Here is a 57,671-nt window from a genome sequence, read left to right as displayed (position 1 = left end):
TCGATATCCCCATTCGCGGCTCTAAATGTAATACCTAATTCACGAATCGACTCATAGGCGCCATCAATGACTTTGAATTGTTCTTCTGCATCTTCGATCGTCGCCAACCGATAAATCTCACTCATATAGGTCACCCTCCTAGTTGATATGGGCTTCAAGGTTTGTTCTGGCAGAGAATCTGGATAAGGCAAAAGGAGAGATATCTTGCTCGGTTATGCCTTCCCTTGAAAGATCTGATAATATCTCACCAACTACGCTTGCGAACTTAAAGCCATGGCCTGAGAAACCGCCAGCCACTAGGACATGAGCATGTTCCGGATGGCGATCTATAATAAAATGTTCATCAGGAGTTAGTTCGTATTTACAAACGGCTCCCCAAAGGCGAATCGGATCTTCATAAAACCCCGCACAATCAACATGCAGATGCGTCACATTTCGTACAAATCCGATATCTAATTCTTTATTCAGCAGCTTCTCCAGAATCGTTTCGGTGGGAGCTGTCGTTAATTTAATTTGCAGGTTACGGTACTTCTTTTTGATGATGGGGAGAATGTCAGGAATGACATAATTGGAGACAGAAACCGTGCACCCTATTCTTAGTTCATTAGGAGTTGTGTTTAAATTCTGATGCTGTTGTTTTCTCTTCTTATAAGTTTGAAGGATTTGCTGAGCATAAGGTAGGAACTGCTTCCCTTTCTCTGTCAGCGTAAAATTCCTCCCTTCTCGATCAAACAGCAATGTATTCAGTTCTCGTTCTAACGATTGAATTCGGGCCGTCACGGATGGCTGAGATAAGAACAATGCATCCGCTGCCTTGTTGAAACTATTGAAATGTATGACATAGACGAAAGCTTCAATATTTTCAATATTCATGACAATAAACTTCCTCTCTAACTTGCAAGCGACTAGGAACTATGCGAAAAGGCCTTTTGTATACTGTGATCCGCGCTTTGTAAGTACACAGACACTTTTTCAAATGCTTCCTGAGCATCAACACCATCTAATTGCAGCACAATAACTGACTGATTGCCCAGTGATAGACTGAGGGAAACAATGCCCAGTAAACCCTTTGCATTCAGCATTTTTCCGCTTACACCCACATAAATATTGCACGAATACCGATTAGCTATGGTCACAAAATCCAACACAAGATCAATCGTCCAAGGTTTGTTCCTCGCAAAAGTCCATTCAATTTTCATACCTATTCCTCCTAGATAGTGTTATAAAATAACTTGCATCGTAAGCTATAGATAGCATTTGGTGATTATGAATGAAAAAAGGAGACGCATTCATCCCTTAGGGACGAAGCATCTCCAGCTGTCTGGTCGATCCATATAATTCCGATAAAATTACTTGTATTAAATTATAGTGAATCGAACTAGATTCTGTCAACGTTTAAAATTGAAATACCTAACATACATGTAAATGGTATTTCCGGCTAAGCGGAAACCTGTGTAGAGAACATTTCACGCCGTATGGGCAACAGAAAAGAAGCAATTAACCATATTTACATGAAATTAGTCAGGAATAGACAATTTCTATCAATTTACACCTCTACCAAAATTACTCGTTTGATGATAGTTTAAGATATACATCAAAGCGAGGGAGAGATCAGAATGAGAACCATTTATGAGAATTACCGAGGCTTTAAAATTAGCAAACAAGAAAGCACCTATAATGCGATTTCTTCAGATCATATTATTTTTAGCCGTTGGCAGCTAAGCCAAGTTCTAGATACGGTCGATAATTATGTGGAAATTACGGATAACAACTCGAGTGAGGACGCGGAGTCCGGAATGCCGCAAAATTAATCGTATATATGTTGAATTAAGAAATGTTCGTTAACCTAATTTCTCCGATTTACCAGGCTACTTTCCGTTAAAATAGTGGAGTGTTGTTCCCTGAAGTAGGTGAAGGTCAATGCTTCCTTCATCTATGGACCTAGTTGTTGTAATTTGTACAACATTACACTAACGAATTCGCGTTTTCCTTGTTAATGTTGCAGAAAATACAACACTTCCTCCCAAAAACGGCTATATAGCATAATATCAGTCAGAATTGTTGTACTACATACAACTTCGACGACTTGCTGATAAGAAATCAACGAAATTGTTGTACGCGGTACAACATAGCATGTTTATCAGGAGTGAAGAGACGAAGATCAAGTATCAAACTTGATGCTTGATTTAAAAAGTCCGCCAATGGCAGGCTTTTTAAGCTTTAACAGCTTCAACAACTTTAACAGCAATAACAGCTTTATAAAATCACATGGTTCATCTTCATCAGCTCTGCGACCTTCTGGAACATGGAAGCGTTATGACCAATGGACATCGCGCAGTGATGCGTCGGCGCCTCGGCGAACCAGCGCGTCATGTACGCGTCTGGATGATCGCGGAACTTCACCGGCGTCTGGGTGTTGCCGATCTTCATGATCGGCCCGTTCGTGGACTCGCCTTCGCTGGAGATCAGCTTCAGCCGTCCATCGCCGGTCTGCGTCACGTTCAGCGTCGTGATCGCCCCCGTCTTCACCTTCGCCTCGACGGATACGCCCGTGCCTTGCTTCCCGTGATAAAGCCCCATGCCGCGCAGAATCGGCTTTCCTTCGGAAATCGCGATATGGAACGGTCCGTCATGGCCCAGCAAAATCGTCTCGTCGATATAATCCACGACGACGATTTCCGAGAAGCTGCCGCCGACGCCAAGGATGTCGCTGATTTTCATCGCGACGGCCGTCTTGAGGTCCCCTTCGCCTGAGCACGGAATACCACGTGCGGTTAGCAGCGAATGGCCAACGATGAAGCCGCCCTGCAGCTTCTCATAGTCGCCACCCGGCGCACCGTGGTAGTAGTAGGACAAGGCGTCCAGATCGTACGCCCTGACAAGCTTCTCTTGCGCTGCCGCCACTTTGCATGACCATTCCAGCTGCTCATCCGTAGGCTTCTTCGCGATCGGGTCAGACGGCGAGTCGCCACTGATCTGGAACATCTCGTGAACCTCAGCCAGCTTCGCTTTCACCTCCTGCGGTGTCACTTCCCGCAGCATGCGATCCAAATCACACATTTCGAGGACTTCCACGTGCAGCCCTGTCTGCGCCGAAATCATCGTAAAGTCGCTGTACATATCGAGCATGCCGCTGTACGTATTACCAAGAAAGCCGAACCGGCTATGCTGAAGCGTCCGAGGCACGCCGGCTGCCTTCACCCATTCCTCGATCTCCCTCCATGCTCGAACAGCTTCTGGACGCTTATGTGTCACTTCATTTGTTAATGAGATCGCCGGCGTATTATCGAGTCCCAGTACCCCATTTACAACACGGAACGGGATTCCCGCTCTGTTAAACACATTGGCAAACTCAGGCACTGGACAAGCCCCGCAATGAGCCAACCACTCCCCTGTCGTGGATTTAACATAATTAAGCCGCAAAGTCGGCTGCAAGTTCAGAAACACGACCGGCACTTTACAAATTTGGTGAACAGGAAGTACTGTCGAGCTAGTCGAATATGTCGCTGCGTGACAGAATACGAGATCCACATGGCGCTCATTCAACCATTCTCCGGCCTTCCGCCCTTCCTCTTCCGTATCTACCAACCCATAATAATAGACGTCAGCCCATTCCGAGATTCGCTTCTCAATAAATCGACCGTAATCCTCAAGTCGTTCTTTCAAGCCAGGGAACTGTTCCCAATAGGCACGGAGCCCCACCGAGTAAAGTCCGATACGCGGTTTTTTGCTTGCTTTTATAGCTGGGTATATAGTCATCCCTACCACTCCATTCGTTTATAAGATAAAAATAATACCTTTATAAACTCATTGTAATGGCTTACAATGCAGATAACATCCAATAATCTTGTTTAAAAATAATAGAATCTTGTGCAGGTGATGCGACATGACAACTCATAAAGAAAATTTTACAACAGCTTGGTCAGAAGACTCGATACGATTCATATCCAGCCCCTCTGTATTCGCCAAATCCACCCTCTATTATGTGCAAGAAATTGGCCATTTCCGTACGTTACCCGGTTATTTTACAGAACGCGAACAGCTGGACTCCTACCTTATCGTCTATACGATTAAAGGCAAAGGCCGTTTGAAATATCAAGGAAAGAGCTTTATCCTTCAGCCTCAACAGGTATTCTTCATTCATTGTGAAGATTATCATTTCTATGAAACAGATCCACTCGAGCCTTGGGAATTACTATGGGTGCATATCCATGGTAGCTCGACATCTGGTTACTATAAGCAGTTTGCTGCTAATAATGAGCCTATCCTACAACTGAGCCCTGAATCCTCCATCCCCGCTGTACTGCGACAAATTTTACATTTCCAGCAGCAAAGAAGTGCCCGTACCGAACTCATTTCGTCCAAACTTCTTGTAGATCTCCTGACCGAGCTCATGCTGGCAGCGCAAAATCTGGCAGTGTCCGAAACAGACAAACCCAGCTATATCGAAGACATTTGCCAAACGTTGGAACATAGGTTCAATGAATCGATTTCTCTGGATCAGCTTGCCCATGAGCATGCCGTTAGCAAGTACCATTTGGCCAAACAGTTCAAACGTTATACAGGCTATGCGCCCCATGAATTTCTCATATCAATACGTATGACACACGCCAAAGAACGGTTAAAATATTCCAATATACCCATATCCGAAATAGCCGCCAGTGTCGGTATTGACAATGTCAGTCATTTCATCAATTTGTTCAAAGACCGCGCTGGATATACGCCTCTAGCTTATCGTAAGAAATGGCAGCGCCCCAGATGATGGGGCTATTTCAATTCATTCTCGTCAAGTACAGCAGGGAGCTCGATCCAAGCTCGTACACCTTGATCTTCTCTAAGACTGTAATGTAAACCGTAGTTTTCGCCGAAATGCAGCTGAATCCGCTTCTGAACATTAATAATTCCGAAGCCTCGATTATTTTCCTTCCCCTGCAGGATACCATTCATCACCTCGATATCCACCTGGCGATAACCGTTATCTTCTACACTGATGATGACATTATCATCCGCGCTTTTTACCGAAATCCATAATTCCCCATCCTGGCTCATGTTCTTAATCCCGTGCAGAATCGCATTCTCAATAATCGGCTGAAGAACGACCTTCGGCATGACAAATCGCTTCGCTCCCTCTTCAATATCCCAATGGACTTGAAAGGCATATTCATAGCGGAATAGCTGCAAGCGAACATAAGCCTCCGCGTGATTGATTTCCTCCATAACCGGAATTAATAGCTTCCCTTTGCTAAGCCCAATTCGCATAATTAGCGATAAATCCTTGATCATTTCAGCAGACTCTGCTGCCCCTTCCATTAGCGTATGCCAATATACAGATTCCAAGGTGTTGTAGAGCAAGTGCGGATTAATTTGTGTATGAAGAATAGATAATTCAATCTCCTTATGCCTCAGTTCGAGTTCATATTGGTCATAAATCGTTTGATTCAAGCGATCAGTCATGCGTATAAAATGATTATTGAGTAAAACAATCTCATTTTTGCTATCCGAGTGTAAGGAAATAGCTAAGGGTCTACCTGGATGATAAGAATTCGTGATGCGGGCTAATCGAGAGATCGGTTTCAAGATCGACTGGATAAAGTATATACTCGCCAAAATCAAGATAAAGAAATAAATAACCATGATCCAATCAACCAATCGCTGCACACTAATATGATCGATAATAATCGACTGAACAGGAACTCGCATGAGCAATTTCGTTTTCGAATATTCACTTGTATGAAGAACGCACATGAACTCAAGATCAGCCTCTTTCAGCTTATAAACACCTTCTACTTGATTAGCCGGAACATGTACCGAGGATCCGATCTCAAAATTGGTTGTATTCGTCGCGAGCACCGTATTGTCTTGGTTTAACAACATCAATTCCGCATCCGCATACTTGTCAAAAGGTGAAAAATCCAACTGAAGAGGTGTCTCAATGCCAGATACAACCAAATAACCAATCACACTTTCCCCGTTATAAATGCTATTTAATTGGCGCATATAGGCAACGGTTTGTAAATTATTAGGATTGTATCCGAATTTATCAATAACACGAATAACCCCTTTCCCCTTGGCCTGACTTACTTCCTTATACCAAGAGAGCGCATTCAAGTCTGTTGAATAAAAAATACCATTGTTCAGAAGATCCGGATTGGGGACGAACGAATACTGCTTATCTGTATCCGAAAAAAACAGCGAATATCGCACCGCACTCGTCGAATAGTTGTTCAAATATTTATCAAGGGCTTTAAAGATTTCAAATCGTTCATACTCCGATGAGGACGGGATGCTTGCAAGCTGTTGGATTTCCTGAGATATCATGATTTTCTCTGTCTTTTCCTCGAAATCACTGCTCTCTCTGTCTAGTGTCAAATGACTTCCTCTCACTAACTGGAGCAGCGCGTTCCCTACTTGCTCTTCTGTAATGGACTCCAGCTTCTTGGCTACAAACAAATCCAATACCAATATCGGGATGACGACGAATAAGATGAGCAATACGATCAACTTTTTCATCAAATTCATATTACGCAGCATTTTTCGCATGCCGACATTCCTTCCTTTCAAGCCGTATCCTCGGAGATTATTACTCCTAGCCGTCTCATTGCACACTTAGCTTCGCTATAACGGCCGCAATCTCCTTTAAGCAAAAGAAAACGCCTTCAGAATAAGCATTCTGAGGGGCGTTCTTTGACCTAACCTTTGACACTGGAAACGGTTAACCCACGTATGATAAATTTTTGGAAAATGAGAAAAAAAACAACCGGCGGCAGCATCGCCATTGTCAAGATAGCAAACCGTACACTCCACGGAATAACCGATGTTGAGTACACCACATACCGATAAATCCCTGTGGCAAGCGGGTACATCTCCTTTTCTGTCATCACAATACTAGGCCAGTAGAACTCGTTCCATGTTGTCGAAAAGGACAGAATCAGCAGAGTCCCAATAATGGGAGTTGAAAGTGGAACAGCAATTTTAATGAATGAATTGAATTCACTCGCCCCATCGATTCTCGCTGCCTCCAGAATTTCTTTGTGAATGCCATCGAAGAAGTTTTTGAGCAGAAGCATGAAATAAGCATTCGCTGCAGCCGGCAGCCAGAAGGCCCAGTACGTATTGATCATGCCCAAGCTTTTCAGGTTCATAAAGTTAGGAACGATATAGGTGGCTGGCGGTATCAACAGAGTCGCTAAGAAAAAGAGCGTCACCCATCTCTTGAACGGTACCCTCAAATGTGACAACGCGTAGGCAGCTAAACCAATTAGGAGCAGCGAGCATACGACATTTCCCATGTAGATGAATATCGTATTCTTCAAGAAAGTCAGTAATGGCAAATCGAACCCGTTCCATGCATCATTGTAATTGGTCCAAATCCAGCTTTTCGGAAAAAAGGTTGGTGGAAAGGCAAAGAATTCCTCACGTGTTTTGAGTGAACCAAAAAAGGTATTGAAAAACGGGTATAACGTCGTAATGCCAATGATGATCATCAGCAGCACCATGAGGGTGTAACCGGCTTTCACAGCGCCTTTTTTCATATCAAATGGCGAAATAATGCCGCGTTCATCTCGTTTCATGCCTTCTCACCTCTACGCTGCAACAGATTGTATAGCACGGACAGTAGGATTAAAACGAAAAACATTAAGCTGCCCATTGCACTCGCTTTCCCAAAATCAAGATCACGGAACGCCGTATGATTCATCCACAGCAGGTACGTAAGCGTCGCATTATTCGGGCCACCGTCGGTCATCGATAATTGCGCTTGAAAGCCCTGTGAAGTTGTGATCAACTGCAAGAGAAGCAGAAGCAGCATCAATGTCTTGATACTTGGCAAGGTAATATGGCGGATACGCTGCCAGACACTGGCGCCATCGATCTCAGCCGCTTCGTATATGTCCCTCGGAATACCCACGACTGCAGCGATATAGATGAGAGTGGCTGCGCCAAAGCTTTGCCACGTTTCTAGCAGAACAATCGAACCCATGGCCATCTTCGGACTGAAGAACTCCACTTTTGGGATACCGAACGTTTGTAACAGGCTGTTAATTGGGCCCACGGCATCAAAAAACCACTGCCACATCCCATAGAGCACGATGGCTGGAACAGCGCTTGGCAAATAGCCAATTATACGGGCCCCCCCCTGAAACCATTTTAATTCGGAGACAACAATTGCGATAAGCGGCGGTACCCAGAAACCGAGTAGGACGCCTAAGCCCATATAGTACAGCGTATTTTTAATCGAGGTGAGCAGCAGTCCATCTTGAAAAATACTTACATAGTTAGCCAAGCCAATGAAATGATTGCCATCGACAAAATCAATATTGTAAAAGCTGTAGAAAATCCCTTTAAAAATCGGCACCCATAAAAATACAATAAATAACACGATTTCTGGAAGGACAAACAGCGTCCCCCACAAATACCAGTTGATTTTCTTCTTCACCGTACTACTCGCTACGACAGGTCGTACACTCAATTCTGCTTCCATGTTGAACACTCCTTAAAGTTTTCGTTAGAAAACTTACTTCGAAAGCATAAACTTATAAAATCGGACCTAAACCGCTAAACGGCTTAGATCCGATGTTCCGGTGCTATTCGACTTTCACTTTGTCAAATACTTCCGTTTGCACTTTATTCGATGCATCAGCCAACGTCTTTTTCAAATCAACATCTTTGGTTGTGAACACTTTTTGGATCACATTGGCCATCTCGGTATAATATTTCTGTGCTTCATACTGCGCTTCAGGCTTGCCGTCCCATAGGCTTAATAATTGTGGATCGTATTTAAATACGTTGTCATATTTGGCCAGTAAATCGGTATACTTTTTACCGAAATCTGAGGATTCCTTCCAGTAGTTAATCGGTTGTGGAATGTAGACACGGTTTTTCCCTTTACGGTCTTCGATTTCTTTTTTCGTGGAATTTAAGAAATCGTCTGTGAAGTACTCATCCGTAATCCATTTGAAAGCAACTTGCTGTTGATCCTTATCACTCTTCGGATTGATAACACGATAGTTACCGCCAAGAACGCCCGTATGCTTGCCGCCTTTCGTGATCGAAGGCATTGGATATACGACCATATCCTCTTTGCTGATACCGCCTTCATTGATCGCTGCATCAGCCGCGTTGCCGCTTCCGCACATCACCATCGCACCGCGTCCTTGGGAGAAAGCGCTCAATGCGTCGCCATACCCTAAGGCCCAGTTCTGAGGAATTAAGTTCTCGTCTTTTAGCTTTTTATAAAATTCAAGCGCCTTCACACCAGCATCAGAATTGAACACGCTTACCACTTTCCCGTTATCGAGCTTCTGCACATCGCCGCCAGCTGCATAAAGGAAATTCGTCCAGTTCCAGCCTGCTTCCGGTCCTTTACCCATTGGAATAAAGCCCGCGATGCCTTTGGCCGGATCATTAATCTTTCTCGCTGCCGTTAACAGATCGTCCCACGTCCAATCCATTGGAGGCAGCTCGACACCTTTATCTTTGAAAAGCTTCTTGTTCAGCGTAATGGTCATCACGTAACCGTCGATGGGCACTCCATACGTTTTACCATTCACCACAAACGGTTTGGAAAGAAGATCATTCATGTCCTTAGCATGTTCCCAGGCATTGATCGAATCGGTAATATCAGCGACCCATTTCTTGTCGACGAGCACTTTACCTTCTGTTGCATACGTCGTATATTCGGTTGGCGCGCTATTCGAAGCCATTTTGATCCCAATTTCCAACGGGTTGTACTGCCAGTCGTCTTTCTTGAATTCAACATTCTGGGGTTTTCGCCTTAAAGCGGCTGATCCGCTGGTCAAGCTGGTCATTCTTTTCCTTCTGGTCAGGCTTGAAGCCTTGGGCTGTAATTGTCACTTTTTTGGCTGCAGGCGTTGCTGTTGCTGCTGCTGTTTCCTTTGCTGAGGCGGGACTGCTTGTTGTGCTAGTCGTGGTACTGTTCGTACCACATCCTGCGAGTAAAACGGTCAGTGCAATCGCACTGATGGCTGAAGCCTTTTTAGCTTTCATGTTTGGTTCCCCTTTCGAATCGTTTCATCAAATGTTAGTTTCTACACTTTCGATTATAAAGGGAACAGCCAGGAGCGACGATGTGTCCTGTTACGCTAATCATGTCGCATGTTACGGACCCGTATGTTTTAACTCCGAAATATTCAACCCGAAATGTTTTTTAAAAATTTTACTAAAATGCTCTGGTGATTCGTAACCGATTTCCTCCGAAATTTCGTACCTGCGTTTGTCCGTGGTCAGAATCAATTGCTTCCCTTTTTCCATACGAAGCTTGGTCACATAGTCCCAAATGTTAACTCCCATCACTTTTTTAAACAAATAACTCAAATAATTAGGGCTTAAATGCACAGCATCGGCGATATCTTGAAGCTTCAGGCCTTTATCACAGAAGTGTCCTTCAATATAGGTTTTTGTCTCATAAACAATTCGGTTATTAGCCTCGTCAACCTGCGTGTTTGTTAAATTCTGCTCGTTCGTCGTTTTGCCGATATCCTCAATGTAGAACATGTGATGCCCTTTGTGTGTTTCGCTCCAAGCCAAGCTCTCCAGTGCTTCTTGATAGATAACAGGCAGCTGTGTGATACCCTCCCGAATGCGGCTGATCCCAATCTGACATTTGACATTGACGTATTTCTGCAAATTCGCGTGAATCATCTGGGCGACCATCAACAATTGATTAATGCTCTGAGAACCCCTAATCTCCTCTTCAGGAATTTGCAGCAGCAAGGAGAAAGTAGAATTATGCGTATTAAAAACAAGATGACACCACTGATTCGCGGTCTCCTCAATAATATTCAAAGCGGCGTACTTCAGAAGACTACGGTCCTTCAGCGTCGATATTTCCTGATCATGAATGCCGCCTCGATCTAGGGATAATTTGATCACTAACATGCTGTAATGCGTACCCCTCATTCGGGTTCCAAGCTTCTCCATAATGGCAGGTACCTCGGACTCATGGACCGTTCCGGTGACAAGCTCATTCAAGTAATAATTCATCTCGAGCGACGTATGCTCTGACAGGGTTCGGCTGCTCTCCCAATTCGAGAAATGCCGCTGCTTCTCTTCCTTCTCTCCCAGCAACTTAGCTGCTACCGAAATGAGATGAGGCGGCGTTATCGGCTTGACCAAATATTCCTTGGCTCCGAAACGGATCGCCTTCTGTGCGTACTCAAACTCGCCATGGGCGGATAAAATGACGATTGGAATCGTAGGATCTTCCATGAATATATTTTCAATTAATTCAATACCGTTCATCTTTTCCATCTGTATATCCGTAAAAACAAGATCGATTTTCTCCAAATGTATAAAATCCAACGCTTCAAAACCGTTATATGCGATAAACACCTCAGCGATGTCCAGATTCGACTGTTTCAATATGGTAGCCACGCCTTTACAAATCATCGGCTCATCATCTACAACCAAAATATTAACCATGCGGCCACCTCACTGTCCTTATGCATCAATACCATTTTATTGTACAACAAATGGCATTAACATGTGTTTTATTACGGTTATTGTGTCTTATGTTCCGAATTGTGAGGATAAACAATTTAAACAGCCTGAAACTGGATGTTATGAACTAAATCTTGCTAGGCACCAGAGGGTGTAGCTCCAAGGTTACAGACATTGTTGTATTTCGTACAATATTTGGTAAGCTAATCCGAGTTTTTCTTCATGATTGTTGCAGAAAATACAACATTTTCGCCCAAAAGTAGCTCTTTAGAAGGAAATAACTGAATTGTTGTACAACATACAACAAAAACAACTTATTGAGAAGAAACTAACGAAATTGTTGTACCCTGTACAACTTTCGTTAATCAAACAAAAAAACCGCCCCCATCGATTGCGATGAGAACGGCCATACCTGATAATCCATTATTTCATTTGCTGTAATAAATTCACGCGGTAAGCTTCACTTTCTAAGCCTTGAATTTCTTTGTACTCTTCCTCAGTCAGCCTTCTCGGTTGACCTACGGACTTCGCAATGAGGTAAATCTTCGCGCTTTCTTCCATAACTTCCGTGCGGTAGTAGGCTTCACGCAAATTTTTACCCGTTGTGACGAGTCCATGATTGTTTAGCAAAATCGAGCTATAACGGTCAGCCTTCTCAGCCACTAGGTTGGCTAATTTATCCGTTGTTGGAACGACATAGGGAACGAAAGCTACGTCGCCGACAAGCGCGGCTTGGTCCGGAAACAGCATCGGAAGCTCATTATCTACGAGTGTTAATGCGATGCAATAAGCCGGATGCGTATGCACAATCGCCTTCATGATGGGATTCACGCGATAACAAAATAAATGCATAAGCACTTCGGAGGAAGGACGGTAGGTCGAGTCGAGAATGTTCCCCGTCGGGATATCGACCGGCACCCATTGCACAGGCTCAATATCTTCTAGTGCGAAACCGCTTGGAGAAAGGTACATCGTATCTTCAAATCTTGCACTAATATTCCCACCAGGACCTACAACAAGGCCTTTGGCTACACTTTTACGGGCATATTTCGTCAATTCTTCTCTTGTTTGCTGCTCGGACATCTAACCTTCAACTCCTTACTGATTTCTTAGCAATCACTTGCAAATAGGTTTGGTAAGCATCCTGCCATTTAGCTTCATCCTGGGATTCATACCGATCAGGCGGGAAGGAGTCCATGACGACTTGGCGGATCTGATCCAACGATTGGACCTCGCCGTGCGCTTTGACCTGCATCATAATATTGCCGATCGCCGTCGCTTCCACAGGACCAGCAATGACCGGTCTCCCTGTGGCGTTCGCCGTCAATTGGCAGAGCAGCCGATTTTGAATTCCTCCGCCTACCATATGAATGGTTGAAAGCTTTCTTGCAAGAAGCTGTTCAATTTCATCTAACGTTTGCTTGAATTTCATAACCAGACTATCCACTACGCAGCGGATAAGCTCAGCTTTGGTTTGTGGTACGGTTTGGCCTGTTTCCACACAATAAAGGCGAATTCGTTCCGGCATATTTCCTGGAGCAAGAAACACAGGATCCTGCGGATCCACGTAACTTTGGAGCCCTGGCTCCAACTTCGCCATCTCTTGCATGTGAGCAAAGCTTATGGAATCTCCTTCGAGCTCCCATTGCCTTTTGCATGCTTGAAGGAGCCATAGTCCCATGATATTCTTCAGCATGCGAATCTTCTTTTCAGCGCCGCCCTCGTTTGTGAATCCCCAGCGAAGACTGTCTTCCGTCATGATGGGTTGATCGATTTCAACGCCCATTAAGGACCAGGTTCCACAAGAGATGAACGCATAGTCACCTTCGAGTGAAGGAATCGAAACGACCGCAGAAGCCGTATCATGTGAAGCTGCAGCCACAATTGGCATCGCGCCAACCTGCAGTTCCTCGGCTATTTCTTTGCGCAGAGTTCCTTCTTTCGTTCCGGGCATCACGATGTCTGTAAAGAGTCCAGACGGGATTCCAACTTTCTGCAAAAGTAAACGATCCCAGTCTCTCGCCACCGGATCCAGAAGCCCTGTTGTACTGGCGATCGTGTACTCCGTGGAACGAATCCCAGACAAATAGAAACGGAATAAGTCTGGCATGAGCAAGAGACGAACATCATCAGGCAGTGATAAACCTTGTTCTCTGCTCTCGGCATAAAGCTGAAAAATCGTATTAAAAGATAGCGGCTGAATACCTGAATGGCTGTATAATTCACGCTCCGTCGTTTGCTGCAGCAATTCGCTCATCGCTACTGCATTCCGCGCTTCCCTATAATGATAAGGATTGCCAAGCAGCTTGCCTTTGCCGTCAACAAAACCGTAGTCCACACCCCATGTATCAACTGCAATGGAAGCTGGACTACTAGGAGCATGCTGCTTATAAGCATGGATTCCTTCTTTTAACTCATGAAAAAGTCGCAAAAAGTCCCAGTACAAACTGCCGCCAAGCTCAACAGGATCATTTGAGAAGCGATGAATGTCCTCTACGGAAAGTGTTGAACCACTCCAACGCCCCAAAATGGTTCTGCCGCTGCTAGCTCCGAAATCTACGGCTAGCATATTCAAATGGTTAGTCCCCACCAGAGTCACCTCAATTCGTGCAATTGCTACTATTTATATAAGGGCCCGAAGCTGCTGCAAGCTCTGAAATCAGCGCCTTCTGGATCCGATGTTCCGAAATTACTCCAAACCCGTGGACGGAAAATGTGCTCCTTCGCTACGTTGTGCATAGACACAGGAATTCTTAGAATAGCAGCAAGTGTGATTAAGTCAGCACCGATATGACCATAGCTGATCGATCCATGATTGGAGCCCCAGTTATCCATAACCGAATAAACATCGGTAAATGATCCTTCACCTGTTAAAATAGGAGCAAACCAAGTCGTCGGCCACGTTGAATCTGTGCGATCATCCAGCTGTTGATGCACATTCTCAGGCAGATCAACAGAGTAGCCTTCTGCTAACTGAAGCACGGGACCTAAGCCTCTTACTAAGTTGATGCGAGACATCGTTACCGGCATACCGCCTTTTGTAAGGAAATCGGTGGAATAGCCGCCTCCGCGGAAATATTCAACGGATGCAGGACGCCAAGAAGTTGCCTCTAGACACTTAGTCACTTCTTCATCCGTGATTTCCCAGTAAGGCTTCAAAACAGGTTTGCCATTGCGGCTTTGTTCCCCTGTGCCATCTAGTGCTGCTGGTCCAGAGTTAATCAAGTGAAGAATTCCGTCTTTGGCTGCACCGCTTAAAGTGTGTCCTGTTACGCGTTTCACCGCATCTGGGCTCCAGTACGTTCTTACATCGGCGAAAATTTGCGCTGTATTCGTCAACAGATTACCGAATAACATGGCAACACCATTCAGACTATCGTTCTCTGTGGCAACCAAATAAGGTGCGCGTTTGCCATTCCAGTCAAAGGAAGTGTTCAGGATGGCTTCCATGAAATCACCGTTCGGGAAGTGATCTGTCCAATGACGCTGTCCTTGGAAACCAGAGAGAATCGCATTGTGGCCAAGCGCTTCTTCCCCGAACTCGATGTCAGCCAGACGCGGGTTGCCTACCATTAAGTCCCTGACAATCAAGGACATTTTCACAACGGTTTCCCAATCTTGATCTTTCTTTTCACGGCTCGTTTGAATCTCAGGAGGATTCTTATCTGGGCCTTCTGTACAGTTCTCTTTTACCCAGTTCAGTGCCAATTGGTATTCTTCAGGATCGAAAATCTCTTCGTCAATACGACGCACTAATTCGGACATATCGACATATTCGTTACGCATGCCCAGGTAATTCTGGAACAGCTCCTCATTTACGATTGATCCAGCAATCCCCATAGATACAGAGCCGATAGAGAGGTATGATTTCCCTTTCATGTAAGCGGCAGCAAGCCCTGCCTTAGCAAAACGAATCAGCTTCTCATGAACGTCTTGCGGAATGTCTGTTGTACCTGCATCTTGAACATCTTTGCCGTAAATACCGAAGGCTGGAATGCCTTTCTGTGCATGACCCGATAAGACAGCGGCCAAGTAAACCGCGCCTGGACGCTCCGTACCGTTAAAGCCCCAAATGGCTTTCGGTGTGGATGGGTCCATATCCATCGTTTCCGTTCCGTAACACCAACAAGGAGTAACAGTGATGGATACGCCTACACCGGATTTCGTGAATTTATCTGCTGCAGCAGCAGCCTCGGCTACACCTCCGATGCAGGTGTCAGCAATCACACACTCTACAGGCTCGCCGTTTGGATATTTCAGAGTTTCGCTTAGCAAAGCTGCTACAGCTTTGGCCATGTTCATCGTTTGATCTTCAAGTGATTCACGAACACCTTTTCTTCTGCCATCAATCGTTGGTCGTATCCCAATCTTCGGGAATTCCTGGTTCCACCTGTAATCACTGTTTGCCATTTTAAATTCATCCTCCTCATTGTGAATGGGATTAATATAAATTACGCCTTCAAACGGGTATGACTTTAGAGTTATCGATAATCCAAATCACTCACTAATGACACCTTTTTTTAAAATAATATTGGCGTATAAAGCTTTCTCACTCGTTGCCACGATCGCGTAGGCTTTCTTCGCTCGCTCATAAAACGGGAATCGATCTACATACTCAATTCGTGGCGGCGTGTGCTTACGAATGATTCCTTCGTATGTAGTCCATATCGGTGTTTCAACCGCATCTCCTGGAACTACCGCCATAAGAGCAATAGGATGTTCACTGTAAGAATCCAGTGGAAATAACGATAAAACCGCTTCCAATAATTCCGTTACACCATGGCCATCGCTGCGCAGCAAACGATTCGTATGACTGGCAGCAGGGAAATTGCCATCTGCTAGAATAATTTCATCCCCATGCCCCATTTCCATCAGCACCTTCAAAAGCTCCGGCGACAAGATGGAAGGAATACCTTTAAGCATATTAAAACCTCCTCAAAATACGAGTGTTACCGATAACTCAAAATTATCAATTTTAAGCCTTGCTGTCAATCCTTAATTTCTATACAATAGACGAATAGGATGAGATGAAAAGGTGACTCAACGTGATTACAATTTATGATATCGCTGAAAAAGCCGGTGTTTCGGCAATGACCGTTTCACGGGTTATCAATAATACAGGTCGTATCAGCGAAGCAACGCGCAAACGGGTAAAGAAAGTAATGGAAGATCTCCACTATATTCCGAACTCGATGGCACGCAGTCTGGTACTTCAGAAGACCAAAATTCTTTCCCTGCTCATTACGGATATTACGAATCCGTTCTATACTACGCTTGCACGCGGCGCAGAGGATGCAGCTAAACGGGCTGGATATCGACTGCTTTTTGCGAATAGCGATGAGGATTATTCGAAAGAGAAAGACTACGTTGATATGATTCTATCAACCCGTGTGGATGGCGTTCTATTCGCCCCAACGGGAGATCATTCTGTCGAGAATCTTGGTCAACTGCAAAAGCATAATATTCCCTTCGTTGTTTTAGACCGTGAAATTCCGGGAATTGAGGCGGATGTGGTACTCGGGGACAGCAAGGAAGGCGCGAGAAAGCTTGTTGAGCATTTAATTGGTCTTGGGCATCGCCGAATCGCTTTGATTAACGGTTCACAGGATGTCTCTACAGCCCGTTTGCGTTATACCGGGTATTGCGAGGCGCATTTGCTTAGCGGATTACCCATAGATGACTCGCTCGTCGCACATCTAAACTATCGTGATTTCCATGATGAATCCGCGTTAGATGAACTACTCAATCTTGCAGATCCACCGACAGCTATCTTCGCGGCTAACAACATGCTCGCCGTCGGCGTCATTCAATCATTGAGACAGCGCGGCTTGCAGGTGCCAGATGATCTATCGGTCGTCTGTTTTGACGATTTCGGCCCAGCAGGTGCGATTAACCCATTTCTAACCCTGGCTTCACAGCCTGCCTATCAATTCGGCTTATTAGGCATGCAGCTGTTAATCGAACGCATTGAAGGTGAAGCCGTTCATGAGAATCGGAAGATCATTCTGCCTTCGGAGATGATTATCCGAGCTTCCACACAGGCGTTGAAATGATGGCTGAGATGGCGGTTAACAGGAGAGCCTAAGTAGTTTCTACAACATTCGTTAGACAGATAAGCCCGCCCCCATTAAGCCCATTCTATTAAAAAGATGAGAAAGCACCCTATGAACCTTTAGGAGATTATAATGAACCCAACCGTAGAACTAGCCTTACAAACAACGCTAAAAAACTGGAATGCCATGTCGGCATCACGTGGTGATGAGCAGGAAGCTGTCGCCGATCAATTCCAATCATCTTTTTATTTATTTATCGATGCAGTCCGCGAATGGGTTTATCAGTTAGAACCGCGACCTCAAACCATCGATGAGTTATTAGACTTGGATATGATGCAGGAAATCCTAGATGTACTTCCAGCTCCGCTTCATTTAAACTTCGAGACGGAAGTTGAGCTTATCATGGATAATGTGGTTAGAATCGACGATGATAAATATGATTAAGATTTCCCACAATTACGAATCATCACTGCTCTAACAAGTCTAATCTCAAGTTGGCACATTACGCCCAAGTAGCAAAAAAAGCCCAATGTCGAATTGGGCTTTTTCATCATTTATAAGCTTCACGTCGTGCTATCCGCACTTAAACCGTTTTATCCACAAAGGTAATCTGGTTCTGCTCAGCAAATTTTTTCAATCTAGCAGCCATGGCAGCTACGTCGAATCGATTCAGAGATTTGTTGTACACCCAACGAGGTGACTTCCCATTTAGGTCAATGACCACCTGACCAGGGGAGTATACGATTTCTTTAATTTTATCGGCATTAAGTACAAGCTCTCTGGCAAACCCTCTCTTCGAGATGCTCGTCTTACTAACCTTTAAATACGGACGGCGAATAAAATAAACGAACAGTCCAACCGCCATGTAACTGAGTGTCGTATACCAGTACATCTTGTCCCCGTCTGTTTTGGTCAAAGTAACCAATAATAAGATGGAAATTAGAACAAAAAATAAAGCTAACATAATGCTTCTACCCTTGAATACTTCCGATCGATCCGGATCTGAAGAAATCGGAGCAATCCCCTGTTTGGAGCGATTCTTATTTACTGTTTTTGTATTTTTACTTACCATTCTTTCCCACTTACGTGACATTCATTTCACTCCTTGGTTTATTCGTACTTACACAAGTACATCCTTCTTCATTTCAATAATCGATTCAAAACACCTTCATACCATCTCCATGGCAAAAGACTTTTCGCCCAGAGCCCCGCCCTCACACCGCGTCCCATTGGATAACGGAGCTTTGACCGCGGGTTGTCTACAATTCGTGCAATTTGGCCTGCTACTTCCTGCGGATCGGGTGCTGTCGCTGATACCTTCCTCGAGTAGTCAAGCATTTTGCTAAGCCGTTTCCAATAAGGAGACGCTTCCGTGGTATGGATCGCCTCGAAGCCTTTACGCCAAATCTCTGTCTTATAGGCACCTGGTTCTACAAGCACGACACGCACACCCAGGGGCATCATCTCTAAACGAAGCGATTCGCTGAAGCCCTCTATGGCAAACTTCGAAGTGCTATATGGGGCATAGCCAGGAAAGGCGGATAACCCGCTCACACTGCTTACATTAACAATACAACCAGATTGCTGTGCGCGCATGTGCGGCAGGATGGCCCTCGTTGTTGCAATGACTCCGAATACATTCGTTTCCAGCTGAGATCTCCACGCTTCCAACGGTACATCTTCCACATACCCCCCGACAGCAAAGCCGGCATTGTTAATGAGAACATCGATTCTGCCATACTTGTCCATAATATCAGAAACGACTTGCTCAATCGAGTCATGAATCGTTACGTCAAGAGCCATGGTTTCGATGGCATTTGTTACACCAGCTTTTTCGGCATGCGCGAGCAAGGCTTCGCTTTTACCAAGGTCGCGCATAGTTGTGATAACGTGATACCCCTCTTGGGCCAGAGCTATTGAAGTCAATAAGCCAAATCCGCTAGAAGCGCCAGTCACCAATGCTGTCGGCTTTGTGAAACTCATTCAGGCTGCCCCCTATATCCAACTCACATTCCTTCATAATCCCATACAAAAGGCATAATGTCGATATGTAAAAGAGGACAATTGATTCGAGCAGGAGCTAACTTCCTAGTGAATGCCCATTTATGGCTGATTTTATCCAATCACATGAAAAAAAATGAGGCTTTGCCTCAGGTCGATCTTATCGATTAGTCTTCGTGCGCGGAGGTGGAATGAACTGTTGGTTTCCTTCCAACTATCCAAAATCACATAGGGCATAACGTCTATGCACCATCTTATTTAATTACGGCAATTCCAAAATGGCAAATTAACGCATCCACGTTCCCCTCAACGCTCAAATAGTCCGCTTTATCGATAAATAACGCATCGTAGTTCCTCTTCCTTCTTTCGAAACCGTCAGACGTTGCCTAGATAAGAGACTTTCGCCCCTCCCTCCACTACTCTTGTACAAAAAGCGCAAAAAAACCTGTATCCAGATGCTCTCCTCCAAAGAGAACACTCACAGATACAGGCTGTCTGAGCTTCGTTTATACTTTCGCCTTCTCGAGCAGCTTATCGGCTGGCTCTACATGTTCGGGAACCTCTTTACCCTCGGAGACGAGCTCCCGCGCAGAGTTTTTGAACTCGTGCAGCGTGCGTCCCACGGCGCGACCAAGCTCTGGAAGCTTGGATGGACCAAACAAAACTAAGACAACAACTAAGATTAACATGAGACCAGGAAAGCCAATATTTTGCAGCATAGGATCATCAACTCCGTTTCATTAGTTTTGATTATGATGCTTCGGATATACCGCTACTGCTTCGATCTCTATAAGCCAATCAGAGCTAACGAGTCCTGCCACACCGACCGTGGAGCGAGCTGGTTTAACCGGATTCGCTTCATTGCCAAAAAATTGCGCGTAGGCATCAAACCAGCCTTGATAGTCGAATTTGCCCTCTTTGGCCGCATCTGCTGTAAGATATACACGGAGATAAGTGACGTCAGCAAGGGTTAATCCCTTTTCCTTCAATTGCTTCTCGATTTCCTTCAAAATGCCGATGCCTTGCGTTTTGGTATCGCCATAGCGCTCATAAACCGTCTTACCCTCTTTATTAAGAACAGGCGGTACCGTTCCGCTTGTGAATAAGTAGGAAGAGCCTGCAGGTACGGACACTCCGGCAGAGATCGAGGACGCCGGATTGCCATAAAACTCCACTTCATTAATTGGCTCTGATGGGTATTTACTAGATTTTTCCGTTCCTGCTGCATAAGCGCTGACACATATGAGGCATGAACCTAATGTGACGGCTGCAATGGTTTTCACTTTCTTCGTTATCATCATCGTTCATCGCTCCTCATCATCTACTCTTTCATTACACGCTCATGAATTTCTGTAACCACTTTCCTAGCAGATTCAATCGCCCCTGCCTGCCAAGCGGTAATATAGCTGATATGCTCCCCTGCCAAATAAATGCGACCATCCGGTTTACACAATGTAGGGTAATATGTTTTGCGGTCGTCCGCCGTATACGAAGCCCATCCGCCTTGATTATATTTAATCTTCTTCCAATCTACGGAGAAAGAGGCTTCGAACTCTTTATAATATTGCGGATGAATCTTCGCCCCTTGGCTTAACGCGTAGTCCTCCCTTTGGGCAGGTGTCATTTTACCAATCTTATCAGCGTTACCCCCGAAGGCATAATAGCCTAAGAGGAGTCCCTTTTTGGCAAAATAATCAGTCGGTGGGTAATAAATACTGGAAATGTCCATATTCGTCAGCGAGCTTCCGCCAAAAATAAACTCATCTTCCTCCCAGAATCGACGTTTAAACTGAAGGCCAATTTTACCAGCGGATGCGTAGTTAATTTTAGAAATAGCTGTCGACATGTCGGCAGAGAAGTCTGCCTTAATATCCTTGAGGACAGAGAGTGGAATCGTACAAATACAAAAGTCTCCGGTAGCTTCCTTGCTTGCTCCGCTATTCAAGTCCTTATACAGGATACGAACACCATCGGATGATTGCTTAATTTCCTGTACCTCTGCATGGAATTCGATTCGGTCCCCCACTCGCTTCTCAAATGCTTTAGCAATTTGGTCCATCCCGCCTACCGGATGAAACATCATCATTTGTTGATCATAGCTGTATTCACTGCTAAAAAATTGCCCAAAACCGGAATTTATGATTGCTTTTAAACTGAATGGATCTCTGCGTACGCCCGCGTCGAATTTACCGCCTGGTTCCTCGTTATACCCTGCTCTCTCCGAACCTTTATAGAACAGATCTGCGTTTAAATCCCCTTCGGTCTTCAGATAAGTGACAAGCTTAGCTTTTTCTTCTGTTGTTAAAGGGAGATCCAATGCCTTCTGATTTACCGCTTTTGCTAGCATTTCGGCGACATAGCCCCTAACATCAGCTTTCGCTTGGCGCTTTGGAATTTTCACACCCGATAACTCGCCTACATTTTCGTTATAATAGTAGCCGCTCTCGTTCACATTGTTGAAGGGTTCAATCGCGACGCCAAATTTGCGTGCATATTCCAACGTCACATGAAACTGGGGAATCCGCATCGGCCCCGCGTTGAAATACATCCCATTATCAAAGCGCGCAACCTGCTTGCTGCCTCCTAATTCCGTAACAGCTGTACCTCTGCGAACCGTCCAAGCTCTACCGCCGGAACGAGCTCTCGCTTCTAAAATTGTGCACTGATATCCTGCCATTCCCAGCTCATAGGCAGCCGTCATACCGGCTATCCCTGCGCCTAGAATGATCACTTTTTTCCCGTTACGGTTCGTTGAAGTGAGATCTCTACCTGAAGGAGGCGTGTAATCTGCCGCTTTCATCGTTTCTGGGGATAAGAGTCCCAGAGTCCCCATAACACTAAAGAGTGCGGCTGACCCTCCTATTTTGCCGACTGTAGTCAAAAATTGTCTACGTGTAATTTGATCTTCTTTGATCGGTGTCTTCTCCATGCTCCCATCTCCTCGTTCAAGTTTGGATAAACCGCACCTTAAACGTACCAGTAGGATATGTATTCGTCACTATTATGTGTAAGATTACATTACATAAATATTACTTATACCGGGATAAAAATAGATTATTTGATCAGGAATACGCATGATGATAGAGTTAACTTGTAATTTATGTCATGTAAACGTTAATTTATCTAACATTAATAGGAGGTTGGATGATGTCGATGACGAAGAAGAAAGTGATTCAAATTGGTGTGGTAAGCGAATTAACCGGGTTATCGGAAAGGCAGATCCGTTATTACGAAGATCGCAAGCTTATTTTCCCAGAAAGAAGTAAAGGAGGCGTTCGTAAATATTCATTTGAGGATATTCAGACCATCATGGAGATCCACACGAAGCTGATGGACGGCTTCCACACCGTTGAACTTAAGCGTATGCTAGCTGGATCTTAAGACAATGACAACCATACATAGCTTTGGAGGTGCCTTCCATGCCAATAAAAGAAATGATGTCTCTCGTTGAACATCTGTCTGAACTGCGAACACGTATTATTCGCGTTCTAATCGTAATTGTCCTTACGATGATTGCTGGCTTTCTCGCTGCCCCAAAACTCCTGCTCTACTTGAAGCAAACACCCCCGGCCTCCAACATGACATGGCATGTATTTTCCCCCATGGATAGTATTCGCCTCTATATGATGATTGCGTTCGTGATATCCCTTACGGTTTCTTTGCCTTTTATCCTATATCAGATCTGGGGATTCGTTAAACAAGGTCTGACGAAGGAGGAGCAGTCAGCCTCACTACGTTATATCCCTTATACGGTCCTGTGTTTCATCATCGGTTTAACTTTCGCTTACTTCGTTGTTTTCCCCATGTGTATGGCGTTCACTACCCAAATTTCCGATAACCTCGGATTAACGCCGACGTACGGCGTTGCCCAATATTTTAGTTTTATGCTGAACATTGTGCTGCCTTTGTCGATTGCCTTTGAACTTCCCATCGTCGTCATGTTTCTAACTAGACTAAAACTGCTGAATCCAAAGCTCCTGAACAAAATTCGCAGATATGCCTACATCGTGCTAGTCATCGTAGCTAGCCTTATTTCACCTCCAGATCTCATCTCACATCTGATGGTGGCCATCCCCTTATTCGCCCTATATGAAATCAGCGTCGTGCTATCACGTTTCGTCTTTAACGGACAAATGAAAGTGCTAAGCAAACTGAATGTTGAGTACGGAGCCTCTTAAAATAGGGCTTCCCTATCATTGCCTATGGTCCGCTTTTGGGATATATTTACGACATAAATCGCTTCCCAAAAAAGGAGAACTATGCGGATTGAACAACTTCTCTACATCATTGAAATCAATCAAACCGGTTCGATTTCCCTAGCTGCCGAAAAGCTTCATGTCTCTCAACCGAATATCAGCCAGGCCATTGTGAGTCTGGAAGAAGAGCTTGGGATTAAGCTTTTTAAGCGTTCGCGTTTCGGAGCCGTTCCTACGGAAGATGGGAAATTAATTATAAGTAAAGCGGAAGAAATTATTAACAAAGTAGAGGAACTTCGGGAGACGGCAGATTTTCAGTCCAATCAGCTCTCAGGGTTCCTTTCCATCGCTTCTGTGCCTAGCCTATGCTTAAGTGTATTACCCTCAACCTTGGCGATTTTCAAAGCAAAGCATGCTGGCGTAGAGCTTGAAATGTTGGAACTTGATTATCCACAAATTAAACAAGAAGTCCAAAGCGGTAAAGTAGATATTGGTCTAATCGCCGTATCTCGGAATTATGAAGAGCCGAACAAACAATTGATCACAGAGACGTTAATGGACAGCAGAGTGATGGCATGTGTGGGGAGAAACTCCCCACTGTCTCATCGCAAAAGCATCTCCTTAGAAGAACTTGTCCATCAGCCGATCCTCCTGAATTCTGAGTATCTGATTAGTAAATTAAAAAAGTATGGAGAGCCAAATATTTTATTTAAGTTAGGGAATTCAGAGGCTGCAAAACGAGTCATTGCGGAAGGCATTGCCATTGGATTTTATACGGAAATCGGTCTGAAATACGACCCCTATGTCCAAACAGGCAGCATTGTTGCGCTAGAAATCACCGGAGAGGATATGGATATTTCCTTCTGCTCCTTACGTCTAAAGAATCGTCATCAGTCCCTGCCCTGCAAAGAGTTTACAAAAGAACTGAAAATGATTATTGCAACAATTTGATATCGTGACTACTGCTCGAAACCGCGTTAGTAGCATGTTTATTTATTCGGCGTTTGCCGACAATCATTACATAAACGATGCTAGCTGCGACAAGCACTATGTTACCTATAATTAATAGAGCAGACAATCGGCTGAGAAGTAAATAACCTTGAAAGGCCAGTAAACCAACGGCTATGATGACAATGGTGTAAAGCAGGCTTGGCTTCATAGTGAAAGGTGCTTTGCGATAAAGCTCAGGGTACTTGCGTGGAAGCTGTACGGCAGAAAGTACGGGGAAAATACTCGAAAGAAGTAAGATGCCAACCCCTAACTGGGAAATCGTGGTCAACGATACTCCAGTTACAATGGGTATGACCCCAAGCAGATAGTAAAACGTGAGAAGCCAATGCGGTGTACCATACCTTCGATTAACGGCGCCGAACGATGCTGGGAGCCAACCATCGCGACATGCCGCCAGCATCCCCCTCGTCACCCAGGAAAACGTCACATTGAGTGTAGAAGCCAGAGCAAACATGGCCCCTCCTATGATAAAAAATAGGAACAATGGATTAGGCAATATCGTCCTTGCCACATCCGAAAGCGACTCGCCTGCAACTTCGGAAATCGGCAGAACTCCGGTTGCCACGATGCCAATGCCTATATAAAGCAAGGCAACTATACCACTGCTGATGAAAATTGTAAGCGGAATATCCCTTTGCGGCCGCTTCATTTCGCCTCCGAGCTCAACTACGGCATAAGCGCCTCCTGATGCAAAGGAAGTGATTCCAACCGCCGTAAGAAAACTCCCCGTTCCCTGAGGAAAAATCTCTGATGGATGAAACATCGAAAAGTCAACCTTCGAAATTCCCCATACGATGAAAACAAGAAGAGACAGCAGCTTAATCGCTACGAGCACCTTACCTAATGATGACATGAACTTGATGCCAAATAAATTAATCAAATAGAAGAAAGTCAGCACAATGAAAGCAACAAGCATAATCGGCGTACCAGGCATGATTCCCTGTAAATATTGAGCGAATGAAATGGCATACACAGCAATGGTCAAATGACCGAATGTAAACAGGATTAAATAGACAAACCCTGTATTCGGAGAGAGTAAACGACTCGTGTATGTATACATACCTCCAGTTGTAGGAAGAACTGAACCTAATACAGCAAGAGGAATCGTCATGATAAGCATAAAAATTGAGGAAAGCACGAAAGCAAGCGGTACGCCAGCCCCAGTTAAGGCAATAGCGATGCCAGTGATTGACATGATACCTGCTCCAATAATTTGTCCGAGGGCGATACCAATAGAATCTCGTAAGCCTAACACCTTCTTCAATTCCCCTTCTTCATTCACCATAATCAGCAGCGCCTCCCTCTCAACTCCACTCATACATATACAATCATCTTCTGCATAAACCAAGTATTACCTTCTTCCTAATGAAAATAGAGCTAATTATTATTTATTAAAAACAGTCATAATCGATCTTTATCCCGCATAGAGTATATAGTTGCTTATTACTGAAAGCTATATGAAAGTTTACTGAAATCCAATTTTCACACTTGAAGGGATGCTGATTTCGTATTATTACATTAGAACAAGTTCATTTTATCGAAACTCGCTGTATTAATCCGCAAGATGCCATTATCGTTCGTTTACTCACAGAGGGTATTGCCTCTCACGAAATTGTTTATTTGAAAAAGAACTCATTAGATGCCAAAAATCAATTACTTACAGTCACTGACTCTTTGGGAGCAAAGAGGCAGGTACAAATTTCGCGAACATGTGCTGAACTGTATCAAAGTGCTCTTGGGCAAACGAAATACATAGTTAACTACGGAGACCTTCCCAATAAACAACTGATAACCGATCTTCGAGATAGCGAGTATCTCATCAAGGTGGGCATGCGAGATTTTATTGCAAATCGCAGTATGATCACAGAGATGGATTCCGTTATTTTGCGAACGATATATATGAGACTTCGGCGATTAGCTGACTTTTTCTCAACTCCTGAACTCACGTATTTAACGACAGGAAAACTTGAACTTAAGCTATTAGCACACGCGTAATAGTTAGATGCGGAGGCCTTTAAGGCCTCTTTTTTACGACATTTTCGGAAACTAAAGTTGAATTGAATAGAGGCTGTCCCTCCGGTAATCATCCTACCGTTGGTGACAGCCTCTTTTTATGTATTATTCCAGCAGCTCGTCAAATATCCCCCTGAACTGATCCGCTACAGAAGAAGAACCTTCCTCCAGCTCTTCCCTGTTGAAAAAGTAGCGATGACGGGACTCATCCGTATCCAACATATCCGATAGAAATCCGCTGAAACCACGCGTTTTGCGATCGAATTCTAGGATGATCTCAACACCGTCTTCATTCGGATAGAAAATGAGTTCAAGTTCATCCACCGTGCTGCGGTACTCGCCATTTTGATAGGGAACAAATTCAAACTTTTGAATAAACGGTAAATGATAATCTCGTTGTAAATAATACTCATTCTCCGCTTGATGCAAATGAAATCCCAGTTCTTCCAGCGCTTCAAAAACAACCGCAGTATGCGGGTGTGCCCGAACTTCAATATCATCACGATCCGAGGGATCAACTGCATTATCAATGTCTAAGCATGTACGCACCCAGATCGGGCTGACACCGATTGAGATTGGCGTTTCATGCGGCAGAACGAATTGAAAAGGAATTTCAATCGTCTCATCCGGAGCAATCACGAGGTTTTCACCAAGTAACATATTTGCAACTACGACGGTTTCTTTCTGCATACGAGTTTCAGTTCGCCCATCGCGATTAGCATCTGTCTCCACAGGCTTCTTATATTCCGTCATGATTTGAAAGTAGATCTTGTCCACCTTCTGCTCCACTTTTCCGCCTTTAGCAATAACAACGCCCTCAACCAACTCTCCAGGAATAAAATCCTCCGTCTGAAACTGTGTGTCGATATCGATGTTCCCAATCCCTACGCGTGCTAAGATTTTCTTGAAAAATGCCATTTCTAGTTCCTCCAATTACATAATTGTTAATTGTCTTCCTCAAAATGCTCAGTATCTTCATACGCGGTAGGTCGATCGTCGTTTCAGAAAATTGCAGAATCTGCGCGTTTGGTTTTTTCATGCTTGTTGTCCTTCACGACTTTTCCTCATTGATAGTAAAAACCCGAGCATCCCCGAAAGGGCAATCCAAAAACAAAGCTGTTTACATTGAAAAAAATGGTGTTCGTATACTGATTGAACCATCCCCACCTATAAATAATTGAATTCGGGTTGTCGGGACCTCCATTCAGTGTATCAAGATGCCATTTTACTTCGTTGATCTCGCCTACAACACAAAAGTTAGAAGTAAGCTTATAAAAAAGATGATCAAACCTTTTTTTATCTTTGATGATAATCGCGGGATTACCATCATGAAATTGCCGCCATCTGGCTTTGGTTTAAATGTCATTAGATCTATCAAATAAAAACCTGAAGCACTAATGATCAAAAAAGTAAGTAACCAAAAATAAAAAGAACTATGTCTCATCTTTTCTCTTGTAGATATCTCAGAATCTCTTGATTATCTTTAATAATAATCCTTTTTGCTGCATGTTCGGTGGTCAATTTCATAATTTGAGAAAACGCTTCCTATCAGTCCATTGGATGGCCGCACCGTTGTCAATAATTTGCCAGTGCTGACTCGTCCAGCTGCCGTCTGACCATTGCTCGATGACGACCACATTTGCCATTGACCCGTTCTCAACTCCAACCAATTTAGAACTTTTCCAACTATTTCAAGTCAGCTTTCCACAAAAATAAGGTGAACCCCTAATCTCACGATTAGGAATCCACCTCATGAAAACAATCTTTACACTAAAGATCGAATCAAAATATCTCTGACTGTTTCCCTCGTCATCATTTTGTATTGACCCACTTTGTCCTTCATGAATGATTTATGGACTAATTCCTCTATCCTAGAATCATCGATTCCATAATCCCCTAATCGATTCGGCGCACCAAGGGAATTCCAGAAACTCCGCAGTGCGTCGATCCCTTCGAGTGCAATTTTATGATCTGTTTTATCCGATGGCTCGATACCGAAAACAGCAATCGCCAATTTCTTCATCCGTGAAGGATCTTCCTCCGCACAATGCTTCATCCAGTTCGGGAATACAATCCCAAGCCCTCCGCCATGCGGAATGTCATAAACGGCGGATAGGCCATGTTCGATCTGATGCGATGCCCAATCTCCACCATCTGTGCCGCTGGACAGCAGCCCGTTAAAGGCAGTCGTCCCCGCATACATGACCGTTGCTCTATGCTCATAGCTGTTAAGATCGGCAAGCAGCTTCGGTGCAGCTTCAATGACTGTCAATAGGACTGACTCCATGAAACGATCAATCATAGGTGTGTTTTCCGTCCGATGGAAGTACTGCTCCAGCACATGCGACATCATATCCACGATGCCATACACCGTCTGATCCATAGGTACAGAATACGTGTATGCAGGGTCTAAAATTGAGAATGCCGGATACGCAAAAGGACTGCTCCAACCACGCTTTTCGTTTTTCTCCCAATGTGTGATGACGGAAATATTATTCATTTCAGAACCTGTAGCCGCAATAGTTAATACCGTACCAAAAGGAAGCGCTTTGTAAGGCACAGCTTTCCGAGTAATGATGTCCCAAACATCTCCGTCATAATAAACTCCCACGGAAATTGCTTTGACACAATCAATCACACTGCCTCCGCCAATAGCCAAAATGAGCTCGATTTGCTTATCGCGGCAAATATTTATGCCTTTCCGTACAGTGGTGAGCCGTGGATTAGGCTCTACACCAGACATTTCAAACACTTCTGCTTGCATATGTATAAGCTGTTCCATAACAGCATCGTATACGCCATTTTTCTTAATGCTTCCGCCGCCATACACGAGCAATACTCGCTTGCCAATCGTACCAAGTTCCTGTTGCAGCTGCTCGATTTGACCATGGCCAAACCATAATCTTGTTGGATTAAACTGTAGAAATGATTGCATGTCTGTTTCTCCTTCGGTGACTGATATCCACAGCAGTATATCACATGTAAGTTTCAATATCGAAAACGTTCCTATTTACATAGAATAGCTTGAGGTGACAATCCATGCCCAATTACCGAATAATTGTTGATCTTTCTGACTTTCAATTATATCTGCTGGATGTAAATCGCGTTGTACGTGGGTTCCCAGTTGGTATTGGTAAAATGTTAACGAACACACCGACGGGTGAATTTTTCATTATCAATAAGCAACCACATCCCGGCGGCCCTTTCGGTGTCTTCTGGATGGGTTTAAGCAAACCTCATTATGGCATACACGGCACGAATAATCCTTCTTCAATAGGCAAGCGAACATCTCACGGCTGTATCCGCATGTACAACGAAGATGTGCTTGAGTTGGCCGAACTGGTGCCCATTCACACCAGAGTTACCATTCGACCTTAGCCCTTAGCCCAAAAAACCGTACATCGCACACAGAATCATGTGAGGTATACGGTTCTTGCGGCTTAAATCCGATGTACAGGTAACGAGAACGAGATGCTGCAGCCTTTTCCAAGGCGGCTTTCCGCCCAAATCTGCCCGCCATGATACTGCACGATCTCCTTAGCAATCGCGAGTCCCAGGCCACTCCCGCCAGACGTGCTGCGTGATTTGGAGACTTTGTAGAACCTTTCAAAAATGTGCGGAAGATCCTCTTCGCTAATCCCTACGCCTGTATCGGTAACCCGAATCACTAACTCGCTCGGTTCATCCTTGATTGCCACGTGAACATCAATGAATCCGCCTCTAGTGGAAAATTTAATTGCATTGTACAAAATATTCGCATACACCTGTTCAATACGATCTGTATCTACCGTTAAAAGCAGTTCTTCGCCTTCCGAATGTGCCATGTTTAACGTATAGGAAATTCCAGCATTCGCCGCATCCAGCTCATACTTCGCAAAAAGCTGGCGAACCATCGTTCCGCATGAGGTTGGGGCTAGTTGAAAATGGAACTGCTTCGTCTCAAGTCGACTTAACTGATAGAGATCCGTAATGAGCCGCTGAATGCCGACAATCCGCATGTGAACGACCGTAAGGTATTTTCTCTGTTCCTCAGGCTCTTGAATAACCCCATCCAGAATAGCCTCTACATAACCCTGAATGGACGTGAGTGGCGTTCCCAAATCATGGGAAATATTAGACAGCAGGTCTCGACGCGACGTCTCCATCAAGATCAATTCGTTCGTCCGTTCTTTGACTTTGGACTCCAAATCATTATAGAGTCTCGCATTCTCAATCGAAATTGCCGCCTGAGCAGACAACAGCTTGATAATATCAAGACGGTCTGATGTAAAGGCATTGCGAATCAAATTATTTTCAAGATAAAAGACCCCGACCAGATTGCCCTGATGCAGGATCGGCTCGCAGAAAATCGATTTACTCTCCGTTGCCCGGATATACGGATCATGTGTAAAGAATCCCTTATTCTCGGCATCATCGAGAACTACACCTTCCTTGGTCCGTGCAACGAATTGAATCACCGCCGTTGGGAGATCTTCTCTTGTTTCTAATAGTACTGAGCTTACGGTACAAGAATCCTTGCCGTCGATGGCAAGCATCTCAGCTTCCACGAATAAGCTATCACGTTCTTTCAAGACAAGGATGCTTCTCTCCGCGCCAGACGAATAAGTTACAATTTCCATTAACCGTTTGATCAATTGCTCCAAGTTAACTTCACTCGACAACGACCTAGACGTGTTCATAATCGTCATAAAATCAAGCGCCTGCAGGGAATAGTCACTTATTTTGGTTGTGTTCCAATCCATCGACTCTTTAAGTGATGTTAAATAGCCCGGATAACGCAGCATTAACTCCTCGGCCTTAGCCTTCGCACCCCAGCTTAGATAACCGTAATACGCATCGACGAAATAGGTTTTGGCAATCTTTTCACGTCCAGCTTCTTTATACATCCTCCCTGCTAGCTCACAGGCAATCGCCTCATGCTGGATGAACCCCTGCTCCCTTGCTTGCCGGATTGACGTTTCATATTCTTGCTCTGCTTTCTGAAAATGGCCTGTTACACGGTTCCACTCCGCATGCATTAATAGGCTAATATGCGAAAAGTTTTCCGGACAATGGGTAGCCCATTTATCCATCTTGCGCAGCATCTTTCTCATCTGTTTGGCCAGCATCTTCTGCTCTAACATTGCAGCCTCTTTATATTTAGCAGCTATAGATAAGGCATAGTAGAAATAGTTCTCAGGAATATGAAACAGCCCGAAAGAAACAGACTGCATAGGTTCTGCATTTTTACCAACCTTTAAAGCTTCCTCATATTGACCAAACAAATAATACAGCATCATTTTTTTGACTGTATACTCATGAATGATGACTTGGTTCGGGTGGACCTCCAGCTTACGGACAAATTGTTCTTCCTCTTCTTCATCCTTGCCGAGAATCAGAGGATTCTCAGACTTTCCTTCCAAATTATGAATGACCTTACGGAGCATTTCTAACATGAGAAGGGTGTCATGATGATTGGTCTGTTCCAATATCCGATAGTTTTTAGCTAAATCTTCTTGCACTTCCGAAAGTACAACACCTTGAAAATCCTTCACTAAAATCTGATAAGTAAGGGCATAACCTGCGAAAACCAAGTCCCCATCTTCGATCCCGCTTCGGAACGACTCCTTCAAGTGCTCCAAACACACATGCAAAGGCTTAACCCAAGGAGTGACGAACAAACCAAATGAGAAATGGCTTTTACTGCGAAATTGATGGGATTGAAATCTGGCATTCATGCGGTCGCCAAGCTGCCCATACTGGTAGCCTAGCTGATAATCCCCGAAGCCCGAGCCCAGAATCAAGCCATAGGATCCATATACATAGGCCATCATGGGGGTATTGCCATACTTCAAGGCATGCTTCGTCATGATGAACATGAACAAAACGAATAAATTCGTATTCACGAAATAGGCGGAGATGGCAATACTCATCATTAAATTCATTAATTTGGTTCTGTATTCATCTTCCATAATCGGTAAATCGTACAGCTGCAGCGTATTCTTCCGTCCAATCATTGCTTTCAGCTTCATATATTCGAAAAAAATGTTCACGCCCGTAGGCTCTTTAGACACACGGATACCTTGTTCAGCTAGGGCTTTCAACCCGACTTCCAAACTTTTATGCTGCTTTCCGACGTTCGTGTACAGAATCACTTGTAAGTTATACACTTCCAACTTGAGTTCGTTCGTATGGGCATCTATAAGCAGTTCTTCATACGAAATCTCAGCTTCATCCGCTTGACCATTCAGATAAAGCACTTCTGACTTCTCCAGTCGAATGGAAAAGCTAAGGTCATTTAACTCCACGCCCTCGACCAACTTCAGCAAAGCTAGTGCTTTATTGTAATATTGCAGTGCTGAACGATAAGCATTCGAGGATTTAGCCTTGCGACCTGCAGCAAAATTAAATTCTAGAAGCTGGATAAGCTCCTTACTCTCCGTTAGTAAATTAGAGCCGATATTCATATGGTTGACGATATCGAACAACCGGGGCTCTGCCTGATCTTCAGTAAAATGCTCCAGCAGCTGATGTGCGATGTTCAAGTGCATTTCTGGCAGCATGGATTCCTCAATGGAACCATAGACGGCTTCTTGAATGGAATCATGCACAAACATAAACCGTATGTCCCGTGCAGTTGAGTTCCCTTGGATCTCCATAAAAAACTTATAATCCATACCAACTGGTATCATCAATCCGTTTTGGATAGCAATTTCCAACTCATGCAGAACATCAGTAAAGGACATCTTAGCAATAATACCAAGCGCTTCCAGGTCAAAGGAGGCCCCCAAACAAGCAGCTAACCGCAGTAAGTATTGCGTTCTTGGCGGCATGCGCTGCAGCTTCTCAGCTAGGAGGAACATAAGATTATCAGTAATTCTAAGCTTCTGAATTTCACCAATATCCCAAATCCAACGATTAACTTCATAATTAAAGGTGAGTAAATTTTGCTCGTGTAAGGCTGTTAAAAATTGTTTGACGAAAAAAGGATTTCCGCCGGTTTTTTGCAGAACGAGCCGAGCCAGCTCAACTACCTGCTGCTGCTCGGTTTTCAACGACTCCGCAATCAACTGCTCGACATCCGTAATTTCCAGTGGCTGCAAAATAATCCGTTCCGTAACAAGGCGCTCTGGGAGCTTGTCCAGCAATTGAACACGAGTAGACGATAACCAATTGATGTCATTCTCGCTTCGATAAGAACCTATGAAAAGGAAATACTTCATTTGTGAATCGTTCAATAGCAGGTCAAGAAATTGTAAGGAGGCGGCGTCTGCCCACTGCAAATCATCTAGAAACAACACGATGGGCCGGTCTTTCACACAGAAGATTAGCAGAAATTGCTGCAATAAGAAATGTAATCGATTCTGTGTTTCTTGCGGAGGAAGCTGCTTCGCAATGGGCTGCTCACCGATTAGGAGCTCAAGGTCTGGAACGAGATCCGTCAATACTTTCCCACTCGTTCCCAGCACTTTCAGCAAACGTCCGCGATACTCTTCCATTTGATGATCTTTCTCCGTCAGAAGCTGACGGACTAACTGACGCAGCGCCTTAGATAACGCATGATACGAGACATGCTGTTTATTGGGCTCGAATCTGCCCGATAAGAACCAGCCATTATCCTTCATGATCGTCTTCATCGTCTCGGCGATGAGAAACGATTTGCCATAACCAGATTCCCCGGTTACCCAAACGGCCTCCAGCGAGCCATGCACCGCACGTCCATAAACATGCAGCAGATTTTCGATTTCCTGCGCTCGTCCGTACAACCCTTGAGGTATCTGGAACATGTCCGTCATGTCATAGAGCCCTACAGGAAAATCCGTCATTTCTTCCCCGGAATTGCTTAGCATCAAGATGTGCTCGAGATCCTGAATAATGCCGTAGGCGCTCTGATATCGATCTTCCGCATTTTTAGCAAGAAGCTTCATAACAATATCGGATAGCGGCTTCGGTATACCCATCCGTAAGCTTTCGGGAGGAGTCGGCGTCACGGCAAAATGGCAATGAATCAGCTCCACCGGATCTTCCGTTTGAAACGGAAGACGTCCGGTGAGCATTTCATAGAACGTGACCCCTAAGGAATAGTAGTCCGTTCGATAATCGATAATCCGATTCATACGACCTGTTTGCTCAGGCGACATATAGCTTAGCGTTCCTTCTAGCATCAAAGGGTCTAGCATTTCTTGACGTTCTCTCGTAAACGAGGATATGCTGAAATCAGCCAGCTTCATGATCTGCTTTTCAGGATTAATAATAATGTTGCTAGGTTTAATATCTTTATGTATGACGTACCGCTGATGAATATCCCCAACAATTTTGACCAATTGAATAGCAGCTACGAGAAAGGCTTGTATGGACTGACGAAACATAGGGAAATAAGCCGATAAGGTCTCACCGTCAAAGTCTTCCAAGATGAGAGCTAAGCTGTTTTGATGCTTGGGCAGCGCCAATGGTTTAACAATGCCGGGAAAATCCAGCATTTTGCCTATCTCATACTCACGTTTCAATCTTGCGATATCTGCTGAAACTGGAAAGTCAGAACGTAGGGTTTTGATAATTACTTTTTCCATAGACGGCTTATGAACAGCACGATAGAGTACAGTCCGTTCGCCTTGATAGATTTGTCTGATCAACTCGTATTCCGGCAAAATTAGCATAAAATCCTCCTAGTAAAACTAGCTGCTAGGCATTCCTAAAAAAGCTTTCCATCCCAAGGAAGCCCCTTCTCGAACCGTCGCTTGTCATGATGATGATAGGGTTTCAATAAATCAATATGCCAAAGCTCAAATGTGTACATTTCCCATATTTCACAAGGTTCTTCCGTCGAACCATCTTGTTTCAGTATGGCATTAACTGCACGTCGTGCTGCTTCATTAGCGCCTTCCATCGTCGCAAGGTTCGTATTCGTACGTACGTAATCAGCAGCCAGGAACAGATTCGGAATTGCGGTATACGCTTCTGGACGGTCATCCCAAGTACCCACGCGATTAATGAGCAGCGGCTCCATATTGGTACACGCCTGATCAGGATTATCAAATTGAATATCCGTATCCAAGAACCAAGAGTGCAGAACATCGTCTTCTAGGATAACGGCGCCATCCACGTTCAAGCTTAACTTCATCTGTGCCCAAACTTCGGCTTTAATCTCTTCAGCCGTACAAAGTGTAGCCGATTTACCAAATAATACCCCAGGTGTATCCCAATCCGAAATATCGACGGATAAAACACCCTTCACTGTGCCATCACCATACTGGCTAAGGTCGACGTCCGGCCAAAATTGCTTCTGGGATACCGAAGTCAGCGACCAAGGTGCATCTAAGTATATAACATGTCCATGTGTGATAGGCAGTTCTTCCTTCAAATAATACTGAATGCCATTCATCCATGCAACGGAATCAACAAGCTTCTGCACACCTACAAGTGTAGGATCGGCTTGCACCATAGCGTCCGTAATGAATTTACCCATCACTTCAACTGGGAATGCAGCTATGTAATAATCAGCTTCTATATCGAAGGTTTTACCGTTCTCTGTCACCTTCGCACTCCGAATAACGCCATCCACGCAGTCGATGCTTTCAACTTTCGCTTCTAAATGGTAATCAACGCCCTGGTCTCGTAAAAATGTTAGCCAAGGGTTCACCCATTTGTCATTCGTAGGACCGTTCAAGAGACGGACGAAACTCGTGCCTGGTGTTGTGATATCTAGTGTCATCTGAACAGCTACAGGGCCGACAGTTTGTGTGTTTGCAATTTTGGATTGACAAGCAACGAGGGTTTTGGTAAATCCAGCGAATATTTTTTGAAATGCAGGGGATTGTTGATCCGCCTCAATGAAATTCCACCAATCAATGAGGTTATATTCCTCGCGAATGCGTTCATCACAGCTCGTCATGACTTGCCATAGCTTACGTCCGTATTGCTCCAGATCATCCATACTTAGACCTAAGCCATTATCGAATAAATCTCTGATGACAACAATAAAATCGTCTAAACTAAATTCAATTTTGGCCAGCAGCGGCAATAGCGGTGCTGTATAGGTGGCAATATCTAACCGTGTCACTTCTGTTAAGTTATCATATACGGTTCCATTCTCATAGGGAATTCGTTTCAATGTATCTATGACATGCCTGTAAAAGCGAGGGAATAACCGGAAACCATGCTCACCTGGAAGGTCCTTCCTCCCGCCAGTTCCGCTGCCTATGAAAGGCATACTTCTCGCTTTCCCGCCTGGAATACTTTTAAATTCGTAGACTGACACCTCGTAGCCTCTTACAACCAATTCATGCGCGGCACTCATTCCGGCAACACCGCCACCCAAAATAACGACTTTTTTCAACACAGTTCCCCCTCATATTGGATCAAATTGTAAAAAAATCTGTAAAACTATCATATCATCTAGGTCATTTGAATCATAGACTTTTAGTTCCACGAAGATAGAAAAAAAGCCTAGATCAGCTGAATCTTGTCAGCTAGATATGGCTTCATAGAAAATTCAGTTCTTTTATATTTATTTGAGCCGAATTTGAGCTAGGGATTGAAGGAGCTCCTCCGAGATGTGATTTAACTTTTTCGATGAAACTTCGACTTCTTTCGTAGAAGTGACTTGCTTTTGCAGATGGCGCGCAGCAACTTCTATATCTTTCAACTCAATTTTCTCAAGCTTGTTCCAAAACGGAGGAAAAAGGTGTACAGTGAAATTAATGAAATAACTGCCATCTGCCTCAGGATCCAAACTCAACTTTGAGATTTCCTCGACTTCTTCGATAAGCTTTACAATAAGCTGTTCCAACTGCTCATGTTGAAGCTCATAATACGCTTGACTCAAATCTTTTCCACTCGATGAAATTGATTTCCACTGTTCCTTGAGTTCTGTAAAAACTTGATCATCAATCAATTTTGGCGTTGAGCGAGCACTCTCGCCCTTTATAGACGCTAAAGTCCGAACTATCTGATCTTGAATTTGCTTGATGTCCGCTCATCACTATTCCCCCTCGATTTTTCATAACAAAATACCTAAATTCCTATATCCCGCCGAATCATATATAATAAAGGCAACTCCTAATGATGCCATCAAGAGAGAGGATGGATATTCCATGCATAAAAAGATTGGTACACGCTATGTACCAGATACACAGATCGTCGCTTTACCCCATGGCACTCTGCATTATGGTGATGATTTATTTCTAACTCGAAAGGTTCTCCTTTATCAAATAGAGCTTCTACCTGGGCAGATCGGCGAAGATTACATTCGAACCCTTCATCATAAAGCAGCTTTCATACATGACGGGTTTCAACATATCCTGGATACATCTGTAGAGGAAGATTCGGTTATGATCATTCTGCAAGCCAAGCCAGGCTCACTATTCTCGAACCATGTTAACAAGAAAGAAATGTCTTTCCATACTATCATTGCAATGATTGCTGATCTAGGGGTTTCCTTGCTTGACGCGATGGAGGAACGTATTACAGGATTTACAGTAGGCGCTGAAAATCTATGGTTTGATGATCACGGCAAGCTTTCCGTTATTAACTATTGGGATAAAGGCGATCCTCAGGCACAAGGGGCCATCGGGCTTTGTCGGTTGATGATTCAGCTCTTTACCGGCGCGGAGACGATTACGGGTGCCTTTGAAGTGATGCATACACATCTGGAGCGAACGCCTATCCCATCTGCGACATATGAGCAGAAATTGGCTTTAATTAAGTTGATTAAGCTCGTCTGCCAAGGTCACGCATCACTTTCTTCGTTGATTTTTGGATTGCGGAGTTTACCATCTTCCGGTCAAAAGCAAGACGTGGGGTCTATCCACAAACAAATTCAATATCAAAACCCAAGTAAAATTCAAAACAGAGTGGTGGATGAGGTTGAGGATGAGATTGATGAGGTAGCACCCGCAGCTGATAAGCGATCACAATCACTTAGCGCTTTAAGTAAGGCAGGGATAGGAGCAATTGCTATTTTGGTCGTCGTCTTGGTCACGGTCTGGGCTCTTTGGCCATCTTCCAAATCGGAGTCGGTAGTTGTGGTACCTATACCCACCGCCACACCTCTTGCGCCGACAAATACGCCTGCTTCATCTACAACGAAGCCTCTCGGAGATTCGAACAAACAAGCCGAGGAAGTCGCAATACCGAACCTGGTAGGTCTATCGCAAGCTGATGCGGAGGCGCAAGCTTTGGCTGCCGGTCTGCATTACAATTTTTTGATTGAAGCAAATGATCAGCCTAAGGGAACCGTCATTAAACAAGACCCCCAGTCTGGTGCCAAAGGCTTGCAGGGCGACAATGTTACGTTTTGGGTAAGTAAAGGAAGTCAGTAATCACAATTAAGAGCCTTGAACCACCGGTGCATTAGTGGTTCAAGGCTCTTTTCCATATCTCAACTTCAATCATGGCGCAGTCATCATAAGTATTGCATTCTGGCCCACCTTTTTAACCTTTTACAGCGCCATCCATAAGTCCTGCAAAGACATATCGCTGAAAGAACAAATAAATGAGCACGGTTGGCAGCATGATAATTAAGATCGCAGCGGAAAGTTCATTCCAATACGAAGCCCGCTCTCCAACAAAGGACATCAGCGCCGTAGACAGGGTATGCAGCTTCTTAGCCGGCATATATAGAAATGGAATATACATATCATTCATGATCTCAACGGTTTTGATAATGGCCAATGTTGCAGTAGCCGGAATCATGAGAGGGAAAATGATGGAGCGGAAAATGCGGAAATAAGAAGCTCCGTCCATCATTGCGCTCTCATCTAACTGAACCGAGATTTTCTCCATAAACTGCAAGTAGATGAAGATTTGCAGCAAGTCCGTCCCCGCATAAATAATCGTTGGAGCATACAAGGTGTTATACAAGCCTAGAACTTTAATGATCTGAAATCTTGCGACTTCCGTTGTATAAAAGGGAACAACCATCGCTACGGTAAATAGCGCGAAAATGACCTTTTTCAAACGAAAATCAAACCGATTCAAGATGTAAGCCGTCATCGTACCCAAAATTGTATTCAGTACGACACTTACAATAATTAGAATGAATGTATTCTTAAATCCGGTTAAAATATCCCCTTTAACAAATGCAGTCTTTAAATTCCCCAAAAAAAAGCTTTGCGGAATGGCAAGCGGAGATGACGCTGCCAGTTCTGCAGCAGGTTTTAGAGCTGCGAAGAGTACAATAAACAAAGGGATTAACACAATTACTGTGATGCAAGTAAAAAGAATGTAATATAGCGGCCTCATTTTCCAACTGATTGTCATGACTCACCGCCCCCTGTCGCTTGGAAAAGCTTCTTCTGGATGTAGCTAAAGCCGATAATCATCAGCATGAGCAGAATGGCCATCGTTGAGGCCAACCCATAGTTATTAAATTTGAAGGCTGTATCAACCGTATAGAGGGTAAACGTACTGCTTGCATTGCCCGGACCGCCTTGCGTCATAAGGAACGGGATATCAAATACCTGTAACGCCCCCCGCACATTCAAAAAGAGAACAATTTCGATAACCCGACTCATCCCTGGTATGGTAATATGCCAAAGCTGCCTTAACGGACTTGCTCCGTCCATCCTAGCTGCTTCGTATAGATCTTCAGGTATGGATTGTAGTCCCGCTAAGAATAAAATGACGTGAAGTCCGCAGTACCGCCACAAAGATACAAAAATCAATGAATAGTTAACAACACTAGGATCACTCAGCCAGCGCTGTATCCACGACTCTAAACCCAACGTTTGGAAAAACAGATTAATCGGACCATTAATCGGATTATATAAATAGCTGAACACATACGCCACCGCCACCCCATTTATCACATACGGGAGGAAAACGATGGAGCGGAAGAACGCATTCGCCCGAATTTTTGCGTTCAAAAAAACAGCTACGATAATTTCGAAAGGAATAATTAAGGCATGTAAAAGGAAGTACTGCCAATTATGATAAAGAGATTTCCATATTTCCGGCATATGAAACGCTTGGACATAATTATCAAAGCCCACATAATGAAATTGCCTGCTAATTCCGTTCCAATCTGTCAAACTGAGCTGGACAAGCTTCACAGTCGGATACATGAGCAGCAGCAGCAAAAGGAAGACAGGAAGCGCTAGAAATGCGATGATGATCAACTTTTTTTGCATTGAGTAACTCATGTCGTTTTCTCCTCCAAGGAACTTGAGAGGAAACGCCGCAGCTTATGGCTTTCAGCGTTTCCTACTGTCATTCCATCCATAATCCTTTTTATTTCTTAGCTTCGCGGGCTTTTCCCCATTTATCTTCCAATTGCTTGGAAATGTCGCTAAGCTTTTTGCCTGACATCATATCCTGACCGATGTTTTTCCAATCCAATTGTGTCGCATTGATCAGATCCGTGTACTTTTGGTTGCCTGGCACATATAAGAAAGGAGTGATTTTGTTGTTCTTGTAGAAATCATTCAAGAATGGCACATTTGCCGTAACACCATCAATAACTGCTCCAAGTTTCACTTTATCTACATATTCCTGGTGAACTGCTGGGCTATAGAACCATTCCATGAACTTTTTCACTGCGTCTGTATGCTTGCTGTTCTTGTTGATTGCATAGAAGTGATCCGTAAATGTCATCACGGTCAGTGGATCTGTTTCACTGTCGCGAACCGGCATTGGGAACGCAGCCAAGTCATCTGTATTTCCTACTTTCGAAAGGTAGGTATCCAGATACCATAAACCTGCCGCTACGACGACTGCTTTTTTGCTTTCGAACAATCCAGTAGCCTGATCCCAGCTTACGCCAAGCGGATCGGGTCCCATAACCTTAGCATTATAGAGCGTTTCGATTTTGCTATAAGCTTTGTAGAACGGAGTGCCCTCTGAGAATGGATGTTCCTGCGTGGCTAGATTGCTCAAATAGCTTTCGTCACCGGATGTGAGGTGGTGCATGAATTCATTGAATGGATAATCAGGCCAGCTGTCTTTCCCTCCCATTGCATAAGGAATGTACTTTTTGTTCTCTTTAATTTTGTTCAAAACGTCCAAAAATTGTGACCATGTCGTTGGAACTGTCAATCCTAGCTCCTTGAAAATACTCGGATGGTAGTACACCATCTCAGGGAATTGTACAGTCGGCATAGCCAACACTTTGCCATCTACAGCGTACTTTTTCGCATATTTGTTCTTCGCAGTTGTGCTCAGATCATCTAGTGGAAGCAGCTCCGATTTAAAGTCGTTAATAAAGTTTGGCTTTAATTCGAAGAAATCGGGCATTTCGTTAGCAGAAAGACGAACTTTCATGGCTTTCAAGTAATCTCCATCACTTTTGAATGCTTCGACTTCTACGTTTACATTCGATTCAACTTTGGAATACTCTTTTACCTTGGCCGTCAGGAAATCGATGAATGAAGCGTTAACGTCCCACATCGCCATCTTTATGGTCACTTTGTCGCTCTTAGCTTCTTGCTTTGGCTTTTCACTTTCCTTTGACGCTGACGTGCTCGCACTGTCGGAAGCTGCTCCGCAGCCGCTCAAAATGACCGACATGGTCAGCATGGTCGCTAATATTGGACTTACCCAACGCTTTGTCATACTTGTTACCCCTCCATAAATGTACTTTTCTTGTTTGCGCTTACATCTCTTATTGTAAAAGGGGGCAACCATTAAGAACATGACGATTCTTGTGCTTACTTGCGCATTTCTTGTGCTTAACCAACTATAATCTACAATCTTCGCGATATTGCTGCGGGGTACGCCCTGTTACCTTTTTGAACATGCGGCTGAAATGCCCTTGATTCGGGTAACCTACTTTCTCAGCAATTTCAAACAGCTTCATACCTCCCCACATCATATGGATCGCTTTCTGAATTCTTATATTCGTGACATAAGCAATAAAATTTTCACCTGTTTCCTTGGTGAATTGCTTACTTAAATGACTCTCGCTTACGCCTACCCACTCACAGACACTGGATAGAGAGATCGGCTCGTTATAATGTAAGTCAATATAGGTCTTGGCTTTGTCTACTAGACGCGGCGTTAATTGAACAGCAAGACGTCGCGGATCCAGCTGGAAAGCTAGGCTGCTAACCAAGCCGTTAAGCCATTCATGCACATCTGCCATTCTGTGCATACGAGGAAGCCGCTCATAAGGAGGTCCCTCCTGCCCCAGGACGTCCTGCCAATCCAAATTTCTCGCGTGAAGGAGCGCACCCAGCTCCCATAGAAAACTTTGATACATTTTCTGAATGTCCATAACCGACTTGGTCTTCAGCGTGTTCCAGTAACGAAAACCTTTGCTCAACTCTTCCTGCCACGGCTCCCCCGCTTCCAGTCTTCGCAACAATTCTTTGCGATCCCATTGTTCTACTGAGGTTACCTCTAATTGGTAGGTGCTCGTCGCATGTTCCGGATAAAAGACTCTACCTTCTTTTGCAAAATACCGCATACTCGCCAATTGATAAGCTTGCTGATATGCGTCATACCAACCTTCCCAGTTATGCGTAAGATCGGAAACTCCGATCGATACCGAGAGGTTTACATACTGCTTAAGGTGGCTCACAATACGATCCATTCCTTCTGACACCTGATTTCTAACACTTAGCTGCCCTTTACTCGAATAACGCTGAATGAACAGAAGAAGTGCAACCTCCCCTTCTCTCATAGAGAGTACAGCCATGTCTGCAAAACTTCCTTCCATTGCTTGCCGTATCATGTGCAGTGTATATCTGGCCGTTTGATCATCAGGTAATTCAATAGCTTGACTTTCATTGGTATCGTCAACTAGGATGCAAGCCAATACTTGCTCGCTCATATCCGACCCTGTCCATTCCTGCTTTTCACTCATCGCATCGATGAAAGAAGAAGCATCCATCCCTTTTAATAAGGATATGAGTCCAGTTTCTCGAAGCTTTTGCCGCTGCGCAAGTTGTTCCCGCTGAACCATTTCAACCTGCTGCATTCTCTCTACTAGTTGAGCTACCGCTCCCCGAATGACAGCATTCATAGGCTCAGCATCCATGTGCGTCTTAACGATATAATCAACCGCACCGAGTAAAAACGCCTTACGCACATAGTCATATTCCGAGTATGCGCTAAGGACAATGATCAGCGGTTTCTGTTGAAGGGCCAGTTTTTGAAGCTCCTCTAGACAGGTGATGCCATCCATCGTTGGCATGTGAATATCCATGACAATCAGGTCAACACCATCCCCCTGTTGAACCAGTCGCAATGCTTCTTCACCGTCCGCTGCTTCTGCAATCACTTCGCAATTGTGTTCTTCCCACGCAATGAGTTCGCGTAAAGCAATCCGTACTAAAGGCTCATCGTCCACGATGATAACTCGGAACAAGGCTACCCCTCCTTTTCTATGATGGCCACTTGAGATACCGGTTTACTAACAAGCAGCGGCAATAACAGCTCGATATAAGTACCTTCTCCCGGTTGGCTCTTTACCCGAAGTCCAAACTCCCTGCCGTATTGAAGATCGATCCGCTGCTGAACGTTCTGGAGACCAATCCCGTTAAAGGTCTCTTGCCTTTGCTTTTTACGAGTTAGATCGCTATCTTCCTCAAAGCCTTTTCCATTATCTTTAATTATGATTTGAATGTGGCGTTCTCCGACTTTATGCCCCTGAATTTGAATGACTCCTTTTCGGTCCAATCCATGAAAGCCATGAACAATAGAGTTCTCTACCAGTGGCTGCAGTAATAGCCGAAGCATGTAAAGACCCTTAATCTCTTCATCCAAGTCCGTTTGGATCTCAAACCTGTCACCGTAACGGATCCGCATGATCGTAAAATAATCATTCAGCAGCAGCAATTCTTCTCCAACTGTCGTGTAAATGCCGCCTCGATTAAAGGCTGAGGATACCAAATGCATAAGAGCCTCTGTCATCTTCTGAATTTGGGGGGCTTTGACCATCAACGCCATAATCTTGATCGCATTCAGCGTATTGACCAGAAAATGAGGACCAATCTGTGATTGTAAGGCCGTCATTTCGGCATTCAATCGTTCGGCTTCTTTCTTTTCCCTCTCCTGAATCAGCTCTTGTATGCGCAGGGTCATCTCGTTAAAGCTATTGCCGAGAACGTAGATCTCTGTAGGTCCTGATGCCTCTATCTGAACTTGGAAATTCCCCATCTTGACTCTGTTCATTTGTTTAACTAGCGTTAGAATCGGCTTAGCCATACTTCTTACCCATATCCATGAGGCAATTAGAAACACGAGCAGCCCTAGCGTTGAAACAAGCATTGTCCGATTGTATACGTGCCTTACTTGAGAAAGCATTTGATCATAGGGCATTACGTGGATATATTTCCAACCTGTCTGTACCGACGTCATAAAGATGACAAAGGACTGTTTACCTTTCTCATTGGCAACATAGTTTCCTGTCGGTTGATTCATAGCTTGCTGTAGGAGTGTGTTTCTGGATAGGTTATTTTGTATCATTTCATCATCGCTGCCCGTAACAACCGCACCGTTCTGAGCAACGACAAGAAAGTACCCAGGTTCGGATACTTGGGTACGAAGTAATTGTTGAAGGACGCTTCCACGGAAAACAAAATAAACACTTTCCACCATATTAAATGAAGTCGGAAACTTAGGCGCAATCGATGCGGTAATTTCCATATGACCGCTTGTTCCCGGCAATCTGTTGTCCTCAGCTCCGAAAATTTGCACTTTATTGACATTCGCCAGTGTTTGTTGATACCAATTCGCATGACGGAGCTCCGCTTCTTGCAGACCTAATCCTTGTTTATAGGCATACGTTCCCTCATCGCGATAAAAAAACAAAGCAGATACGATGTCCGATGTCGAGTGGAAATAGTTGCTGAGTTGATGATCCAGGTCATTACTGGCCTCATGACTAGCTTGTTGATCTCGTACAGCTTGCGTATGGATGCTAGTTGCTGTTGCGAATACTTTCTCATCATTAGCAATCGTCGCGACCGTATTAATAATTCGACTTGTTTCCTTATCGACGTTATAGGAGACTTGCTCTAGTGTTTGCATAGCACGTGTAGTTACATTGTCGAACAACACCGTATTGAATGACCTCACGGAGAACCATGTCACAATGAAAATTGGCAATAAAATAATAAGTACAAAAGAGACATATAAGACAGTTGCCATATGCCAACGCTTAGACAATGATGCACGATTCATCATATAGTTCGGGTAACCGGGTCCCTCCAATTGCCTTAGGCAGTTTAACAGCTTCGGCCTTCGAAGTTGTATTGATTCATAATACTATAATAATAGGTTCCGTTCTGTCCAGTAATAACTGAACTATCCTTTCACAGCAGACCCTACGGTCAACGCTTTCTCCACTTGCTCACTAAAGAGTACATACACAAGCACGGTCGGCAAGCTCGCGATCGTCATCGCCGCGCCCATAGCCCCCCAATTGGTTGTAAATTGACCTTGGAAGAAGAGCAGTCCGAGCGGCAAAGTTTTCAAGGATTCCTTGGTAATCAAAATTAACGCCATTGTAAATTCATTCCATGCCGACAAGAAGACGAAGATCACCATCGTTGCAATCGCAGGTTTAATAATCGGCAATATGATCGTATAGAAAGTACGGTAAATGCTGGCACCATCCATACAAGCTGATTCTTCCAGCTCAACCGGAATACTGCGAAAAAAACCATAGAATACCATGCTGGAGAAAGATATATTGAAGGCAATATAAGGCACGATCAGCGCCCAATACGTGTTGGCCAGATGGAACTCACGTACGAGAATCGCCAGTGGAATCATGATAACTTGCACGGGGATGAACATCCCAATCACGACATAAATACGAGCGGCTTCCTTCCAGCGCCATTGCATTCTGGCAACGGCATAGGAGAACGTAACCGAAAGTGCAATTGTGCCCACAACGGTCGCCGCTGCTACCAGCAAGCTGTTGCTGAAGTAGACCGGAACATTGAACCTTGACCAAGCATCCACATAGTTCTCGAATCGTAGATGCGTCGGGAAACCGAATGGATTCGTTACGAAGATTTCATTGTTATTTTTAAGCGAATAAAAGACCATCCACAGCAGTGGATACACCGACAACCCCGCATATACCCACAAGAAGATGCCCAGGAGCGGATTCTTTTTACGCAATTTGAATATTCCGTTCATCTGTCATCCCCCTTAAAATGTAATCCGTTCTCTTGCGATCAGTTTGTTAATAGCCAAAGTCACAATTAAGCATTCGATGACCAGGAAAGCAGCCGCGGCGCTTCCATAGCCAAATTCACCAACGCGGAAAGCAGAGCGGTACATTAGATAGGTCAATGTGTACGTAGAATTCCCTGGGCCCCCGCCGGTCATAATAAACATGTTGGCGAACGCATTCAAACCACCTGTAATCGCCAGCACGAGGCAAAACTTATACGTCTCAGCCAGCATGGGGATTGTAATCGCCATATGGGCTTTGAATTTGGAAGCTCCATCAATACGTGCAGCCTCTAGGTACTGCTCTGGAACAGACTTCACAGCCGCCAACAGCAAGGCAAACTGGTAACCCATGTACTGCCAAGCATTCACGAACGCAATGGCGAAAATCGCTGTTTTATTGTTCGTCAGCCAATCCTGACGATACGTGATGCCGAGCGCTTCAAAGACTTTATTAATCAAGCCATACTCACTGTTATACATCGCTAACCACAGCTGACATACTACTGTAATGGAAAGAACCACAGGAATGAAGTAGCTAATTCTTAGAAACTTGCTTCCTCTGAACCCTTCTGCGACGGCAAAAGCAAGTACGGAGCCGATCCCGATTTGCACGACAGCCAAAATACAGGCAAAAACGAAACCGTTGTAAAGCGATGTGTAGAAAATACTATCTTGAAACAATCGAATGTAGTTATCCAGAAAAATAAAAGTGCCTTCGCTTAATCCATCCCATTCGAATGTACTGCGATAGAAGGTTTGCAAAATCGGATAAAACACAATAACTGTATACAAAAGGAGTGCCGGCAGTGTGAAAAGCATAATAGCCGCCTTATTTCCCATGAATTTGCGCATGTCATCACTTCCCTTTTTTAGTAGAAAACTCACACCGGCTCAGAGCGATCCAGTGTGAGTCTCCTTTTCCATAGAAACTTCGGTTATTTCGCTGTTACTGCCGCTTTATTCAAATCTTTCACGAATTGATCCGCTGTATAATTACCTGTCATCAGGTTTTGCGTGGCATCTTCAAGCGCTGCTTTGAACTTAGGATTCGACAATCCCCATGAGAAAGCTGTTGTGCTCGTCATTTTCGGAATATCTTTGGATAACTGCTCCATCATAGGAGGGAACTGTTTCACAATCGGCTTATCTACTTTGGTAGCTACGATTGGATTGCTGCGGTTTGTGAACTTGTACTCCGCATACTTCAAGGAAATAAAGGATGCCACTTTTGCTGCAAGCTCTTTATCCTTGGTGTTTGCAGATACCGCATATCCACCAGGACCGCCGCTGCCGCTGAATGCTGTTTTACCTTTTTCATAGGCTGCTGCATCTGCAGCTGGAAGGTACATGTAGCCCGCTTTGTCACCAAGCGCTTTCGTAGCCGCTTCGATTTCCCACTGACCGTTAATGAACATCGCTGCTTTACCTTCATGGTAAAGCGCCGCTGCTTGATCGTAGTTCAAGTTCGTAGCGCCTTTTGGCAGCATGCCTGCTTTAACCAGCTCGATGATTTTCTCTGCAGCTGTTTTGTAAGCAGCATCATCTGCTTTAGCAAGACCTTTATCAAGCTTCGTCACACCAGCTGGTTCAGCGCGTGAAACGAACATGTCATAAAGGGCTACGCAAGGCCATTTTTCTTTAGCGAAGATGGAAAGTGGCGTAATGCCTTTCCCATTGAAAGTTTTAACCGCCGTCATCATTTCATCATAGGTAGTTGGCACTTTCACACCATTTTGTTGGAACAAATCTTTGTTGTAATAAAGAAGAGCTACCTCGTTACCAGCGTAAGGGAAAGCGTAAGTATGACCATCATCTGTAAGCAGCGTATTCATTGCGCTTGGCTGCATTTTGTCTTTGTAGCCAAATTTAGTTACGTACTCATCCAGAACTAGAATATTATTGGATTTCTTAAACGTATCGATAATGTCTAATCCTGCTCCGAAAATGTCTGGCAGATTGCCTGTAGCTGCATAAGTCTTAAGCTTCTGGCCATCATCCTGCGCTTGAATATCGAGCTCTAGCTCAACATTCGGCATTTCCTTTTTCAATTCCGCAACCGCATAGTCATAAGGTGTTTTCGTATCTTCATCTGCGTACTGGGCATAAATTCTAAGTTTGACCGGCTTTGCATCCGTCTTCACGGCTGCTGCTGTTGCTGCCGCCGTTGGCGCGCTAGTTGCACCAGCATCTTTTGTTGTGTTTGTGGTTCCGCAAGCTGCAAGGCTAGTAGCCGCGAGCAAGCTTACGAGAGTGACTCCCATTTTTTTCATTTGTTGGACCTCCCAGGCATCATGTGCTTTCTCTTCTTTACAACCTGAGTATAAAAGGAAAAACCCCTTATGATAATGGAATAATCGAGGGGTTCTTGTAAAATCCGCACATTTAGGTAATTTCGTTATAAGCGGTTATTCTCATACACACTAGGCGAATAACCAAAAAATTTCTTGAAACTTTTACTAAAGTAACTAGGATCGTTAAAGCCGATTTGTTCGGCAATATCCGAAAGGCGTATGTTCCCTTTACCGAGTAAATCCTTCGCTTTATGCATACGAACATGCGTAACATAGTCTGTCACCGTCATGCCGATTTCTTTCTTGAAAACAGCCCGGAGATAGCTAGGATTGATAAACACCTGCTGGGCAATTTGATCCAATTGCAGCTCGGGATCCCCGTAATGAAGCTCGATATATTCTTTGGCGGATTGGGCAATTTTCGACGACCGGGTCTTCCGGTGCTTACCTGTATAAAGGATCGCTTGATTGAACAATTCCTTGATCCACATGGATGTAGCATCAATGGATTCCAAACGTTTGATTTCACTATAGGGAAAAAAGGCTTCCCCGAAGCAGTCCTCAATCGGATGCCCCGTTTCTGTTACATAAGACAGACAAATAGAAATAAGTCCCATGCTTATGACATAGGTGTAATCTAAGGATAACCGCTGCTCTCGAATCGATTGGAAAATCTCCTCCAATTTAGCATCTACCTTTTCCCCATTTTGCATACGCAATTGAACGAGCAGCTCTTCATTCACTTCTGTGGGATAGAAGGCTTGAGTCCCTGATTCCAAAGCTCCTGATCCGTAAGCGATAACACGATCATTCCCCAGCACAAACTTATTTTGCAAGGCTTCAAGCGCCTCCAAATAGGAAGTACGGATCCCCTGATAGCCGGTTTGACTCCGACCAACACCGACCGTGATCGTAAATTTCAAATATTTCTTGATCAGGAAACATAATTTCTCATAACCGCCTAACGCAGGTGTTTCCAGCTCACCATCCCCTTGGTGCTCTACCAAGCAAATAATGCGCCCCTCAGGCCCATTGAAAATCAAGTGATTCTCCGTTTCCTCCAGCGCCTCGTTCAGAATGTTCGTCACCGCATATTTCCAAAGTAAACGTTCACTCACTTTGTTCCATTTGAGATCCATGTTATCAATCTCAATGCACGCCACCACAAAGCACAGGGAATCGAAGGACTCCCCAAATTGCTGAAGTCTTGTACTGGTGTCCTCATTGGCATGGTTGAAATCACCACTTAGCAAATGATTAAGAAAGCTCTCCTTCATCAAAAGCTGATTTTCTTTCAATGTCGACTTCTCTTCTTGTGCCTTCTGATGCTCTTTCTGAAGCTTAAGCAGCGTCAGCACCAATTCATCCTTCGAAAACGGCTTCAGAATGTAATCTTCAACGCCAAGCTTAAGCGCTTTTCGAGCATAATCAAATTCGTTATGGCCTGTAATCAGCACCACGCTTGTAGCTGGATATCGCTGCTTCAATTGCTCCGTCAGCGCGAGTCCATCCATAAACGGCATGGTAATATCCACAAGGGCAATATCAGGACGATGCACGTCTATTTGTTCCAACGCTTCGACCCCATTTTTGGCTTCTGCGCATATTTCAAATCCATAAGCTTCCCAATCTAATGCCGTACGCAAGTATTCTCGGAAAATGGATTCATCATCAACAATTAATATTTTCTGCATATCTTAACCTTCCTCACTTTGAAAAGGGAGCCATAGTGTTACTTCTGTGCCCTGTCCCAGTTGACTTTCAATTTGTAACCCATACTCATCGCCAAAATAAAGCTGTATACGGTCATTCACGTTCCTTAACCCATAGCCAACAGCTTGCTCCGGAGATTCCGGCTTCTTCACAAGAGCCTCAAGCCGCTGCGGCAGCATGCCAACACCGTCATCGCTGACGATAATCTTGATTTTACCCTCCACAATTTCACCTGTTACTTTCAAAAGACCTAGGCTCCCTTTCGTTTTAAGACCATGGTAGATCGCATTTTCAACGAGAGGTTGAATGGTTAATTTCGGAATAAGACCGCCGAGCACCTCACTCCGGATATCAAATTCAAAGGTAAACACATCGGAATAACGGATTCGCTGAATAGATAAATAATCCTTCACATTGCGGACTTCTTCTTCAATCGTTATCGTCTCTCTTCCTTTACTCAGAGCTGCGCGATAGAAATCGGCCAACGCTTTGGTTGTTCGCTGTACATCCCGTGTTCGTCCCATTTCTGACAAGGTGTAAATAACATCTAAGGTGTTATACAGAAAATGCGGTTTAATTTGCGCCTGAATAAGCGCTAGCTCGTATTCACGCTTCTTCTTTTGCTCGAAATTAATATTCGTCAGCAGCTCTTGAACTCGCCTTATCATGGCATTGAAGCCAGAGGCCAATAAACCAATCTCATCCTCTGAATTCACCTGGAATTCAATGTCCAGATTGCCTTCTTTGACCTTCTTCATATGTTTGGTTAGCCCCATAATTGGTTTGGCAATGAACTGCGAAAGCATACCCGCTCCAAGCAAAGCAAAAAATAAACAGATCAAACCAATAAGCACAATAAGGATAGTGATTTTACGCGTATCCGCGGTTAAAGATTCTAGGGGAGCCATCGAGATAAGCTTCCACCCAAAGCTTGGAACATCGGAGCTTACTACAAGCGTTTTCTCATGTTGAAAAGAGGTTAAATCCGACGTATCCTTACTGGAAGTAATCCAGTTTTTCATCGTTGGATCGGCAACTTCCTGAAGTAAATCCTCAGGATGCTGCGATGAAATAACCACACCTCCCTCATTCACAATAAAATAGCTGCCATCCTGGATGGAGCCGATTTTCTGATAAATCGCAGATAAGGAGCTTTCTTTGATATTCAGTACGAGCATACCGAGCTGTTGTCCCGTATAAATATTTACAATCCGCTTACCCAGCGTCATGACAATTTCTTGCGAATCAGGGGTCAAGTAATTACGCTGCTGCATGGGAAACCAAATATTTTTATTGCCTATGGAGGCGTCAACCTGTTTAAGCATTTCACTGCTCGCGATCAACTCCCGGTTGCGTTCCATAAGGAGATTAGATCCAAAAACCCGACCATTCGCATCTATAAACGCAGCCGATTGGACATCGGGAAATACAAGCAGGGCAAAGCTCAACTGATTCGTAATCTGCGTGTACATCTGTAAGCTCGTTTCCGCTGCCCCCTGGGATTGCGGGTCTTCCACGATCAATTTGTTGAGATTGATCGTCAGCATATTGGCGCAGCTTTCTACATTCGTTAACATGCCCGTGATGCGCGTAATAATCAGGGACGAGTTATCCGAAACATTTTTAATCGTCTTTTTGACAATTGCATTCGTGTACACCTGATTCGAGACAAAACCTAGTACAAATAAAGGCACGAAGATAAGCGGAAAATAAATCATGATAATTTTATAGCGAATTCGTTGATTACGAAACCAAGGCATGGTTATATATTTTTGTAAAAACTGCATCGTTTGCCCCCTACTTATCAAAAACTGAAAAAACCCTATACAATCTACCGTCAGGCAATACCTGTCGGTTATATTGTATAGGATTCATCTAATCTTTGAAACTAGCCAAATCTAATTTAATGGGTGTCTTATGTACTCTGTCTAACAATGAGCTTAGGCTCCAGAACCGTCAGCTTCTTCACCTTTTCCTTCTGAATCAGTTTCGATAAAATGGCTATCGCATGGCTGCCAAGCTGTTCACTATGCTGCGAAACGGTTGTGAGCTCGGGATTCATAGCGTAGGACAATTGCGAGTCATCAAATCCTGCAATCGCGATATCTTCAGGAATCCGCAGCCCGCGTGAAATAACCGCTTTCATAGCACCAATGGCCACATAATCGTTAATACAAAGAAAGGCCGTTGGACAATTTGGCATGGTAAGGAACTGATACATCAGTTTGCGGCCACATTCCATAGAGAAGTCTCCCAAGCGTACGATTTGTTTGCGAAAAGAGAGATCATTCGCTCCTAGCGTGCTTTTGTAGGCTTGCAGCTTTTCCATCGTTGTTGTCGTGTCAGCGCTTCCCCCCAAGAAGCCGATGCTTCGATGCCCGCGATCAATAAGGTGCTGCATAATGAGCTGGGTACCCACATATTCGTCCGTTTTCACCCGATGACAAGGATGACCCGGAAGGCTGCCATTAATCAAGACAATTGGAATTCTCTTCTGGATATCCATGACTTCCTGGACGAGCAACTCGGGGCAATGACGCGAATTTATACGTCCACCCATGAAAATGAGTCCTTCCACCTGCCTTTCGCAAAGCAGATTTAAATATTCTGATTCTCTGCTAAAGTTGCTGAATGTATTACATAGAAAGAGTGTAAATCCCAGCTTCATCGCAGCTCTCTCTGCCCCTCCGAACACCTCAGGGAAAAACATGTTGCTGCTATCTGGGAATAACACGCCAATCATACCCGTTTTCTTATTCACCAGACTGCGTGCCAACGCATTAGGCTGAAACTTATGCTTTTCGATAATCGCCATTATCTTCTGCCTTGTTGACGTTCGAACGGGTGCGGTATCATTGAGAACACGGGAAACCGTCGCGACGGAGACGTTCGCTTCTCGGGCAATATCATAGACGGTTATAGATTCCAAGAATACACTCCCCGTTTCGTAAAATGTAAAAGATCGAAGGCCTGTTCAGAAACAGACCTTCGATATCTTAATCCTTATTTGCTGCTCTCTACAGTTACTTTGAAGGCATCCAATTGTTTTTGGACTTCAGCCATCAGTTTATCAAAACCTGCTGTTTTCAGCTTCGCACGGAAATCATCAACCGCTTTGACAGGGTCACCCGCTTTGCCATAAAGAATCGCAGGTCCCATTTGTCCCACAACTTGGGTAACCGCTGTCAGCTCATTGGACACAGGTCCCTTATCGAAAACGAATCGGCCATACGGAAATGGCTTCTTGATTTTGTCATAGGACGCATAAAGTGCGCCTTTTCCTGACCAATCATTACCGTCTGGAATTTCATTCTTATCGATGCGTCCACCCCAGAAATTGGAGTAGAAATCGTCTCTTTGCACATCATAGCCATCTGGACGGAAACGTTTGCCATCCTTGACGACGTACTGTACGCCTTCCAAGCCGTAATTCATCAATCGATACACTTCCGGGTCTTGACGAATCAGCTCGTAGACCATCAGAGCGCGTTCCGGATGCTTGCTTTTCGCACCAATGGAAGTTCCGCCGTGTGTAATCGACATGGATACGAGATTGTTGCGTGTAGCCGAGAATGGGAAGAACTGGAGATCCGAGCCCGGCTGCAATTTATCCATTTTGATACGTTCACCAAGGAAGGTTTGTGTGTGATGCTGATCAACGCTTGACTTACCAGCCTCAAGCTCAGAACGGTTATCGCCCTTATAGTTCAGCACATCCTCGCGCCAGAAGCCTTTGTCGCCCCAATCTTTCATGAGTTTGGCAAAATTCACGAAGGTATCATCGAGAACAGGGCTGTAGGCTTTATACTTCTCATCATATGATTTACCGTAGACTAGACCGAAGAGGCCTGTACTGATCGGAAGTTCAATCGCATCTGTGTAGGAATTGATGTAGCCGCCAATATTACCTGCAGCCGTACCATTCGCATCCCAAGGAACAACGCCTGGTTTCTTATCCTTGACACCTTGGAAATAGGTCTCCATCGACTTCCAATCTGTAATTGGCGCTGTGATCCCAAACTCTTTGGCCCAATCGCCACGATATAAGAAACCGTGATTAACCCACTGCGTGTAATGATCTTCAGGAATGAGCATGATCTGATTCTTGTACTTCGTCTCAGCCCAGTTCTCTGGCGGTACTTCCTTCCAAGTTAACGGCGCATACACAGGAAGCAGCTTATCCAGCGGCTGGAAAGCACCTTTTTGTGCATTCTGCCACGTATCCAACCAATCTGTTGCAACCGTGATCAAGTCAACGGGTTCTCCAGAGGCTAGCAATAGATTATATTTGGTTTGCCAATCGGCCCATTCAACCCATTTAATTTCGAGTTTCGCATTTGCTTTTTGCTTCAAAATGGCGTTGACCTTTTCCATCACCTTTTCAAATTGACCATTCTTCGGTTTATCCCCCAACATTACGTACGAAATCGTTTGGAACTCGGAGGTGTCAATTTTCCCAGATGGTGCTGCTGTCCCCGTTGCCGCAGCAGTCGCTGCCGCTTTATCCGTGGAGCTAGTTCCTGTACTGCTAGGTGTGGTGCACGCCGTCAAGCTTACAGCAAGCGTCGCTGCCAGAGCTACACTAAGTGCTTTCTTTTTTCTCTTGAACATACGGATTTGCCTCCCCATAATCATTTTGGTATATGGTTTGCGTCAGCCTTTTACAGCACCAACGGTAATACCTTTGATGAAATATTTCTGCACCATCGGATAAAATAGAATGACCGGTCCCGTTGCAACTACAGCGGTAGCCATCTTCATGGACTCCAGCGGCATATCCCTAGGCTGTACATTGGAGGAGACCGATGAGTTTTTAATAAAGTCGGCACTTGTTACAACGTTATAAAGGAACAATTGAAGCGGCCTATACTTTAAATCGGGTGATAGGAACAACATCGCATTGTACCATTCGTTCCAATAACCCAAAGCAATAAATAATCCAATGGTGGCCAGCGCCGGTGTTGTCATCGGCAGGATGAGCTTGGTGAAAATCTTGAAATCACCCGCTCCATCCATTTTGGCTGATTCCGTTATCGCATGCGGGATGGACCTTACGAAGCTTTTCATCATAATAATGAGAAAAGGGCTCATCAGTCCAGGCAGCAGGACAGCCAAATAGTTATCCTTCAGATGCAGCCACTGCGTCATGATTAAGTAAAAGGGGACAACCCCGCCTTGAAACAACGTTGTAAAGTAAATGAAGAAAGAGATCCGATTGCGATAAGGAAAATCAGGACGCTGTAAGGAATAACCCGTCATGGCTACGATAAACAGCCCAATGGTTGTTCCAATCATCGTAATGCCAAGCGTAACCCCATAGGAGCCAATAATGACTCCCGGATTCTCGAATACAATTTTATAAGCAAAAGCACTAAACTCTCTGGGCCATAAATTGTAGCCGTGTAATGTGATCGATTTCTCTGCTGTGAACGAAGTACCAAGGACAAGAAGAAAAGGCGCTAAACAGAAGATTGCAAATAGACCAATAAAGAAGTAGCCGAATAGCCGAATGGCAACCGAGGAGAAATCAGTTCCCCTTTGACGTGCGATGACTTGTTCCACGTATGTCCCTCCTATCCACCGATCATGATGATTTTGTGCATGTTGAAATTAGAACAGCGTGTTTTCAGGCGAAACTTTCTTAACCAGCCAATTGGCTGTGATGACAATAAAGAAGCCAAACACGGACTGATAAAGACTGACAGCGCTTCCTAGAGAAAAGTTAAAGTTGTTCATCAAAGAGCGGAACACGAACGTTTCAATAATATCTGTCGCGTCAAATAGGGCTGTATTGTTGGCTCCAACCAAGTTATAGAACAATCCAAAGTTCCCTCGGAGAATACCGCCTAATGAAAAAAGCAACAAAATGATGAAAGTTGGCTTCAACCAAGGAAGCACGATATAACGAATTCGCTGCAGGGCATTCGCCCCATCAATTTCTGCGGCTTCTACGATCTCCGAGTCCAATCCCATTATCGCAGCGAAATAGACGATGGAGCCGTACCCTGTCGACTGCCAAAGAAACGTAATAACGATGATAAAAGGCCAGATCGTTGGATTCGAGTACGTTTTAAGCGGCTCCCAACCGATCGATTTGAGAATCCCATTGAGCAGTCCAAAGTCGTAACTGAGAATGTTATAGGCAATAAGGCCAACAAGCACGAAAGAGATGAAAAATGGCAAGAACATCAGTGATTGTGAAAGCTTCTTAAACCACTTTTTACGAAGCTCGTTCAGCAAAATAGCAATACCAATCTGCAAGGTGTTTCCAAATATAATAAAAGCTAAGTTGTAAGCAATCGTATTAAATGTTAATTTCCAAAGTGCCCCAGAGGTCACTAGAAATTTGAAGTTGTCAAACCCAACGAACTGACTGCCGAAGATCCCCGCCGTATAGTTATAATTAATGAATGCGAGATAAAGCCCAGGCATTGGAAGGTAAGACATGACTAAGAAAAATAAAATCGCAGGAACACACATGAGGATTAACGTTCGATACGACCAAAATCTGCGCAATGGGGTTACACGCTTTTTGACAGCAATAGGCGCCCCTTCTAATGAGCTTGCTGAGATAGCAGTTTTCATGCGCGCGCTCCTTCCAAATTAATTTTCGAATACAGGTACAAAGCGCAGAGGCTCCAGCAAGGCATCTTCAGAGGCCGATACCGCCTCCAGTAAGATGGCTATTTCATTGCCCGATTCGCCACCCTGAAACCACGGTCCCGGTAAATAAAAGGATTCATCGCTGCCGCCACGGAATGTCGGTCTGTTGGCACCGCCTTGCGTCCACAGGCGGCCAACTAGGTGTCCGTTGAAGAACACGGTCAGCT

The 57,671-nt window shown here is 44.4% G+C and carries 51 protein-coding genes and 1 pseudogene (2 of these 52 running past the window's edge); 10 read left to right on the top strand and 42 right to left on the bottom strand.

Translation table 11 applies throughout. The features are described 5' to 3' along the window. The 3 genes in view from QFZ81_RS10760 to QFZ81_RS10750 are tightly spaced (at most 32 nt apart) and all read right to left on the bottom strand, a layout consistent with a single transcriptional unit that may run on beyond the window. On the bottom strand, positions 1-125 hold the 5' portion of the coding sequence (locus QFZ81_RS10760) for a hypothetical protein (protein WP_307602716.1). 52 nt of this gene lie to the left of the window's left edge; only the first 125 of its 177 coding nucleotides appear in the window; it begins with the start codon at positions 123-125; the stop codon falls past the left edge of the window. Between the two features lie 13 nt (positions 126-138). Then, entirely contained in the window at positions 139-873 is a 735-nt protein-coding gene (locus QFZ81_RS10755) for a LysR family transcriptional regulator (protein ID WP_307602714.1), read from the bottom strand. A gap of 32 nt (positions 874-905) precedes the next feature. Continuing rightward, positions 906-1,199, bottom strand: a complete 294-nt coding sequence (locus tag QFZ81_RS10750; RefSeq protein ID WP_307602712.1) for an HPr family phosphocarrier protein — start codon at positions 1,197-1,199, stop codon at positions 906-908. A 417-nt stretch (positions 1,200-1,616) separates the two neighbouring features. Here QFZ81_RS10750 and QFZ81_RS10745 point away from each other — a divergent pair, with 417 nt between their 5' ends. Next, positions 1,617-1,811: a hypothetical protein gene (locus tag QFZ81_RS10745; protein ID WP_307444659.1), complete on the top strand. Its 195-nt coding sequence runs from the start codon at positions 1,617-1,619 to the stop codon at positions 1,809-1,811. Between the two features lie 445 nt (positions 1,812-2,256). Here the strand turns inward: QFZ81_RS10745 and QFZ81_RS10740 are convergent, their stop codons facing one another. After that, entirely contained in the window at positions 2,257-3,759 is a 1,503-nt protein-coding gene (locus QFZ81_RS10740; protein ID WP_307602711.1) for an L-fucose/L-arabinose isomerase family protein, read from the bottom strand. Positions 3,760-3,886: 127 nt separating this feature from the next. On the opposite strand from QFZ81_RS10740, the gene QFZ81_RS10735 reads away from it, so the two are divergent. Next, positions 3,887-4,762 (top strand): AraC family transcriptional regulator, encoded by an 876-nt coding sequence (locus QFZ81_RS10735; RefSeq protein ID WP_307602709.1) that lies wholly within the window; start codon positions 3,887-3,889, stop codon positions 4,760-4,762. Between the two features lie 5 nt (positions 4,763-4,767). Here QFZ81_RS10735 and QFZ81_RS10730 read toward each other — a convergent pair whose 3' ends face one another. From QFZ81_RS10730 to fucU, 10 genes are all read right to left on the bottom strand, one after another. Beyond that, a complete protein-coding gene (locus QFZ81_RS10730) occupies positions 4,768-6,540 on the bottom strand; it encodes a sensor histidine kinase (RefSeq protein WP_307602707.1) in 1,773 nt (590 codons plus the stop codon). A gap of 149 nt (positions 6,541-6,689) precedes the next feature. Then, positions 6,690-7,571, bottom strand: coding sequence for a carbohydrate ABC transporter permease (locus tag QFZ81_RS10725; protein ID WP_307444666.1), 882 nt, complete (start codon positions 7,569-7,571; stop codon positions 6,690-6,692). Then, on the bottom strand, positions 7,568-8,479 hold the full coding sequence (locus QFZ81_RS10720) for a carbohydrate ABC transporter permease (RefSeq protein ID WP_307602705.1): 912 nt from the start codon (positions 8,477-8,479) through the stop codon (positions 7,568-7,570). Before QFZ81_RS10720 ends, QFZ81_RS10725 begins: the two co-directional genes overlap by 4 nt. A 103-nt stretch (positions 8,480-8,582) precedes the next feature. Further along, positions 8,583-9,806, bottom strand: coding sequence for an extracellular solute-binding protein (locus QFZ81_RS10715; protein WP_307602703.1), 1,224 nt, complete (start codon positions 9,804-9,806; stop codon positions 8,583-8,585). Further along, complete coding sequence (locus QFZ81_RS10710; protein ID WP_307602701.1) at positions 9,751-10,005, bottom strand: hypothetical protein; 255 nt, start codon at positions 10,003-10,005, stop codon at positions 9,751-9,753. The genes QFZ81_RS10715 and QFZ81_RS10710 overlap by 56 nt, the downstream gene beginning before the upstream one ends. Before the next feature lie 111 nt (positions 10,006-10,116). Continuing rightward, on the bottom strand, positions 10,117-11,439 hold the full coding sequence (locus tag QFZ81_RS10705) for a response regulator (protein ID WP_307602699.1): 1,323 nt from the start codon (positions 11,437-11,439) through the stop codon (positions 10,117-10,119). Between the two features lie 441 nt (positions 11,440-11,880). Then, positions 11,881-12,540, bottom strand: a complete 660-nt coding sequence (locus QFZ81_RS10700; protein ID WP_307444675.1) for a class II aldolase/adducin family protein — start codon at positions 12,538-12,540, stop codon at positions 11,881-11,883. 7 nt (positions 12,541-12,547) lie between these two features. Further along, positions 12,548-14,026: a rhamnulokinase gene (locus tag QFZ81_RS10695; protein WP_307606874.1), complete on the bottom strand. Its 1,479-nt coding sequence runs from the start codon at positions 14,024-14,026 to the stop codon at positions 12,548-12,550. Between the two features lie 50 nt (positions 14,027-14,076). Beyond that, entirely contained in the window at positions 14,077-15,867 is a 1,791-nt protein-coding gene (locus QFZ81_RS10690; RefSeq protein ID WP_307602696.1) for an L-fucose isomerase, read from the bottom strand. Positions 15,868-15,954: 87 nt separating this feature from the next. Then, a complete protein-coding gene (gene fucU / locus QFZ81_RS10685; RefSeq protein WP_307444677.1) occupies positions 15,955-16,380 on the bottom strand; it encodes an L-fucose mutarotase in 426 nt (141 codons plus the stop codon). Positions 16,381-16,502: 122 nt separating this feature from the next. On the opposite strand from fucU, the gene QFZ81_RS10680 reads away from it, so the two are divergent. Further along, on the top strand, positions 16,503-17,510 hold the full coding sequence (locus QFZ81_RS10680) for a LacI family DNA-binding transcriptional regulator (RefSeq protein ID WP_307602694.1): 1,008 nt from the start codon (positions 16,503-16,505) through the stop codon (positions 17,508-17,510). A 132-nt stretch (positions 17,511-17,642) separates the two neighbouring features. Next, the gene (locus tag QFZ81_RS10675) at positions 17,643-17,954 is read left to right on the top strand and encodes a hypothetical protein (RefSeq protein WP_307602692.1); all 312 of its coding nucleotides are present in this window, start codon (positions 17,643-17,645) and stop codon (positions 17,952-17,954) included. 139 nt (positions 17,955-18,093) lie between these two features. Here the strand turns inward: QFZ81_RS10675 and QFZ81_RS10670 are convergent, their stop codons facing one another. From QFZ81_RS10670 to QFZ81_RS10650, 5 genes are all read right to left on the bottom strand, one after another. Beyond that, a complete protein-coding gene (locus QFZ81_RS10670; RefSeq protein WP_307444682.1) occupies positions 18,094-18,603 on the bottom strand; it encodes a hypothetical protein in 510 nt (169 codons plus the stop codon). A gap of 47 nt (positions 18,604-18,650) precedes the next feature. Then, a complete protein-coding gene (locus QFZ81_RS10665; protein WP_307602690.1) occupies positions 18,651-19,493 on the bottom strand; it encodes an SDR family oxidoreductase in 843 nt (280 codons plus the stop codon). A gap of 524 nt (positions 19,494-20,017) precedes the next feature. Continuing rightward, on the bottom strand, positions 20,018-20,230 hold the full coding sequence (gene tatA / locus QFZ81_RS10660) for a twin-arginine translocase TatA/TatE family subunit (protein WP_029193639.1): 213 nt from the start codon (positions 20,228-20,230) through the stop codon (positions 20,018-20,020). 21 nt (positions 20,231-20,251) lie between these two features. Then, positions 20,252-20,812: a RidA family protein gene (locus QFZ81_RS10655; protein ID WP_307444685.1), complete on the bottom strand. Its 561-nt coding sequence runs from the start codon at positions 20,810-20,812 to the stop codon at positions 20,252-20,254. Positions 20,813-20,832: 20 nt separating this feature from the next. Then, positions 20,833-22,440, bottom strand: a complete 1,608-nt coding sequence (locus QFZ81_RS10650; protein ID WP_307602688.1) for a flavin monoamine oxidase family protein — start codon at positions 22,438-22,440, stop codon at positions 20,833-20,835. Positions 22,441-22,658: 218 nt separating this feature from the next. On the opposite strand from QFZ81_RS10650, the gene QFZ81_RS10645 reads away from it, so the two are divergent. The 3 genes from QFZ81_RS10645 to QFZ81_RS10635 all read left to right on the top strand — a co-directional run bounded on the left by QFZ81_RS10645 (position 22,659) and on the right by QFZ81_RS10635 (position 24,658). After that, positions 22,659-22,892, top strand: a complete 234-nt coding sequence (locus QFZ81_RS10645; RefSeq protein ID WP_029193642.1) for a MerR family transcriptional regulator — start codon at positions 22,659-22,661, stop codon at positions 22,890-22,892. A 38-nt stretch (positions 22,893-22,930) separates the two neighbouring features. Next, positions 22,931-23,689 carry a twin-arginine translocase subunit TatC gene (tatC, locus tag QFZ81_RS10640; protein WP_307602686.1) on the top strand — a complete coding sequence of 253 codons (759 nt, stop codon included), beginning with the start codon at positions 22,931-22,933 and terminating at the stop codon, positions 23,687-23,689. 81 nt (positions 23,690-23,770) lie between these two features. Continuing rightward, entirely contained in the window at positions 23,771-24,658 is an 888-nt protein-coding gene (locus QFZ81_RS10635) for a LysR family transcriptional regulator (RefSeq protein ID WP_307444691.1), read from the top strand. On the opposite strand, the gene QFZ81_RS10630 is transcribed toward QFZ81_RS10635, so the two are convergent. Next, positions 24,642-26,003 carry an APC family permease gene (locus QFZ81_RS10630; protein ID WP_307444693.1) on the bottom strand — a complete coding sequence of 454 codons (1,362 nt, stop codon included), beginning with the start codon at positions 26,001-26,003 and terminating at the stop codon, positions 24,642-24,644. The two genes, QFZ81_RS10635 and QFZ81_RS10630, sit on opposite strands and share 17 nt — an antisense overlap. A gap of 335 nt (positions 26,004-26,338) precedes the next feature. Between QFZ81_RS10630 and QFZ81_RS10625 the strand changes: the two genes are divergently transcribed. Further along, a complete protein-coding gene (locus QFZ81_RS10625; protein ID WP_307444695.1) occupies positions 26,339-26,713 on the top strand; it encodes a hypothetical protein in 375 nt (124 codons plus the stop codon). A gap of 123 nt (positions 26,714-26,836) precedes the next feature. Here QFZ81_RS10625 and QFZ81_RS10620 read toward each other — a convergent pair whose 3' ends face one another. The 3 genes from QFZ81_RS10620 to QFZ81_RS10610 form a co-directional block, all read right to left on the bottom strand. Further along, positions 26,837-27,649 (bottom strand): sporulation protein, encoded by an 813-nt coding sequence (locus tag QFZ81_RS10620; RefSeq protein WP_307602684.1) that lies wholly within the window; start codon positions 27,647-27,649, stop codon positions 26,837-26,839. A 605-nt stretch (positions 27,650-28,254) separates the two neighbouring features. Further along, on the bottom strand, positions 28,255-28,401 hold the full coding sequence (locus tag QFZ81_RS10615; protein WP_307602682.1) for a hypothetical protein: 147 nt from the start codon (positions 28,399-28,401) through the stop codon (positions 28,255-28,257). Positions 28,402-28,496: 95 nt separating this feature from the next. After that, positions 28,497-29,666, bottom strand: coding sequence for an iron-containing alcohol dehydrogenase (locus QFZ81_RS10610; protein WP_307602680.1), 1,170 nt, complete (start codon positions 29,664-29,666; stop codon positions 28,497-28,499). A 104-nt stretch (positions 29,667-29,770) separates the two neighbouring features. Here QFZ81_RS10610 and QFZ81_RS10605 point away from each other — a divergent pair, with 104 nt between their 5' ends. After that, positions 29,771-30,109, top strand: a complete 339-nt coding sequence (locus tag QFZ81_RS10605; protein ID WP_307444700.1) for a L,D-transpeptidase — start codon at positions 29,771-29,773, stop codon at positions 30,107-30,109. A gap of 62 nt (positions 30,110-30,171) precedes the next feature. Here QFZ81_RS10605 and QFZ81_RS37315 read toward each other — a convergent pair whose 3' ends face one another. From QFZ81_RS37315 to QFZ81_RS10590, 4 genes and pseudogenes are all read right to left on the bottom strand, one after another. Beyond that, complete coding sequence (locus QFZ81_RS37315; protein WP_373463772.1) at positions 30,172-30,702, bottom strand: sensor histidine kinase; 531 nt, start codon at positions 30,700-30,702, stop codon at positions 30,172-30,174. After that, positions 30,679-35,367, bottom strand: a pseudogene (locus QFZ81_RS10600) (AAA family ATPase); the annotation flags it as partial. The gene QFZ81_RS37315 and the pseudogene QFZ81_RS10600, both read right to left, overlap by 24 nt. A 35-nt stretch (positions 35,368-35,402) precedes the next feature. Further along, positions 35,403-37,049 (bottom strand): hydroxysqualene dehydroxylase, encoded by a 1,647-nt coding sequence (locus tag QFZ81_RS10595; protein ID WP_307602676.1) that lies wholly within the window; start codon positions 37,047-37,049, stop codon positions 35,403-35,405. Between the two features lie 168 nt (positions 37,050-37,217). Beyond that, positions 37,218-37,535, bottom strand: coding sequence for a hypothetical protein (locus QFZ81_RS10590; RefSeq protein WP_307602674.1), 318 nt, complete (start codon positions 37,533-37,535; stop codon positions 37,218-37,220). A gap of 268 nt (positions 37,536-37,803) precedes the next feature. Between QFZ81_RS10590 and QFZ81_RS10585 the strand changes: the two genes are divergently transcribed. Beyond that, positions 37,804-39,030, top strand: coding sequence for a PASTA domain-containing protein (locus QFZ81_RS10585; protein ID WP_307444707.1), 1,227 nt, complete (start codon positions 37,804-37,806; stop codon positions 39,028-39,030). Between the two features lie 112 nt (positions 39,031-39,142). On the opposite strand, the gene QFZ81_RS10580 is transcribed toward QFZ81_RS10585, so the two are convergent. From QFZ81_RS10580 to QFZ81_RS10510, 15 genes are all read right to left on the bottom strand, one after another. Further along, positions 39,143-39,970: a carbohydrate ABC transporter permease gene (locus QFZ81_RS10580; protein ID WP_307602672.1), complete on the bottom strand. Its 828-nt coding sequence runs from the start codon at positions 39,968-39,970 to the stop codon at positions 39,143-39,145. After that, positions 39,967-40,851 (bottom strand): carbohydrate ABC transporter permease, encoded by an 885-nt coding sequence (locus QFZ81_RS10575; protein WP_307602670.1) that lies wholly within the window; start codon positions 40,849-40,851, stop codon positions 39,967-39,969. The genes QFZ81_RS10580 and QFZ81_RS10575 overlap by 4 nt, the downstream gene beginning before the upstream one ends. An 88-nt stretch (positions 40,852-40,939) precedes the next feature. Beyond that, the gene (locus QFZ81_RS10570; RefSeq protein WP_307602668.1) at positions 40,940-42,259 is read right to left on the bottom strand and encodes an ABC transporter substrate-binding protein; all 1,320 of its coding nucleotides are present in this window, start codon (positions 42,257-42,259) and stop codon (positions 40,940-40,942) included. A gap of 124 nt (positions 42,260-42,383) precedes the next feature. Further along, complete coding sequence (locus QFZ81_RS10565; RefSeq protein ID WP_307602666.1) at positions 42,384-44,015, bottom strand: response regulator; 1,632 nt, start codon at positions 44,013-44,015, stop codon at positions 42,384-42,386. Positions 44,016-44,017: 2 nt separating this feature from the next. Then, on the bottom strand, positions 44,018-45,835 hold the full coding sequence (locus tag QFZ81_RS10560) for a sensor histidine kinase (RefSeq protein ID WP_307444716.1): 1,818 nt from the start codon (positions 45,833-45,835) through the stop codon (positions 44,018-44,020). Between the two features lie 120 nt (positions 45,836-45,955). After that, complete coding sequence (locus tag QFZ81_RS10555; protein WP_307444718.1) at positions 45,956-46,798, bottom strand: carbohydrate ABC transporter permease; 843 nt, start codon at positions 46,796-46,798, stop codon at positions 45,956-45,958. Between the two features lie 12 nt (positions 46,799-46,810). Further along, on the bottom strand, positions 46,811-47,689 hold the full coding sequence (locus QFZ81_RS10550) for a carbohydrate ABC transporter permease (protein WP_307444720.1): 879 nt from the start codon (positions 47,687-47,689) through the stop codon (positions 46,811-46,813). An 83-nt stretch (positions 47,690-47,772) separates the two neighbouring features. Next, a complete protein-coding gene (locus tag QFZ81_RS10545; RefSeq protein WP_307602664.1) occupies positions 47,773-49,107 on the bottom strand; it encodes an ABC transporter substrate-binding protein in 1,335 nt (444 codons plus the stop codon). A gap of 125 nt (positions 49,108-49,232) precedes the next feature. Further along, a complete protein-coding gene (locus QFZ81_RS10540; RefSeq protein ID WP_307602661.1) occupies positions 49,233-50,822 on the bottom strand; it encodes a response regulator in 1,590 nt (529 codons plus the stop codon). 3 nt (positions 50,823-50,825) lie between these two features. Continuing rightward, the gene (locus QFZ81_RS10535) at positions 50,826-52,628 is read right to left on the bottom strand and encodes a sensor histidine kinase (RefSeq protein WP_307444726.1); all 1,803 of its coding nucleotides are present in this window, start codon (positions 52,626-52,628) and stop codon (positions 50,826-50,828) included. A gap of 128 nt (positions 52,629-52,756) precedes the next feature. Further along, positions 52,757-53,770 (bottom strand): LacI family DNA-binding transcriptional regulator, encoded by a 1,014-nt coding sequence (locus QFZ81_RS10530; RefSeq protein ID WP_307602659.1) that lies wholly within the window; start codon positions 53,768-53,770, stop codon positions 52,757-52,759. A gap of 74 nt (positions 53,771-53,844) precedes the next feature. Next, positions 53,845-55,452 carry a DUF3502 domain-containing protein gene (locus QFZ81_RS10525; protein ID WP_307602657.1) on the bottom strand — a complete coding sequence of 536 codons (1,608 nt, stop codon included), beginning with the start codon at positions 55,450-55,452 and terminating at the stop codon, positions 53,845-53,847. Positions 55,453-55,494: 42 nt separating this feature from the next. Then, positions 55,495-56,403, bottom strand: coding sequence for a carbohydrate ABC transporter permease (locus QFZ81_RS10520; RefSeq protein ID WP_307602655.1), 909 nt, complete (start codon positions 56,401-56,403; stop codon positions 55,495-55,497). Positions 56,404-56,451: 48 nt separating this feature from the next. Beyond that, complete coding sequence (locus QFZ81_RS10515; RefSeq protein ID WP_307606872.1) at positions 56,452-57,321, bottom strand: ABC transporter permease; 870 nt, start codon at positions 57,319-57,321, stop codon at positions 56,452-56,454. A 123-nt stretch (positions 57,322-57,444) separates the two neighbouring features. Then, positions 57,445-57,671, bottom strand: partial view of a beta-galactosidase gene (locus QFZ81_RS10510; protein WP_307602653.1) — the end only. The gene runs 2,566 nt beyond the window's last position; the window shows 227 of its 2,793 coding nt (coding positions 2,567-2,793); the start codon falls outside the window, past its right edge; it ends in the stop codon at positions 57,445-57,447.

This window comes from Paenibacillus sp. V4I9 (genome assembly GCF_030817295.1).
GTDB lineage: Bacteria > Bacillota > Bacilli > Paenibacillales > NBRC-103111 > Paenibacillus_E.
This window is presented reverse-complemented; position numbering and strand designations above follow the sequence as displayed.

What these genes read in the sequence shown, in the direction of transcription:
- QFZ81_RS10755 (WP_307602714.1), bottom strand. Translation starts at nt 873, where the DNA reads ATGAATATTGAAAATATTGAAGCTTTCGTCTATGTCATACATTTCAAT.
- QFZ81_RS10750 (WP_307602712.1), bottom strand. Translation starts at nt 1,199, where the DNA reads ATGAAAATTGAATGGACTTTTGCGAGGAACAAACCTTGGACGATTGAT.
- QFZ81_RS10745 (WP_307444659.1), top strand. Translation starts at nt 1,617, where the DNA reads ATGAGAACCATTTATGAGAATTACCGAGGCTTTAAAATTAGCAAACAA.
- QFZ81_RS10740 (WP_307602711.1), bottom strand. Translation starts at nt 3,759, where the DNA reads ATGACTATATACCCAGCTATAAAAGCAAGCAAAAAACCGCGTATCGGA.
- QFZ81_RS10735 (WP_307602709.1), top strand. Translation starts at nt 3,887, where the DNA reads ATGACAACTCATAAAGAAAATTTTACAACAGCTTGGTCAGAAGACTCG.
- QFZ81_RS10730 (WP_307602707.1), bottom strand. Translation starts at nt 6,540, where the DNA reads ATGCGAAAAATGCTGCGTAATATGAATTTGATGAAAAAGTTGATCGTA.
- QFZ81_RS10725 (WP_307444666.1), bottom strand. Translation starts at nt 7,571, where the DNA reads ATGAAACGAGATGAACGCGGCATTATTTCGCCATTTGATATGAAAAAA.
- QFZ81_RS10720 (WP_307602705.1), bottom strand. Translation starts at nt 8,479, where the DNA reads ATGGAAGCAGAATTGAGTGTACGACCTGTCGTAGCGAGTAGTACGGTG.
- QFZ81_RS10715 (WP_307602703.1), bottom strand. Translation starts at nt 9,806, where the DNA reads ATGACCAGCTTGACCAGCGGATCAGCCGCTTTAAGGCGAAAACCCCAG.
- QFZ81_RS10710 (WP_307602701.1), bottom strand. Translation starts at nt 10,005, where the DNA reads ATGAAAGCTAAAAAGGCTTCAGCCATCAGTGCGATTGCACTGACCGTT.
- QFZ81_RS10705 (WP_307602699.1), bottom strand. Translation starts at nt 11,439, where the DNA reads ATGGTTAATATTTTGGTTGTAGATGATGAGCCGATGATTTGTAAAGGC.
- QFZ81_RS10700 (WP_307444675.1), bottom strand. Translation starts at nt 12,540, where the DNA reads ATGTCCGAGCAGCAAACAAGAGAAGAATTGACGAAATATGCCCGTAAA.
- QFZ81_RS10695 (WP_307606874.1), bottom strand. Translation starts at nt 14,026, where the DNA reads ATGCTAGCCGTAGATTTCGGAGCTAGCAGCGGCAGAACCATTTTGGGG.
- QFZ81_RS10690 (WP_307602696.1), bottom strand. Translation starts at nt 15,867, where the DNA reads ATGGCAAACAGTGATTACAGGTGGAACCAGGAATTCCCGAAGATTGGG.
- fucU (WP_307444677.1), bottom strand. Translation starts at nt 16,380, where the DNA reads ATGCTTAAAGGTATTCCTTCCATCTTGTCGCCGGAGCTTTTGAAGGTG.
- QFZ81_RS10675 (WP_307602692.1), top strand. Translation starts at nt 17,643, where the DNA reads ATGAACCCAACCGTAGAACTAGCCTTACAAACAACGCTAAAAAACTGG.
- QFZ81_RS10670 (WP_307444682.1), bottom strand. Translation starts at nt 18,603, where the DNA reads ATGTCACGTAAGTGGGAAAGAATGGTAAGTAAAAATACAAAAACAGTA.
- QFZ81_RS10665 (WP_307602690.1), bottom strand. Translation starts at nt 19,493, where the DNA reads ATGAGTTTCACAAAGCCGACAGCATTGGTGACTGGCGCTTCTAGCGGA.
- tatA (WP_029193639.1), bottom strand. Translation starts at nt 20,230, where the DNA reads ATGCTGCAAAATATTGGCTTTCCTGGTCTCATGTTAATCTTAGTTGTT.
- QFZ81_RS10655 (WP_307444685.1), bottom strand. Translation starts at nt 20,812, where the DNA reads ATGATGATAACGAAGAAAGTGAAAACCATTGCAGCCGTCACATTAGGT.
- QFZ81_RS10650 (WP_307602688.1), bottom strand. Translation starts at nt 22,440, where the DNA reads ATGGAGAAGACACCGATCAAAGAAGATCAAATTACACGTAGACAATTT.
- QFZ81_RS10645 (WP_029193642.1), top strand. Translation starts at nt 22,659, where the DNA reads ATGTCGATGACGAAGAAGAAAGTGATTCAAATTGGTGTGGTAAGCGAA.
- tatC (WP_307602686.1), top strand. Translation starts at nt 22,931, where the DNA reads ATGCCAATAAAAGAAATGATGTCTCTCGTTGAACATCTGTCTGAACTG.
- QFZ81_RS10635 (WP_307444691.1), top strand. Translation starts at nt 23,771, where the DNA reads ATGCGGATTGAACAACTTCTCTACATCATTGAAATCAATCAAACCGGT.
- QFZ81_RS10630 (WP_307444693.1), bottom strand. Translation starts at nt 26,003, where the DNA reads ATGGTGAATGAAGAAGGGGAATTGAAGAAGGTGTTAGGCTTACGAGAT.
- QFZ81_RS10620 (WP_307602684.1), bottom strand. Translation starts at nt 27,649, where the DNA reads ATGGCATTTTTCAAGAAAATCTTAGCACGCGTAGGGATTGGGAACATC.
- QFZ81_RS10610 (WP_307602680.1), bottom strand. Translation starts at nt 29,666, where the DNA reads ATGCAATCATTTCTACAGTTTAATCCAACAAGATTATGGTTTGGCCAT.
- QFZ81_RS10605 (WP_307444700.1), top strand. Translation starts at nt 29,771, where the DNA reads ATGCCCAATTACCGAATAATTGTTGATCTTTCTGACTTTCAATTATAT.
- QFZ81_RS10585 (WP_307444707.1), top strand. Translation starts at nt 37,804, where the DNA reads ATGCATAAAAAGATTGGTACACGCTATGTACCAGATACACAGATCGTC.
- QFZ81_RS10580 (WP_307602672.1), bottom strand. Translation starts at nt 39,970, where the DNA reads ATGACAATCAGTTGGAAAATGAGGCCGCTATATTACATTCTTTTTACT.
- QFZ81_RS10575 (WP_307602670.1), bottom strand. Translation starts at nt 40,851, where the DNA reads ATGAGTTACTCAATGCAAAAAAAGTTGATCATCATCGCATTTCTAGCG.
- QFZ81_RS10570 (WP_307602668.1), bottom strand. Translation starts at nt 42,259, where the DNA reads ATGACAAAGCGTTGGGTAAGTCCAATATTAGCGACCATGCTGACCATG.
- QFZ81_RS10560 (WP_307444716.1), bottom strand. Translation starts at nt 45,835, where the DNA reads ATGATGAATCGTGCATCATTGTCTAAGCGTTGGCATATGGCAACTGTC.
- QFZ81_RS10555 (WP_307444718.1), bottom strand. Translation starts at nt 46,798, where the DNA reads ATGAACGGAATATTCAAATTGCGTAAAAAGAATCCGCTCCTGGGCATC.
- QFZ81_RS10550 (WP_307444720.1), bottom strand. Translation starts at nt 47,689, where the DNA reads ATGCGCAAATTCATGGGAAATAAGGCGGCTATTATGCTTTTCACACTG.
- QFZ81_RS10545 (WP_307602664.1), bottom strand. Translation starts at nt 49,107, where the DNA reads ATGAAAAAAATGGGAGTCACTCTCGTAAGCTTGCTCGCGGCTACTAGC.
- QFZ81_RS10540 (WP_307602661.1), bottom strand. Translation starts at nt 50,822, where the DNA reads ATGCAGAAAATATTAATTGTTGATGATGAATCCATTTTCCGAGAATAC.
- QFZ81_RS10535 (WP_307444726.1), bottom strand. Translation starts at nt 52,628, where the DNA reads ATGCAGTTTTTACAAAAATATATAACCATGCCTTGGTTTCGTAATCAA.
- QFZ81_RS10525 (WP_307602657.1), bottom strand. Translation starts at nt 55,452, where the DNA reads ATGTTCAAGAGAAAAAAGAAAGCACTTAGTGTAGCTCTGGCAGCGACG.
- QFZ81_RS10515 (WP_307606872.1), bottom strand. Translation starts at nt 57,321, where the DNA reads ATGTGTGTTCCTGCGATTTTATTTTTCTTAGTCATGTCTTACCTTCCA.